The sequence below is a fragment of the Devosia sp. UYZn731 genome (assembly GCF_040546795.1).
Lineage (GTDB): Bacteria > Pseudomonadota > Alphaproteobacteria > Rhizobiales > Devosiaceae > Devosia.
The window spans coordinates 1-57,671 of sequence record NZ_JBEPOL010000011.1 but is presented as its reverse complement, the minus strand read 5'-3'; the positions used below and the strand labels follow the sequence as shown (position 1 = coordinate 57,671).

The following is a 57,671-nucleotide window of genomic DNA, read 5'->3' as shown; positions in this document are numbered from 1 at the left end:
GTCGACATGCTGACCAAGGTCGGCATCGCCAATGCGGCTGAACGGTTCGACAGCTTTCCCCACCAATATTCGGGCGGCATGCGCCAGCGCGTGATGATCGCCATGGCGCTGGTGCTCAATCCGCCGCTGATCATCGCCGACGAACCCACCACGGCGCTCGACGTCACCGTGCAGGCGCAGATCGTCGCCCTGCTCGACCAGATGCGCAAGGAACTGGGCGCCACCGTCGTGATGATCACCCATGACCTGGGCCTGCTCTCGAACGTGGCCGATCAGGTGATGGTCATGTATGCGGGCAACCGCATGGAATTCGGCTCCAGCGCCGCCGTGTTCAGGGCGCCCAGCCATCCCTATACGGCGGGCCTGCTCGCCTCCTCGCCGTCCAATTATGCGGCCGGCGAAGAGTTGGTGGCCATTCCTGGCCGGCCGCCCAGTCTGTTGCACAAACCGGCGGGCTGCGCTTTCGCAGTGCGCTGCGCCTATGCCATGCCGAAATGCGCAACGCAGCGCCCACCGCTCCGGCGGTTCAGCGACGGCGTGGAATCCCTGTGCTGGCTCGAAGCGCCGGTCGAGCCGATTCACGCGGAACGCGCCGCGGTCGGTGGGCGCAATGCCGACGCCACGGCTCCGGTCGTGCTCAAGGTGGACAATGTCGAACTGAGCTTTGCCACGGGCGGGTTCTTCGGTAAGGCGGGCCGGTTCGAGGTGCTCAAGGGCATCGATATCGAGTTGCGGCGCGGTGAAACCCTTGGTCTGGTGGGCGAAAGCGGTTGCGGCAAGTCCACGCTGGCGCGCGTCATCGCCGGGCTGATCCCGGCCACCAGCGGGTCTGTGCTGCTCGATGGCAAGGATATGGCCACCCTCGATCATGCCGGCTGGAAGGAGATGCGCAAGCGGGTGCAACTGGTGTTCCAGGACCCGTTCGGCTCGCTCAACCCGCGCCGGCGCGTCGGCGCCATCATCGGTGATCCGTTCCGCCTGCATCAGGTGGCCAGCGGGGCGGACCGCAAGCGGCGGGTGCAGGACCTCATGGAGACCGTGGGGCTCAATCCCGAGCACTATAACCGGTTTCCCTCCGAATTCTCCGGTGGGCAGCGGCAGCGCATCGGCATTGCCCGCGCTTTGGCGCTCAATCCCGCGCTGATCATCTTCGACGAGCCGGTTTCGGCACTCGACGTCTCGATCCAGGCGCAGGTGCTCAACCTGATGCGCTCGCTACAGCAGGAGTTGGGCCTGACCTACCTGTTCATTTCCCATGACCTAGCGGTGGTGCGGCAGGTCTGCGACCGCATCGCCGTGATGAACAAGGGCAAGATCGTCGAACTGGCGGAGGCCGAGGCGATCTATACCAATCCGCAAAACGACTATACCCGCACCCTGCTGGCCGCCTCGGTGGTGCCCCCACCGCAAAAGGGCCGCAGCACACGGCAATTGGTCGAAACCATCTGGGGAGCTCCGGCATGAGCACGTCGGCCACCACCCCGCCCACCGTCGTCCAGCGCAGCTCGCTCGACCTGACCCTGCGCCGCCTGATCCGCGACCGGGCCAGTCTTGTCGCCTTCATCTTCATCGTGCTGCTGGTAGCCTTTGCCGCCGCGGCTCCACTGGTCGAGGCCTGGATCGGCCACTCCCCGATCGAGCAATTCCGCCAGACGGGCCTTTCGCCCACCGGCCTGCCGGTCGCCCCCAATGCCGAATTCAGGCTCGGCACCGACCAGTTGGGCCGCGACGTTCTGGTGCGGCTGGCTTACGGGGCGCGCGTCTCGCTGCTGGTGGGCGTCGTCGCCTCGCTCCTCGCCGCATTCATCGGCGTCACCGTGGGCCTGCTCGCCGGTTTCCTCGGCGGTTGGGTCGATACCGTCCTCAGCCGCGCCATGGACCTGATCATGAGCGTGCCCTTTCTGCTGTGTGCGCTGGCGCTGGTCTCGGTGTTCGGCCCCAGCCTGTCGCTCAGCATCGGGGTTATCGTGTTCTTCAGTTGGACCACGATGGGCCGCGTCATTCGTGGCCAGGTCAAATCGCTGCGGGAACGCGAATTCGTACAGGCCAGCCGCTCGCTGGGGGCAGGCTCGCTCTCCATCATGGTGGTCGATATCCTGCCCAATCTGAGCGTGCCCATCATTGTCTACACCACTATGATGATCCCCGGCTCCATCGTCTTTGAGGCCACCCTGTCCTTCCTCGGCCTCGGCATCGTGCCGCCGGCGCCGAGCTGGGGCGGCATGCTGGCCGATGCCGGCGCCAACTCGATCTATCTGGTCGCCTGGTGGCTGGTCCTGTTCCCCGGGCTGGCGCTGCTGTTCACGACGCTGTCGTTCAACATCCTGGGCGATGGCCTGCGCGACGCGCTCGACCCCAAGGCGCGGCCGATCCGCGTCAAGCCAACGGGGGCCAAGCCATGATCCGCTTTCTCGCCGGCCGCTTGGGCTTTGCGGCGCTGATCCTTCTGGTGCTCAGCACCTTCGTGTTCTTCCTGTTCTTTGTTGCCCCGGGCGATCCGGCGCGCATGGTCGCCGGCGATAAGGCCACCGAGGCGCAACTAATCCAGATCCGTACCAATCTGGGGCTCGATCGACCCATCTACGAGCAATATCTGAGCTTTATCGGCAAGGCCGCGCATGGCGACCTGGGCTTTTCCTATCGCAACCAGCAACCCGTAGCGGCGCTGATCGCCAATAGGCTCCCCGCCACGCTGTCGCTGGTGGCTGGAGGCGTCATCCTGTGGCTGGCGGTCGGCATTCCCATCGGCATCATGTCGGCGCGCCATCCTGGCGGCTTTCGCGACCGGCTGGGGCAGGGCTTTATCCTGATCGGGTTGAGTTTCCCCACCTTCGTGCTGGGAATGATGTCGCTCTACGTCTTCTATTTCCTGCCGCGCCAAGCCGGGTTCACGCTGTTTCCCGCAGGCGGCTTCAAGCCCTTCTGGCCCAATCCGGCGGTCTGGGCCTGGCATATGGCCCTGCCCTGGGCGACGCTGGCGCTAACTACGGCCGCCGTCTATGCGCGCCTGACCCGCGGGCAGATGCTCGAAGTGATGGGCGAGGATTACATCCGAACCGCGCGTGCCAAGGGCCTGTCCGAGACGAAGGTCGTGTTCAAGCATGGCCTGCGCGCAACCCTGACCCCGCTGGTGACCCAGCTCGGCGCCGATATTGCCCTGCTGCTGGGCGGCGCCATCGTCATCGAGCAGGTCTATGGCCTGCAGGGCGTCGGCGCGCTGGCGGTTCAGGCGGTCAATAACCAGGACCGGCCGATCATCATCGGCGTGGTGTTGCTGGGCGGCTTCTTTATCGTCCTGTCCAATATCATCGTCGACATTCTGTACGTGCTGCTCGATCCGCGCGTGCGCTAGGAGAAGCTATGCTCATCTCGCAATACACCATGCCCGGCCGTCACATTCGCGACCATCTTGTCGATGTTCCGCTGGACTGGTTTGGCGACCGCGACGGCCCGACAATCAAGCTGTTCGCCCGCGAGGTGGTCGATCCGACCAAGAAGGATGAAAAGCTGCCACTGCTGGTGTTCCTGCAAGGCGGCCCCGGCGGCAAATCGCCCCGGCCGACCACCACGAGCCCCGCCTGGTTGGGCGAAGCGCTCAAGACCCACCGCGTCATCCTGCCCGATCAGCGCGGCACCGGCCGCAGCACGCCGGTGGATGCCGACACCATGGCGGGCTTTGCCGACCCGCAGGCGGCGGGCGACTATCTCGCCCATTTCCGCGCCGATTCCATCGTCGCCGACTTCGAGCACTTGCGCAAAACCGTGTTCGACGGCGTCCGCTGGCAATCGCTGGGCCAGAGCTATGGCGGCTTCCTGACCATGACCTATCTCAGCCAGGCACCCGAGGGCCTCGGGGCCTGTTACGTCGCCGGAGGCCTTGCCAGCATCACGCCATCGGCCGATGCGGTCTATCGCCTGACTTATCCGCGCGTCGAAGCCAAGAACGGGCGCTATTACAAGCGCTACCCGGACGACGCCGCCACCGTCGCGGCCCTTGCCGATTTTATCGACAACAACGAAGTTCGGCTTCCTGATGGCGACCTGCTCACCGTCAGGCGCCTGCAGACCGTGGGCATCGATTTCGGCATGGCGCCTGGGTTCGAGAACATCCACTGGCTGGTCGACGAGGCCTTTGCCACGCCGAGCCGCGATCGCCTGTCCGACCACTTCCTCGCCGAGGTCATGCACGCTACGAGTTACGACGGCAATCCGCTGTTCATGGTGCTGCAGGAGAGCATTTATGGTGCCGGGTCCGGAGCCACTGCCTGGGCGGCACAGCGGGTGCGCGACACGCTGCCCCAATTCGCCACCACGGCCCGCCCCCTGCTGTTTACGGGCGAAATGATGTTCCCCTGGATGCTCGACGACATCCGGTCGCTGAGGCCATTCAGGGCCGGGGCCGAAGCCTTGGCCCAGCGTGCGGAATTCAGCCCGCTCTACGACCTGCCCCGGCTCGCCGCCAACGATATTCCGGTTGCGGCGATCATTTACCACGACGACATGTATGTGGATGCGGGCCTGTCGCTGGAGACGGCCGGCAAGGTGGGCAATCTCAGCCATTGGATCACCAATGAGTTCGAGCATGACGGCATTCGCCAGAGCGCCAATGTGTTCAAGCGACTGATCAGTATGGTCGCCGAAAACGGCGGTCCCCGCGCCTCGAGCTGAGCGGGCCGACTAGCCTCGGGAGCGGATCGCCTGGAGTTCGTCAAACAGGCGCGTGGGTACCAAAACGCCCTCGCGCGCCGATTGTGCACGAGCAGCCAGCCGGCGATCGCCTGGCAGGCGCACGCCGTCCTGCTGGGAAATGCTGGAAAACAGCGTTTCGGCTCGCGCCATGTGGTCGGCGGCATCCTCGCCCAGAAACCGCACCGGATCGAAGGCGATGATGAGTTCACCGCCCAGGGGCGGGCTGCCCCGTCCTTCGTCTTCGGCAAACGATTCCTGGCTGGTGAGATCGCCGATCATCGGCCCGGCCAGCAGCTCGACCATCAGTGCCAGCGCCGTGCCCTTGTGGCCGCCAAACGGCAACATGGCGCCCGCAAGTCCCAACGCGGGATCGGTCGTCGGCCGACCCTCCGCGTCGACGGCCCAACCCAATGGAATGGATTTTCCGGCGCGCTGATGCAGTTCGATTTCGCCCCGCGCCACGGCGCTGGTGGCAAAGTCGAAGACGAAGGGGGCGCGGTCTGGCCGTGGCCAGCCAAAGGCGAACGGGTTGGTGCCGAACACCGGCTTGCTGCCCCCATGCGGCGCCACGCTGCGCTGTCCCGCCGTCAGGCCGATCGACACCAGGCCGGCATCCGCCAGCGGCTCGAGATCGACCCACATGGCCGAATTGTGATAGCAATTGTTGATGGCCAGCACGGCGATGCCAAGCGATTGCGCCGCCGCGACCAAGGCGGGCCGCGCCATCTCGTTGGCCAGCGGTGCGAAGCCGCGGCCCGCATCCACCTTGACGATGGCGGGCGATGTCTGGGTCACGACCGGCACCGCCTTGCCGTCAGCCTTGCCGCTGGCGACGGCCCTCACATAGCCGAGCAAACGGTAGACCCCATGCGAGCGGCATGCGTCAGCCTCCGCCGCCGTCACATTGCGCGCGATCGTGTCGGCATGGGCCAATGAAACCCCACTCGCGAGCAGTACATCACGAGCCAGGGTCTCGATATCGGCCAGCGAAAGACGCTGCTCTCGTTCGGGTTGGGTCATGGCTGTACTCCATTGTGCAAGATTGTCGACACACTGTGCACAATCACCGTCATTCAGTCAAACTCTGTACCCACCGCGCAATTGTCATCGCCTTGATCGATGATGGGAGACTGGCTAAAGCTGAAGCATGCAGTTTCAGGTGACCTGGGCGCGATATTCACAGCGGTGGCAGCGGCTCGAATTCGCCGCTTCGGGCGAGCGTAACGGCGCGCGATTCACCGTCGTCACCCATGTGAAATGCCGCGAGCCGAAGACGGCCGAGAACACCCATCTGGTGGCGATGATGAGAATTATCGAGGTCTTCAAGCTACCCAGCGCCTCGGGCCGGTGAGGATTTAGCGCGTGCCGGGCAGCGGCATGCGTTCAACCTCGGCCAGCACCTCCAGCATTCCCACCGCATTGGCTTCGGCGATGATGCGGCCTTTTTCGGCACTGGCGAGGGTCGCATCGCCCGCCGCGCCGCCAGGATTGATGTCCGAGGCGATCCACGCATAGACGTGGCCAAAGGCGCCGGTGGGGCGGAGGTATTTGAACTCCGTTTCGTCGCTTGCGGCGATGGAGACGAAATTCTGGGCCTTGGACATGTCCACCAGGTCGGGGCGGAAGTGCAGGATCAATGAGGTCTCCGCGTCGCCGCCATGAATGCCGTGGCGGCGTTCGACGTCGCTCAACACGCCAGGCGGGGTGAACCGCCAGCCGCTCTTGACCGCCAGTATGCCGGCCTGCACGCGCAGTTCGCGCGCCACGATGCACATGATTTCCTCATTGCCCCCATGGGAGTTGATGAAGACGATCTTCTTGATGCCGGCGCGGGCAACTTCCAGCCCGATCTGCGTCCAGGCATCGATCAGGTTGGTGGCCTTGTGGCTGATGGTGCCCTTGGCCCAGATATGCTCATTGGACTTGCCCACCGCCTGCACCGGCAGGATGCGCACATCCAGAGTGTCGGGGATTTTGGTGACCAGCAGGTCCAGCATGGACTGGTTGATGATGGTATCGGTGCCCACCGGCAGGTGCGGGCCGTGCTGCTCCACCGCCGCGATCGGCATGATGGCGATGGTCTTGTCCGGGTCGAGGCCTTCGAACTCGGAAGCGGAAAAATCGGTCCACCAGATCTTGCGCGGCATGCTTATTCCTTCATTGGACCAGCGGCGACCGCTTCGATCTCGACGACAAATTCTGCGCGGGCAAAGCCGCTGACGATCATCAGCGTCGAGGCCGGATACGGCTCGGCAAACAGGCCATTGCGCACGCCCATATAGGCCGGCAGATGCTCGCGGCCGGTGACATAGGCGTTGATGCGCACGACATGCTCCAGCCCCAGCCCTGCCTCGCGCAGCACCGCCGCGATATTGTCGAAACAGATGCGCGCCTGCCCGGCACAATCGGCGGGCACCACGCCTTGGGCATCGATCCCCAATTGGCCGGAGACGAACACAAGCTGCTGGCCGGCGGGTACGCTCATGCCGTGGCTATAGGGGGCAAAAGGCGGATGAATATCGGCGGGCGCGAGAGACGTGGCCATGCGGGTGGGTTCCTTGAGGCGGGAATGTTAGCTGCACTAAAACTGATTGCAAGCCCATCGCGCACGATTTGCACCCCATGCAGGCAATATTTCTATCTGCCGCATTTTTAGCTTTCCATCATGGAGATATGACGCAAAGAATGGGCATGCCTCAAAGGCGCACAAGAATTCACCACGACCGGACGGGTGCACATCCGGAGCTTTGGAGATCGAGATGAAGTTCATGACACTGGCCGCCACGACCACGCTGGTCCTGGGTAGCCTGACCGGCCTCGCCGCCGCGCAGGACAAAGTGACGTTCGGCACCAACTGGCTGGCCCAGGCCGAGCATGGCGGCTATTACCAGGCCGTCGCCGACGGCACTTATGCCAAATACGGGCTCGACGTGACCATCCGCCAGGGCGGACCGCAGGCGCCGAATGGTCAATTGCTGATCGCCGGGCAGATCGATTTCTACATGGGCGGCATGTCCACCATCGATGACGTCAAGCAAGGCATTCCAGGCATCACCGTCGCCGCCATCTTCCAGAAGGACCCGCAGGTGCTGCTGGCGCATCCCGAAGCCGGCTTCACCGATGTGGCGAGCTTGGTCGGCGCCAGCAAGCTGATCATGGGCAAGGACAGCTTCTTTGCCGGCTACTGGCCGTGGATGAAGGCAAAATTCCCCGGCTTCAAGGACGAGATGTACGAGCCCTACACCTTCAATCCGGCACCGTTCATCGCCGATCCCAAGGCCGTGCAGCAGGGCTACCTGACCTCCGAGCCCTATGAAATCGGCAAGCAGACCGGTACCGAGCCGCAGGTTATACTGCTCGCCGACGCCGGCTACGCGCCCTATTCCACCACGATCGAAACCCGTCAAGACATCGTGGAAAAGACCCCCGACCTGGTGCAGCGCTTCGTCGATGCCACCGAGATCGGCTGGTACAACTACCTCTATGGCGACAACAAAGCCGCCAATGACCTGATCAAGACCGACAATCCCGAAATGACCGACGGCCAGATCGAGTACTCCATCGCCAAGCTGAAGGAATACGGCATCGTCGTGTCCGGTGATGCCGAAACCAAGGGCATTGGCTGCATGACCGACGCGCGCTGGAAGGAATTCTACGACAGCATGGTGGAAGCAGGCGTCTACGAGGCCGGTATCGACATCTCCAAGGCCTATACGACCCAGTTCGTCTGCAAGGGCGTCGGCATGGACCTCGCCGTCGCCAAGTAGGCGACCAACCATCGGCGCGGGTAATCCTGTCCGCGCCGTTTCAGCCCTAACACGGGTTTGCTTGTGACCGATTTAGCTCTCGCTGGAGTCCACACTTCAGCCCCCACGGCCCCGCGCCGCCTCGTCGTCGCCATGAACAATGTGAGCAAGGTGTTTTCCAACGGCACGCTGGCGCTCAAGGGCATGTCGCTGGACGTACGCGGTGGCGAATTCATCTCCCTGCTCGGCCCCTCGGGCTGCGGCAAATCCACCGCCCTGCGCATCATTGCCAGGCTGGGCGCTGCCAGTTCGGGCAGCATCGACTGGCCCAGTTCCAAGATCAATTCACACGGCCTGCCCGAGGGCGATGTCGGCTTCGTGTTCCAGGAGCCGACGCTGATGCCGTGGGAAACGGTGTTCGGCAATGTGCACTTGCCGCTCAAACTGCGCGGCGTGCGCAAGGCCGAGGCGCGCGACAAGGTGATGGAGAACCTCCGCAGTGTCGGGCTGGCGGACTTCGCCGACGCCTATCCACGCGAACTCTCGGGCGGCATGAAGATGCGGGTCTCCATCGCCCGCGCCCTGGTCACCCGCCCCAAGCTGCTGCTGATGGACGAGCCCTTCGCGGCGCTCGACGAAATCACCCGCCAGAAGCTCAACGACGACGTGCTGGCCCTCTGGCAACAAACCGGCATCACGGTGATCTTCGTCACCCACTCGGTCTATGAATCGGCCTACCTCTCAAGCCGCATCGTCGTCATGCGAGCCCGGCCGGGCCAGGTGTTTACCGATCTGAAAATCGCCCAGCCCGAAGTGCGCGATGGCGCCTATCGGGTCTCCGAATTCTACCGCGCCAATTGCCAAAAGGTGTCGGACGCGCTGCAAGGCGCCATTCAATCGGCGGAGAGCTGAGCCATGAGCGATATCAAGGCCGTGGCCGAAAAAGGCACCGACAGCGCCGTCACCGTGCTGCTGCCGCGCATGTCCAACAACGAAAAGGTCCTCCAGGTCGTGGTGCCGCTGGTGGCGCTGGCACTGGGCATTGCCGCCTGGCAGTGGATCGTGACCGCCAATGGGATTCCCAAATATATCCTGCCCGGCCCGGGCGACGCGGCGGTGGCGCTGTTCACCGATTCCGCCACGCTGTGGCCGGCGCTCTGGGTCACGCTGCGCATCACCGTCATGGCGCTAGCGATCGCTTTGGTCGGTGGCGTGACGCTGGCCATCATCATCGTGCAGTCCAAATGGCTGGAACTGGCGCTGTCGCCATTCACCGTCATCCTGCAGGTGACCCCGATCATCGCCATCGCGCCGCTGATACTGATCTACGCGCCCGATACCCAAAGCGCCCTGATGATCTGCGCCTTCCTCGTGGCGTTTTTTCCCATCCTCTCCAACATGGTGCAGGGCCTCAAGAGCGTCGATCATAACCTCCTGAACCTGTTCGAACTCTATGGCGCCAATGGCTGGCAGACGCTGCTGTTTCTCAAGATCCCGGCCTCGATGCCCTATTTCATGGCCGGCCTGCGCATCGCCGGCGGCCTGTCGCTGATCGCCGCCGTGGTGGCCGAGTTTGCCGCCGGCTCGGCCGGTCAAGGTTCGGGGCTGGCGTTCCGGCTGCTGGAAAGCCAGTATCGGCTTAACCTGCCGCGCATGTTCGCGGCCCTCATCATGCTGTGCGGCACCGGCATCGCCATTTACGGGCTGACCTCCTTTGTCTCCTGGCTGGTGCTGCATCGCTGGCACGAAAGCGCCATTCGGCGGGAGAACTGAGCGTGGTCGACAAGTCGTCTTTCTCCGCCACCGGCACGTTCGTGCTCAAGAATGCGACCATTCCGGTCGCTGCCATGGGTCAGCGCGGCGGCCGCGTTGAAAAGCGCGATATCTCGGTGGTCAATGGCGTGATCGCAGCCATCGAGCCGAGCATCGAAGCCGCTGGCGGCGGCACGGAATACGATTGCGACAATGGCCTCGTGCTGCCGGCCTTCGTCGATATCCATACCCATCTCGACAAGGGCCATATCTGGCCGCGCAAGGAAAACCCGGACGGCACCTGGCTGGGAGCCCTGCTCGCCGTGCAGTCCGACCGCGAAAACCTGTGGGCCGCTTCGGACGTCGAGCGCCGCATGGATTTTTCCCTCCGCTGCGCCTATGCCCACGGCACTGCCGCCATCCGCACGCACCTGGATTCAGCGCCGCCCCAGCATGAAATCAGTTGGGCGCTGTTCGAGAAAATGCGCGAGCGCTGGGCCGACCGCATCGAGTTGCAGGCCTGCGCGATCATCGGCCCCGATACCATGCTCGACCCGGTTGCCCTCGATACCATCGCCCGGCAGGTCAAGTCCTCCGGCGGCCTGCTTGGCGGTTCGGTGGCGGTTTACGGCCGCTCCAAACAAGCCATGCTCGCCGTGGTAGAAAAGGCCGGCAATCTCGGCCTCGATCTCGACCTGCACACCGACGAAACCGGCGATCCCGCCGCCCATGCCCTGTTGCATCTGGCCGAAGCGGTGCTGGAAACCGGCTTTACCGGCAAGGTCATGGCCGGCCATTGCTGCGTGCTGACCGTTCAGGACGAGCGCACCGTCAAAACCACCATCGACAAGGTGGTCGAAGCCGGCATTGCCGTCGTCTCGCTGCCAATGTGCAACATCTACTTGCAGGATCGCGACAACGGCAATGGCGCGGTGCGCACGCCGATCCGGCGCGGCGTCACCCTGCTCAATGAATTCAAGGCGGCCGGCGCCACTGTCGCCATCGCCTCCGACAACACGCGCGACCCCTTCTACGCCTATGGCGACCTCGATGGCGCCGAAGTGTTCCGCGAAGGCGCGCGCATCCTGCATTTCGACCACCCGCAGGATCAGGCATGGGACTGGGTCCGCGCCGTCGGCGCCTCCCCGGCCGATCATGGCGACTTCGCCTACAAGGCCACCATCGCCGTCGGCCAACCGGCCGATTTCATCATCTCCCGCGCCCGCGCCTGGAGCGAATTGATGAGCCGTCCGCAAACCGACCGCATCGTCATCCGCAACGGCATGCCGATCGACACCACCCTGCCCGATTATCGCGAACTCGACGACTTGATGGGACGACTACAATGAGCATTGCCGCCTTCCGCGCCGACCTTGGCACCATTCCGGTCGAAGACCATCCCCGCATCGTGCAGCAGCGCAGCCGCGACCATTACTGGTATTCGCCAGTCCTCAAGGCCAAGCTCGATCACGTCACCGCCGAGATCGTGGTGTCGCCGCGCACCAACGACGAGGTCAAGACCATCCTCGCCGCGGCCTACAAGCATAATGTCGCCATCACCCCGCGCGGCGCCGGCACCGGCAATTACGGCCAGGCCATGCCGCTTGCGGGCGGCGCCATGCTCAACCTGATGAACATGGACAAGGTGCTCGAGATCAAGCCGGATCGTGTGCGCGCCCAAGCCGGTGCCGTGCTGGAACAGATCGACCACCAGACCAAGGCTGCTGTCGGCGGCGAATTGCGCTTCCACCCCTCGACCTATCGCATGGCCTCGATCGGCGGCTTCATCGCCGGCGGGTCGGGCGGCGTCGGCTCGGTGCGCTGGGGTGGTCTGCGCGCGCTGGGCAGTATTCTGGGCCTCAAGGTCATCACCTGCGAGGCGGTGCCGCGCGAGCTCGACCTCAAGGGCGAGGATATCCTCAAGGTCGCCCACGCCTATGGCACCAATGGCATTATCGTCGAAGCCGAAATGCCGCTGACCACGAGCTATGAGTGGATCGACATGATGGTGGGGTTCGATGATTTCATCGACGCTTGCCGCTTCGCCGAGGCTGCCGCCAAGCAGGATGGCCTGCTGCTCAAGGAAGTGTCCCCCTGCGCCGCGCCGATCCCTGAGGCCTATTTCAACCGCCACAAGCCCTATATCAAGGACGGCCAATCGGTCGTGCTGCTGATGGTCGCGCCGGTCGCGGCCGAGGCGATGACGCTGTTCGTCAGCCACCACAACGGCGAGATGCTGTATCGCGCCGATGAGGCAACGCCCGAAGAACTCAAGCGCCTGCCGCCGGTATACGAGCTGGCCTGGAACCACACGACGCTCCGCGCGCTCAAGTCCGATCCGACCATCACGTATCTCCAAACCCGCTACCCAACGCTGGCCCATGTGGAGAAAATCGTCGCCCTGCTTGGCGACGAATTGCCGATGCATATCGAGATGACGCGGCAGGATGGCGAGGTGACCTTCGCCGGCCTGCCCATGGTGCGCTACACCACCGAGGCGCGGCTGGACGAGATCGTCAAGATCCACGAGGACCACGGCTGCGCCGTGTTCAATCCGCATCGCTATACGCTGGAGGAAGGCGGGATGAAAAAGACCGACCGCAAGCAACTCGCCTTCAAGCAGGAGGCAGATCCCAAGGGCATGCTCAATCCCGGCAAGATGATCGCCTGGGAAAACCCCGATTTCGATTTCAACGCTGGCAAGGCCTGGCTGTTCGACGGCCTCAATCCGGTCAGTGCCGCCTGATGCGGGTCCATGTCATCCATGCCCACCCGGTCGAGACCAGCTATAACCGTACGCTGTTCAACACCGTCGTCGAGACGCTGACCGCCAATGGCCACGCGGTCGATGCTCTCAATCTCTATGACGAGGGTTTCAGCGCCACCCTCAGTCGCGAGGAACGTCTCAATTATCACGAAGTGCCGGGCAATCTGACCCCGGCGATCAAGCCGTATGTCGATCGCCTGATGGCTGCGGAGGCGTTAGTCTTCGTCCACCCGGTGTGGAATTACGGCTACCCCGCCATCCTCAAGGGCTATTTCGACCGCGTGTTTTTGCCCGGCGTGTCGTTCATCCTTGAAGGCGGCGGCGACCGCGGGAAGCTGCTGCCCAATCTCACCCACATCAAGAAGGTCGCGTTCGTGACCACCTATGGGGGCAATCGTTGGCGCACCATGGTGATGGGCGATCCCCCGCGCCGCCTGGCGAGGCGTTGGGCCTGGGTGACGTTCCGCACGCCGAAACCGCCGAAATACCTGGCGCTTTATGACATGAACAACAATACGGCGGCGCAGTTGAACGAGTTTATCGAGAAGGTGCGGACGGAGATCGGGCGGTTCTAGGCCACATTAGTCTCAAGTTTTCACGGCAATTCGAGAGCTACCGACCTGTCCCTTCCCCCTTGAGGGAGGGCTAGGGTGGGGGTGTCGGCGGTTCAGCAATCTAAGAGTCCGCCCGACCTCCGACACCCCCACCCTCAATCCCTCCTCTCAAGGGGGAGGGAGGGGAGAGCGCAGCGTCTCTCCGCCCCTCACCACACGATGGGATGCACTTCCCCCGTCGCCACATTCACAAACCCTTCCGGCGCCAGCGGCGACGGTGCCACCAGCACCCAGCGCCAGGGCGCGCAGGTCAGTGTCGCGAACGCTAGCCGCTCGGGAAAACCCGGCCACCAACGCGGCGAGAAGGTCGGCTCATACATCCAGTCCACTTTCGCGCCCTCGGCATAAAGCGCCTGCATTTCGGCATCCAACGCTTCCGCCGGCCGACAACTCATGAGCCCGCCCACCTCGTAGCGCACCGTGGCCACCAGCTTGCCCTCGCGCACCAGTGCCCAGCCCCCCTGGATATCGCGCAGCGCATTGACTGCCGTCGCCATCGCCGCATCCGACGATCCGACCGCCCAGATATTGTGTTTGTCATGCCCCAGCGACGCCGCCAGCGCCGTATCCGCCGTGCGCGGCCCGGTGCCGAGCCAGAACATTTTCGACGTCCTGCCCTCCCCTGAAAACCTGTCGACTATCGTGAACTTGGTGACGTTGCGAGCCTCGTCGCGCTGCACCTGCCCGTCGCGCACCGGCAATTCCATGGTGATGAAATCATCCGCCCAATGGAACGGCCGCAACACCGCCGACTGCATGCTCGCACGCCCCGGCTCGGCCGCAATCGCAAAGTCCGCCGCCGTCATCTCTCGGTCGATTTTCACCGTCTTCGTCGCCCAATCCGGCCAGTCGATCCTGGGCACTGCCCCAGAAAAACTCTTGCCCTCAGACACCGCTTCGCCATCGGCCCACACCTTGGCGATCGAAAGGCTCGCCACATCGTCCAGCAGCACCATATCGGCGAACCGCCCCGGTGCGATCGAGCCGACCCACGGCGTCAGCCGCATATGCCGCGCCGGATTGATGGTCACCAACTGAATCGCGATTTCCGGCGCCAGCCCCGCCTCGATCGCCAGTCGCACATTGTGATCGGTGGCGCCGAGCTTGAGCGTATCGGTGCACGAGCGATCGTCCGTGCACAGCGCGAACTGACTCCAGTCGTCCTGCCCGTCGGCCAGCAGGCCCTTGACGATGTCGGGCAGCGAGTGCGGCCGGATTTCCATGAACAGCCCGCGCCGCAGCTTGTCGCGCACCTCGTCCAGCGTCCACGCCTCATGGTCCGATGCCATGCCCGCAGCGGCGAAGGCATTGATATCGTCGATGCCGCGCATGCCCGCCGCATGGCCCTCGACCACGCCGCGCTGCTCGAACGTCGCGCGGATCATGCCCCACAGCCGCTCATGCGAGGGGTTCTCGGGGTTCCACACCGCCGGCCAGTCCATGACCTCGTCGAGCCCGCTCACCATCAGGCTTTGCTTGAGAAAATCGCGCTGCTCCTCATAGCCAAAGTGCCCGCCGCCCCACTCATAGGCCGTGGGCGGCACGGCTGAGCCCGGCAACGGGAAAATCTTCATCGGCGAGCCGGCCAGTCGCGCCTTGAGCCAGAATTCGAGATTGTTCGGCCCGTTGACGTTAGAAAATTCGTGGCTCGCTTCGCAGACCCAGGTGCAACCGCGCGGCATGACCAGTGCCGCCTCCCATTCGGGTGTCAGGTGGCTCGATTCGATATGTTTGTGCACCTCGCCGAAGCCCGGCACGGCCGCCAAATTCGGCTCTTCGAATCGCTCCCCGATCTCGCCGGGATACGTCCCCGCCGGCCCCACCCAGGCGATTCGTCGGCCGGAAATGACGATCTCCTGATCCTCGTGCCAACGCCGCCCGTGCACATCCAGCAGCCGCCCGACGCGCAACGACCGGTCGGCCTTCTCCTTGCCGAGCGCAACCAGCGCCAGATGCTGGCGAATCCGCACTTCGTCGTCGGCGGTGATGAGCAGGTCGGGCGGCAAGGCATCGGTCATGGCGAGATCCAGGTGGGGGTATGAGCTTTAGTAGCACTGTAAAGCACAACTATTGGGCTTGAATGGGGGACGCCACAAAAATAGGCTGGGGGTCGGGAAGCCGTCGTCATCCGCATCGCCTGGCCTGCCCGCCGGGCTGCAAAGGAAATCGCAATGAAAAAGATTCTGGTCAATGCAATCGCGCTGACGCTGTCCGCCACTGCGCTGATGGCCGCGCCCGCTTTCGCGCAAACCAAGACCCTGACCATCTCCTGGTGGGGCTTCAATGGTGAAAAGCTCGACGCGCTGCTGATCGCGCCATTCAAGGCCCAGTGCGGCTGCGAAGTGGTGTTTGAAACCGGCAATGCCGGCGAGCGGCTGAACAAGCTGCAGATTCGCAATGGCGAAGGCGTCGACGTCATCTACCTGTCCGACAGCTTTAGCCAGACCGGCATCGAAGCCGGCCTGTTCCAGAAGATCGATCCGAGCAAAATCCCGAACCTCGCCGGTCTCTACGATCTCGCCAAGGACCCGCAGGGCGGCTATGGCCCGGCCTATACGCTGGGCCGCGTCGGCATCGTCTATGACAGCGCCAAGGTGACAACCCCGATCACCTCGTGGAACGACCTGTGGCGCGCGGACCTGGCGTCCTCGATCTCGCTGCCCGGCATCACCACCACGGCCGGCCCGATGACGGTGATCAAGGCGGGCGACCATGCGGGTGTCGATGCCTATGCGGATGCCGACGGGGCCTTCAAGGCGCTGGAAGAGCTCAAGCCGAATGTCGTGAAAAACTACAATACCGGCTCCGAGATGATCAACCTGTTCTCGACTGGGGAAATCACCACTGCCATCGCGCAGGATTTCACCCTGGCCCAGATCCAGGCCGCCGTGCCGACCGCCAAGTGGGCCGATCTCAGCGAAGGCGCCATCGCCACCGTCAACACGGTCAATATCCCGGTCGGCGCGCCCGAGCCCGAGCTGGCCTATCAGTTCATCAATTTCCTTTTGACCCCGGCTATCCAGCAGAAGCTGGCCGAGGAAGGCGTCGATGCCCCCGCCGTCAAATCGGTGACGCTGACGCCCGAACAGGCCGCGATCTGGACCTATGGGGCCGACATGATCGAAGGCCTGCAGCGCGTTGACTACGTCAAGATGAACGCCGCCAAGGCCGGCTGGATCGAAAAGTGGAACGAGCTGTTCGGCGGCTAATTTTGGCCGATTGATCGCTCCGCAAACGCGAAACGGTCCCCTCCCCCTTGAGGGGAGGGCTAGGGTGGGGGGAACTTCCCGCAAAGTTGGAGACAGCGATCGCCACTCCAACCCGCGCCCCTCCACCCCAACCCCTCCCCTCAAGGGGGAGGGGGTTTGCTCCACTCGACGCTGTCGCATCGATGACTTAAGGCCCCGTTATGAAACGCTTCGCCGGCTGGACTTTGAGCACTCCCGCGACCCTCTTGGTCCTGGTTTTCCTCATCCTGCCCGTTCTCGCCACCATCGTGACGACCTTCGCCACTACTGCCGGCCCCTTCGCGCCATACCTGAGCTTTTTCGGCAGCGGCTTCCGCCGCACGGTGTTGTGGCGCACCATCCAGATATCGCTGGCCACAACCGCCATCTCGGTCGTCATCGGGTTCCTCACGGCCTATGTGGTGTCGCGCTCGCCCGGCTGGCTCAAATCCATCCTGATCATCGCCGCGGTGTTCCCGCTGCTGACCGGGGTCGTGGTCCGCTCCTTCGCCTGGCTGATCATCCTGGGCAAAAACGGCATCCTCAATTCAGCGCTGCTTTCGACCGGGCTCATCAATGAGCCGCTGAGCATGCTCTACACCCAGGGCGCGGTGATCACCGCAATGGTCTACCTGTTCGTTCCGCTGATGGTGCTGACGCTCGTGGGCGTGCTCGAAGCCATCCCCGATGACCTGCTGCAGGCATCGGCCTCGCTGGGCGCCAAACCCACCGCGACCTTCATGCAGGTCATCCTGCCGTTGGCAGTGCCCGGCCTCATCGTCGGCGCGGTCCTCGTCTTCACCGGCAGCTTCACCGCCTACGCGACGCCCCAATTGCTCGGCGGCGAAGCGCAAATGGTGATGGGCACGCTGATGTATCAGCAGGCCATGGTCACCTTCGACTGGGTCTCGGCCTCCACCATCGCGGCCATCATGGTGGTGATCACCATCGCCATCGTGCTGTTGATGACCCGCGTCGCCCGCCGCCTCAATCCGATGGCCGTCTGATGACCCGTAACATCCACCCCGTCCTCATCGCCCTCACAGTACTGGTGTTTATTTTCCTTGTCGGCCCGCTGATCATCGTGCTCGGCGCCGCCCTCAGCGACACCAGCTATTTGACCTTTCCACCGCAGGGCTTGTCGCTGCGCTGGTTCGGGAACATCTTCGAGATCGAAGCCTTCCGCCGCACCATCGTCACGAGCTTGGAAATCGCCTTCCTCTCCACAGGCATTGCGCTGCTGGTTGGCGTCCCCGCCGCCTACGCGCTCAACCGCTACCGCATCCAGCTCCCCGGCTGGCTGTCGACCCTGTTCATCCTGCCGGTGCTGGTGCCCGAACTGGTGCTGGGATTTTCCCTGCTCAAGAATGTTGCCACGCAATTCCATGCGCCGATTTTCATCTCGCTGGTGCTCGGCCATTCGCTGCTGGTGCTGCCCTATGTCGTCCGCGTCATCAGCGCCTCGCTGGCCGCGTTCGACTTTTCCATCGAGGAAGCTGCGATCAGCCTGGGCTCGCCGCGCCTCAAAACCTTCTTCACCATCCTGTTGCCCAATGTGCGCTCCGGCGTCATCGCCGCCTTCATCCTGGCCTTCATCACCTCGATCAATGACGTGTCGATTTCGATCTTCCTGACCGGGCCTGGCATTTCCACCCTGCCCATCCAGATCCTGGCCCATATGGAGCAGTTCTTCGATCCGACCGTGGCGTCGGTTTCGGTGCTGCTGATGGGGCTCACCGTCGCCGTGATGGCTGCCGTCGAGCGCACGCTCGGCCTGACCTTCTTTGCAAAGTAGAATAGCGCCGTGACCCAAGCACTCTCGATACAAAACATCACCGCGCATTACGGCACCACCAAAGTGCTGGAAAACCTGTCGCTCGAAGTCGGCGAGGGCGAACTGGTCTCCCTGCTCGGCGCCAGCGGCTGTGGCAAGACCACGACGCTGCGGCTGGTCGCTGGTTTCCTCGAACCCACCTCGGGCAAGATCGAGCTGGGCGGCAAGGATCTGACCCGCCTGCCCGCGCACCAGCGCAATATCGGTCTGGTGTTCCAGAACTACGCGCTGTTCCCGCATCTGTCGGTCACCGACAATGTCGGCTTCGGGCTCAAGCAGCGCGGAGTAACCGGCCCCGCCAAGACCAAACGCGTCAATGCCATGTTGGAACGGGTTGGTCTCGCCCCGTTCGGCGATCGCCTGCCGGGCGCGCTATCCGGCGGCCAGAAGCAGCGTGTGGCGCTGGCCCGCGCCCTGGTCATCGAGCCACCCCTGCTGATGTTCGATGAGCCGCTCAGCAATCTCGATGCCAAGCTGCGCGTCGACATGCGGGTGGAAATCCGGCAGTTGCAGCGCGCCAATGGCACGACCTCGGTCTATGTGACGCATGACCAGGAAGAGGCGTTTTCGATCTCCGACCGCGTCGCCATCATGCATGCCGGCCGCATCATGCAGCTCGATATGCCCGAAACCCTCTATCAACGCCCCGCCAATGCCTTTGTCGCTCGCTTCGTTGGCTTCGAGAACCTGATCCCGATGATGGTCGTCGCTCGCGATGGCGATGGCGTGACCGCCGAAGCCGCCGGCGGCGTTCGCCTGACGCTGTCGCAAGACCAGTTCGGCGCCATCCCCGATGCCTTCACCCTCGCCTGCCGCGCCGATGGGCTTGCCGTCACGACCGGCGCAGATGGCATTCCCGCCACCCTTGGCCTGCGCACCTATCTGGGCCGCGCCTATCAGTATCAGTGCGACACCCCCGCCGGTCATCTCACCGCGAACGGCCCGCTGACGCGCCCGCTGGAGATCGGGGCTGCGGCGCGGCTCGTGCCGGTCCCCGAGCAATGCACGATCCTGGCGCCGGAGGCGGTGGCTTGATGGTTGGGCACCAAACCTCTGGCCAGATGCTTCAGTCAACACCTCCCCCTTCCAGGGGGAGGATCAAGGTGGGGGTCTTTTCTGCCAGATTTGGGCTCTCGGACCCCCACCCAGCCTCCCCCTGGAAGGGGGAGGAGTCTTTCTGCGAGCGGGACTGGATCGAGCCCAACGCGTGGGGAGAAACCTCCCCCTTGATGGGGGCGGAGGGAGGGGGTGCCTCCATCGCACCTAGTGGTGCTCGGCAATGACCACCCTCCTCACCAATGCCTGGCTGCTCACGATCGACCCAGCCATGACCGCCCACCCGTCCGGCTGGTTGCAAATCGATGCCACCACCATCACCGCGCTCGGCTCCGGCACCCCGCCGAGCATCCCCGGTGCCCAGATCATCGATTGCGGCGGCGATATCGTCATGCCCGGCATGGTCAACACCCATTGCCACATGGCGATGTCGGTGTTCCGCGGGCTGGCCGAAGATATCGACGACCGGCTCTATCGCTATATCCTGCCGCTCGAACGCAAATATGTGACGCCCGACATGGTGCGCGCCGGCTCGGCGCTGTCGGCGCTGGAAATGATCCAGGGCGGGGTCACCACCGTGGCCGACATGTATTACTTCGAAACCGAGGTCGGCCGCGTCGCTTCAGAATCCGGCCTGCGTGCCGTGGTCGGCCAGACCCTGGCCGATTTCAACGCGCCTGACCACGCCACCTTCGATGAGGGTTTTGAGCGGGTCGAACAGTTGGTCGATGAATTCGCCGGCCATCCCCTCGTCACCCCTTCGATCGCGCCGCACGCGCCCTATTCGGTCGGCATCAAGATGATGGGGCAGGTCGCCCGCTGGTCGGATGCGCATCCCGATGTCGTGGTGCAGATGCACCTGGCCGAAAGCGACATGGAGGTGAAGTGGGCGCGCGAGACCTACGGTGCCTCTTCGACCGAGCTGGTCAAGCAGTCGGGTCTGTTGAAGCCTGGCCTAGTCGGCGCCCATTGCCTGCATTTGGGCGACAGCGATATCGAACTGATTGCCGAGGCGGACGTGCGCATCGCCACCAATCCGCGCTCCAACGGCAAGGCCGGCCGCGGCATTCCTCGCATCGAGTCGCTGCGCAAGGCCGGCGTTCCCGTCGGCATCGGCACCGATGGGCCGATGAGCGGCAATACGCTGGACCTGTTTTCCCAACTCGCGCCTATGTCGATGTTCGCCAAGCTGCGCGGCAAATCGCGCCTGCCTTTGCCGGCCGCCACGGTGGTCCGCATGGCCACCATCGAGGGTGCCAAGGTGCTCGGCCTCGATGGCAAAACCGGCTCGCTGGAGCCAGGTAAACAGGCCGACCTGATCCGCATCAGCCTCGCGGCACCGCGCCTGCACCCGATCTACGACCCCTATGCCATGCTGGTTTTTGCCGCCCTGCCGACCGACGTTACGGACACGATGGTGGCCGGCCGCTGGCTGCTGCGGAACGGCGAGGCGCAAACTCTCGATCCGAAAAAAACCCTGCGCGATGCGTTGCAGATCGCCCATCAGTTCAAGGCCGAAATGACCCGTATCGACGCGTCGCCCCAATGAGTGCGCCATCCACGCGCCGCGTCATCATCGATACCGATCCGGGGCTGGATGACGCCGTCGCCATCCTGTTCGCGCTCAATAGCGGCCGCTTCGACGTCCTCGGGCTGACATCGGTGGCGGGCAATATCGGCATCGACATCACCACGAAAAACGCCGGCCGCCTGCTGGCATTGCTGGATCGCGAGAACATTCCGGTCATCACCGGGGCCGCCGCGCCACTGGCCCGCAAGGGGATCGAAGAGGCCGGCATTCACGGCAATGACGGGCTTGGGGGCGTCGTGCTGCCCGAGCCCTTCGCCCGGCCGCATGGCTATGCGCCGTACTGGATGGCCGAACAGCTTCACGCCAGCCACGCCCACAGCGTCGATATCCTGGCGCTGGGCCCGCTCACCAATATTGCCCTGCTGCTGCGCGACCACGCCGACGCTGCCCGCCGCATCGGCCGCCTGATCGTCATGGGTGGCGTGGTGCACGGCAGGGGCAATGTCGGCCCGCACTCCGAATTCAACTTCGCCTGCGACCCCGAGGCCGTCGATGTTGTGCTCCGAAGCGGCCTCGACGTGACGCTGGTTCCTCTCGACGTCACCCGAAAAGTCCGTGCCAATGTCGCGTTCGTGCAATCCTTGCGCACCGGCACTGCCGGCAACGCCGCCGCCGATTTGATCTCGGCCTATTTCCAGGACGGCCTCGAAAGCCGCCCCCTGCACGACCCTTGTGTGATGCTGCTGGCTTTGGCGCCTGAGCTGTTTAGGGTCGAGACGCGCAACGTGTCGGTGGATTTGAGCGATGGGCCGGATGCTGGGGCGCTACTGGCTGGCACGATCCCGGTGAAGATCGCAATGGAAGTGGATGTAGCGGGCGCCTTGAACCTCCTGGCAGAAGGGCTAGCAGCCTAGTCCCAAGGCGCTCAACACAGCTTTGGGCGCTAGCTCTCCTCCCCACTGACCTTCCCGCGGGCTTGACCCGCGGGCCATTGCCCCCTTGTGCCGTGCTGATGGAGGCCCGCGGATCAAGTCCGCGGGAAGAGCGGTGTTGGGGTATGGATCGCGCTAAGCGGTAGCGGCGGCGGTAGCGGCAGCGCCAAGCACTAAACGCCTATCGCAATTCCTGCTCCACCAGCGCCGTCCAGAACCTCGCCCCGGTCAAAATCGCCTCATCATTGAAGTCATACCGCGAGTTATGGTGCAGCGCGCCATCAACCGCCGGCCCGTTCCCCAACCACACATAACAGCCCGGCACCGCCGCGCCGAAAAACGCAAAATCGTCGCCCGCCGTCGAGGGCGGGAAATCGGTGACCACCGGCCGGCCCGTCGCCACCTGCGCCGCCGCCAGCGCCCGCCGCGTCGTGTCCACATCGTTCACCACCGGTGGAATCCGTCGCAGGAAACTATACTCCGCTGTTATCCCGAACGTCGCGGCGACGCCCTGCGCCAATTGCCCGATCTCACTCTCAAGCTGGTCGCGCACCGCTGGCGTATAGGCCCGCGCCGTGCCGCCGATCCGCACATCATCGGGGATGACGTTCAGCGCCCGGAAATCTCCACCCGCAATGGCGCAGGCACTGACGACCGCGGGCTGTAGCGGATCGACCCGCCGCGCCACCACGGTGTGGATCATCGAGAGAAAATGCGCGGCCGCCGTCATCGCATCGCGCCCCAGATGCGGCTTGGCGCCGTGCGTGCCGACGCCGTGAAAGGTCACTTCCCAGCTATCGGACGACGCCAGTTGCGGGCCGGCCACCACCGCCATTTCGTCCACCGCCAGCCCCGGCATATTGTGCAGCCCATAGGCGGCGTCGACCGGAAACCGCTCGAACAGCCCGTCCGCAATCATCGCCCTGGCGCCGCCGCGCCCTTCCTCGGCGGGCTGGAACACGAAATGCACCGTGCCGGAAAATTTTCGCGTCCGCGCCAGATGTCGCGCCGCCGCCAGCAGCATGACCGTATGCCCGTCATGCCCGCAGGCGTGCATGGTATTGGCGACCACGGATTTGTACGGCAGCTCGGACAGCTCCGGCATCGCCAGCGCGTCCATATCTGCCCGCAGCGCAATCGCCCTGCCGCCATCGCCCACTCGCAGCGTGCCCACCACGCCGGTCTTGCCCAGCCCGCGATGCACCTCGATCCCGGCCTGTGCCAATTGCGCCGCGACGATATCGCTGGTGCGCACCTCCTCGAAGCCGAGTTCGGGATGCGCATGCAGATCGCGGCGCAGCGCGATCATGGTGTCGATCTCGAATGGGTCGTTGTCTCGGGCCGTCATCGGTTGCTAAGCTCTTGAAAAATCAGTCACCCCGATACCTACCACAGGACGCAGCCCATTTCGCCGCTTGAACCGCATCACTTCTGGCAGACCATCGATCCGGCCGGCACCCATGACGCCGCCCCCGATGGCTTCACCGACAGCTATCCGACGAGTTTCCCCGATGGCCGCCAACTCCTGCTGCCGCTGCGCGTCCTGCCCGGCGATGGCACGCAGGCCGTCGCCTCGCTCATCATCAACCAGGCCAGCTTCGCCGTCGAGGATGCGCTGTCGCAGGCTATGACCGGCCTGATCGCGCCGCTCGATCCCGAGGTGATCGTCGGCGTTCCCACCCTCGGCCTGCCGCTGGCCAACAATGTTGCCCGCCGCCTCGGCCATCCCCGCATGGTGGCTTTGGGGACCTCGCGCAAATTCTGGTATGTCGACGCGCTTTCCGCCCCGATGTCCTCGATCACCAGCCCAACGCACCAGAAAACCATTTTCCTCGATCCCCGCAGCCTGCCTTTGCTGGCCGACAAGCGCGTCGCGGTAGTCGATGACGTGATCAGTTCCGGCACTTCGATGGTGGCCGTGCTGACCCTCTTGGCCCAGGCCGGCATCACCCCCGCCGCGGTGGTGGTTGCCATGCTGCAAGGCACCCGGTGGCACGCCCCGCTCGCCGCCCATCGCAACAAGATACTGGCACCCATCGCCTCCCCGCGCTTCACCCGCACGCCGACCGGCCGCTGGCTGCCCGATTAAAGCCCGATCCTTGGATCAGCCAGCGACTGGCTGACCTCCACCACGATATTGATCAAAATATAGAACGTGCCGAACACCAGCGACACGCCGAGCACCGCCGGCAGGTCGGAGGTGGCAAAGGCCTGCACGGTGTAGAGCCCAAGCCCCGGCCAGGAAAACACCCGCTCGACGATCAGCAGATTGCCGAACAGCAGCCCCACCTGCAGGCCAATCATGGCCAGTGGCGCGGAAGCCGCATTGCGCAGACCGTGGCGCAGCACGATGGTGGTTTCGCTCAGCCCCTTGCCGCGCCCGGTGCGGATATAGGTCTGCTTCATCACATCATGCAGCGCGCCATTGAGGCTGCGCCCCACCGCCACCGCGATCGGCAACGCCAGCGCCAGCGCCGGCAGGATCAGATGCAGCAGCGCATCCAAGCTGACCTCCGGCCGCCCCACCAGAAACCCGTCGAGCAGGTTGAACCCGGTCGGCCCTGAAAACCGCCTGATGCTCAATCGACCCGCGCCCGGCAGCCAACCCAGCCGGAACCACAGGAAATAGACCAGCAGCAGCGTGCTCAAGAAAATCGGCGTCGACCCGGCCGCGACGATGGCCAGCTTGACCCAGCCGGATTTCTGCATGGTGTTCTGCACCAGCGCCAACAGCCCCGCCAGAGCGATGCCGAACACCAGCGCCACCAGCGCCAGTTCGGCTGATGCCGGCAGATATTTGCGCACGTCCTCGGCGATCGGCTGGCGCGTGCGCACCGAGGTGCCGAGATCACCATGCACCAGATTGCTCAGGAACCGGCCATATTGGACAAGCATGGGATCATCCAACCCCAATTGCTGGCGCACCGTCTCCACGGTCGCCGCCGGCGCTGTCGGTCCGGCGATGGCGCGTGCCGGATCGGCCGGGATGATGCTTTGCAGGCAAAAGACGATGAAACTCATCGCCAGCAGCACGACGACGAGGCTCACCGAGCGCTTGGCAAGATATGGCAACATGCTCAAGCTCCCCGCAGCGCGGCGCGAATGCCGTCGCCCGCCAGATTGGCCAGGAGGCACATGAAAAAGATCACCACCGCCGGCAGGATGGGCAACCACCAATAGACCGTCAGGCTATCGAGCGCCCGCGAGGTCATGGCGCCAAGTTCAGGCGCCGGGGCCGGCTGGCCTAGCCCCAAAAACGACATCAGCGACATGGTCATGATGATATTGGCGACATCAAGCGTCGCGGCGACGAGCAAGGATGGGATGGCGCCGGGTAGCAGATAGCGCAGCAGCAGGCGCGGTCCGCGCACCCCCGCCACGCGCGCGGCCTCAACATGGGGCCGCTTCTGGAGCCGGCGGATTTCGTCGCGGGAAATTCGCGCGTACCAAGGCCACCAGAAAATGGCGATGGCGATCATGGTGTTGAACAGGCCCGGCCCCAAAGCCGCCACCACCGCCAGCGCAATCAGCGTCGAGGGCAGCACGAGGAAGAGCTCGATCACGCGCTGGATCAGCATATCGATGCGGCCCCCGGCCGAGCCGGCGATCAGCCCGATGATCGAGCCGAAGATCAGGCTGAACAGGATCACCCCCAGCCCCGGCAACCAAGTATATTGCACGCCCAAAATGACCCGCGAGAACAGGTCGCGCCCGATCTCGTCAGTGCCGAACCAATGCGCCAAGGTGGGTGGCAGATAGGCAGCATCGACGCGCAATTGAGGATCGAACGGCGTCAACCAGGGCGCGAACAACGCCACCAAAGTGATCAGCAAGACCCCGACAATGCCGACAGTTTCCAGCCAGCCGACGCGGCGGAAAAAGTTGGCCCAGTTGAAGCGCGGCCGGGCCGGCGCGATAGCAATCTCAGTCATTGGGCCAGCTCCGTATGCAGGCTGGGCATGGCGGCGATCAGCGCCCGCGTGTAGGCGGCCTTGGGCGCCGCGATCAGCGCATCGGGATCGCCATCCTCGACCAGCTCGCCATGCTGCAACACGGCGATGCGGTCGGCGATGATGCGCGCCGCCGCCAGATCATGGGTGACGAACAGCATGGCCATGCCCAACCGCCGACGCAGATCGCCCAGCAGATTGAGCGTGGTTGCCGCCAGCGACACATCCATGGCGCTGATCGGCTCGTCGCAGAGCAGCAATTTCGGCGGCACCACCACGGCACGCGCCACCACCGCGCGCTGGCATTGCCCGCCCGACAGTTCCGACGGGAGCGCCTGCATCAGCCCCACATCGAGGCCCACCAACTCCATCGCCTCGGCGACCCGGCGACGGCGTTCGTCGCCGCTCAGTCCCAGCGGCCGCAACCGCTCGCCAATCTGCTCACCTACGCTCAACCACGGCGTCAGCGCCGCGACGGCATCCTGAAACACCACCTGCGGCGCGATCTTGTCCACCCGCGAGACATCGCCGCTGTCGGGCTTCAGCAGCCCCGCTGCAATGCGCAGGATGGTGGATTTGCCCGAGCCGCTTTCGCCCACCAGAGCGACGCATTCGCCCTGCCGAATGGTGAGATCGACCGATTTCAGTACGGGCCGCGGTGCCCGCACGCCCCAAAAATTCTTGGCTCCGGTGGCAAAGCTCTTGCTGATCTGGAACAGCTCCAGCGCAACGGCACTGCGCTGCACCACCGATGTCGGCCAGAGTGGCCGCGTCATGCTGGTGTCGGTCGCCGCTGGCGTTTGCTCGGCATGAAGGCAAGCCGCAGCGCCCGAATGATTGCCCACCGTCCGCAGTGCGGGACGGGTCGTCGTGCAATCCGCCTGCACGATGGGGCAGCGATGCGCATAGGCACACGCATTGGTGGCGTCGCGCGGGCGCGAGCGTTCGACAGGCAATGTCGGCAGGGGGCGCAGCCGGTCGGAGGTAAAATCGAAACGCGCCGATAGGAGCCCGGCCGAATAGGGATGGGCCGGATTGCGAATCACGTCGCGCACGCCGCCGATTTCGGCAACCCGCCCGGCATAGAGCACCAGAACCCGGTCGGCCAAAGAGGCGGCGACGCTGAGGTCATGGGTGACGAACAGGATGGCGGTCTGCTGCTCACGCGCCAGCGTCCGCAGCAGATCTAGAATCTGCGCTTGAATGGTCACGTCCAGCGCCGTCGTCGGCTCGTCGGCGATCAGCAGTTTGGGTCCGGTCATCATCGACATGGCGATCAAAACGCGTTGGCGCTGGCCGCCCGACAGGCGATGGGGAAACGAGTCGGCGATGCGCTCTGGATCGGGCAGGCCGGTACGGCCCAGCCAGTCGACGATATCGCCCTGCCCCGATTCCCGCATTTGCCGGCGGATGGTCGTGGTGGGGTTGAGCGAGCCCATCGGGTCCTGCGACACCGCCCGTACCAATTGCCGCCGCGCCGCGCGCAACACGCCGGGCCTGGCACCAACGATCTCGACGCCATCGAGCAGCACCGAACCCGATATCCTGGGTTCGCTCTCCTTGGGCAGCAGCCCTTGCAGCGTCAGCCCAATGGTCGACTTGCCCGAGCCGCTCTCGCCCACCAGCGCGATGATCTCGCCCGGCGCGACATCGAAGCTGATGCCGTCGAGCACCCGATTGGCGCGCCCGTCGCGGCTGAGCACCACTGACAGGTCTTTGATGGTGAGAACAGGCTTAGTCATAATAGTCGGGCGCCAGCTTGATCTGCTGGATCAGTTCGGGGTCGTGCGTCAAAAACAGCATGGCCTGCTTTTCGGCCACGACCGCATTGATGCGGCGGATCGAAGCCAGCGCTTCGGCCTGATCGGTCATGCCGCCGGGCAGGATTTCATCGGTGAAATTGATCATCAGGTCGCCCACATCGGCGGCCAGCACGACCGGCCCGGTATTGGGCAGCTCAAGCACCAGCGACTGGTGTCCCGGAGAATGGCCGGGCGTGGCGATGATGGTCAGCCCATCCATCAGTTGGGTATCGCCGTTGACGAATTCCCAGTTCAGTCCCGGCAGGTCGTAGTCCGAGCCGAAGAAATAATAAGGCGCCTCGCCTGATTTGACGAAGTCCCATTCGCGCTGCGCCACGATGAATTTGGCCTGCGGCATGTGCTTGATATGGCCGGTGTGGTCGGCATGCAGATGCGACAGGATGACGGTGGAAATATCGGCAAAACCGATGCCGATCTCGTTGAGCTGGCGCTCCAACTCGTGATGCGGCTTGACCACCGGTTGTGGGTCCCAGCCCGTCGACAGATAGAGCGCGTCGAGCTTGCCGCGATCGCGCAGATTGGCTTCGTCCAGTCCGGTATCGAACAGCACCCAGCCTTCGTCCGTATCGAGCAGATAGGCCGATATCGGCACCGAGATGATGAACCGCGCGCCGATCTGATAGGTCGACACGGTTTTGGGAATAATTTCAAAGCCGCAAAGCAGCACGAAAAGTCGCTTAACGCTGGTCATGACACGCCTGTTGTTGAGAGTGGTGCCGCGCTGGAAACCACCAGCGCGGCAGGCTGGCTCAATCGGCCCAGTGGACCGTGGCGAAGTCGATATTGCCGGGTGGGAAGACCGGGCGCAGGCCCAGATCGGTCAGGCCCTCGGCGCTGACCACGACATCCTGCACATCGGCCAGCGGGATGAAGAAGCCCGCGTCGAAATACATCTGCCCGGCCTGCTCATAGAGCGCATTGCGTTCGGGAATATCGGTCTTGGTGCCGGCCTCTTTGACCAGCGCATCGGCGGCGGGCAGTTCCACGCCATAAAAGTTCAGCGGCGCGCCGGCCGTATAGAACACTGTGGCCTGGTTTTCCGGATGCGCCGCATCGGGGCTGGAACGCGAGATATAGAGATCGGGCGCGCTGGCATCGCCCTTCATGGCATAGGCGGCGCCCGAGGGCAGCACGTTGACGGTGGCCTCGATGCCGATCAGCGCCAGTTGGGCGATCATCAGGTCGGCGACGCGGCCAACATTCTTGGCCTCTTCGCTGGAATAGCCCAGCACCAGCTTGATCGGCCCGGCCGCCGTGATCGCCGCCTTGGCGGCATCCATGTCGGTGGGGAACACCACCGGCGTCTTGGGATCGAGCATCGTCACCTGATAGAGCGACTTTGCCGGCGTGGCATATTCGCCAAAGGCGTCCTTGACCCAGAGCGCCGGATTGATCGCGGTCAGCACCGCCTTGCGCACGTCGGCATTATCCAACGGCGAACCGGGCTTCACGAACGCCTCGACCAGCGCCATGCTGGGCATCGCGGTGATTTCGACGCCGGCCGGCAATCCAGCCAATTGCGCCCAGGGATAGTTGTTGGGTACGGCATCGATCTCGTCGGCCTGCAATTGCAGGATCTGCTGGCCGACGTCGGCGATCACCGGGATCTGGATTTCGCTGAAGAACGGCTCGGCACCCCAATAGTCGTCATTGCGCGTGAGGGTATATTCCTCGCCACGCTTGAATTCGGTCAGCTTGAACGGGCCGGTGCCCACCGCGTTTTCGTTCAGCCAGGTCTTGCCGACATCATCGCCCGCATGCTCGGCCAGCGCCGTGGGGCTGATGACCTTGGGTCCCCATGGACTGGAAAAGGCATCGAGTAAGGAGGGCTGCGGCTGGCTTAGCGTCAGCACCAGCGTGGCGTCATCTGGCGCCTGCATGTCTTTGACATTGGCGAGGAAATAGCTCAGCACCAGCTCGTTATCGCGGCGGCGGGTGAACGAGTTGATCACCGCCTCGGCGTTGAACGGGGTGCCATCGTGGAACTTGGCGCCGGTCACCAGATGGAACGTATAGGTCAGCCCGTCGGGCGACACCTCCCAGGTTTTGGCCAGCAGCCCGACGATCTCGGTGGTGCCGGGCTTGTATTCGACCAGCCCCTCATAGACGTTGTTGATGGCGCTGAGCGCTCCAACCTCGAAGGCATTATCGGGGTCGAACGAGCCGATATCGGTGAAATAGGGAACGCGCAGGGTTTCCTGCGCCAGGGCGGGCGCTGCCGACAGCAGCAGCATGGCAGCCAGGCCCAGCAGGCGCTTGCCGCCGCGCATCGAAGCTTTCGGATCAAAGATAGTGGTTTGCACGTCACATCCCTTTCGCATTTCAAAAGGGATTGGTGACGGACCATGCGCAGCCAATCCCTTGGCTAACGAGGTCTCCCGGGCTTTTCTCCCGCCGTGTGTCCGGCCGGATGTCTCCCGAACCGGTGGTAGCTCTCGGACCAGACGTGGCGCACCACCGGAACCCTAGCCCCCAAACTCACAAGCTTAATTGCAAGCGTCGTGCCAGAAAATTATCGTTATGAATCAAGGTCGATCTGTTTGACAGCTGCCGCAACTCTATGCAGTGATGCACACCATGAGCAAATTATAGGCACAAATTGCAGCCGAACAAACTTTGGGCTGGGAAGGACAAAGCGTGACTTTGGAACTCGGATCGACCATGCAAATCCTGCGCCCTTACCCCAATATTCTGGGATTTTACGACGGCCGCATTCCAGGTGTCCGCGCCCACTCTGCCGCCCCCAACTGGCTCGACGATGGCGCCTTCACCCTGGGCACCTGTTCCTATGCGATCGTCGAGGGCGACGAGGCGCTGGTCTATGACACCCATATGTCGATCCCCCACGCGCAGTTCATCCGGCGCACGCTGGAGGCGCAGGGCGTCACCCATATGCGCGTGGTGCTCAGCCACTGGCACACCGACCACGTCGCCGGCAATGCCGTGTTCGCAGATTGCGAGATCATCGCCAATACCCTCACGGCCCGGGCCCTGCGCGACAACAAGGACTGGCTGGAAAACAACGACCCGCCGATCAAGCCGCTGATCATGCCCAATTCGGTCTTCGAGGCGGAGACCGAACTGCGCGTCGGCAGCACCATCGTGCAATTGCGGCTCCTCGACATCCACAGCCACGACGCAACGGTCCTGCTGCTACCCCAACTCGGCGTGCTGCTGGCCGGCGATACGCTGGAGGATACAGTCACCTACGTGACCCAGGCCGATCGCCTGTCGATCCACCTGCAAGACCTGACGCGTATGGAGAGCTGGGGCTTTTCCCGCATCCTGCCCAATCACGGTTCGGTCGAAATGATCGCCTCGGGCGGCTATGACCGCACCTTCATCACCGCCACTCGCCTCTACATCCAAAAGCTGCAGCGATTGAAGGCCGAGCCTGAACTGGCAAACCTCGGCCTCTCCGACTTCGCCGCCGAATCCCTCGCCACCGGCGGCGTATTCTACTTCGACGCCTACGAACCGGTGCATCGCCATAATGTCGAAGCGGTTCTCGCCCTGCCCGGCTGAGCCGCTGCCTATATTGTCATCATCGACCCTGCACTGCGCCCATATTTTATCCACCCCCAACCCACCCCGGTTTCCAACCCCTTGATTCCGCTCGGTTTTCGTTCTGGCACGGCTCTTGCTGAGTACTAGCCGAGTAAGGAGCTAGGGTTCCGGCGTTCGCTGAACGTGTCTGGTCCGAGAGCTACCACCACGCGGGAGACATCCGCGCGGATGCACGGCGGGACAAAAGCCCGGGAGACCTCGATAGCCAAGGGATTGGCGCGATGGTTTCTGCCGATCCCTTTTTGTGAGACACGCAAAGGGGAATTGAGATGCACCTTCTTTCCAAAATCGCCGCCACACTGGCGCTTTCGGCTTCCCTTGCGGGCGGCATGACGACACTGGCTCAGGCTCAGGCCAAGACCGATTTCAAGGTCGCGTGGTCGATCTATGTCGGCTGGATGCCTTGGGGCTATGCCAGCGATACCGGCATCGTCAAGAAATGGGCCGACAAATACGGCATCACCATCGAGGTCACCCAGTTCAACGACTACGTGGAGTCGATGAACCAATACACCGCCGGCGCCTATGACGCCGTCACGCTGACCAATATGGATGGCCTCTCCATCCCCGCCGCTGGCGGCGTCGATACCACCGCCGTCATCATCGGCGATTTCTCCAACGGCAATGACGCGGTCATCCTCAAGGACAAGACCAGCCTCGCCGATATCAAGGGCCAGCCAGTCAATCTCGTCGAATTCTCGGTGTCGCATTACCTCCTCGCCCGCGCGCTTGAAAGCGCCGGCATGAGCGAGCGCGACGTCAACGTCGTCAACACCTCAGACCCCGACATGGTCGGCGCCTTCCAGACGCCAGACGTGACCGCCATGGTCACCTGGAACCCGATGGTCTCGGAAATCCTGGCCCTGCCCGGCGCCACGAACGTGTTCGACAGCACCAAGATTCCCGGCGAAATCATCGACATGATGGTGGCCAATACCGATGTGCTCAAGGACAATCCCAACTTCGGCAAGGCGCTGGCCGGCATCTGGTATGACACCATGGCGGTGATGACCGCCGACACGCCCGAAGGCGCCGCCGCCCGCACCGCAATGGGGGTTGCCTCGGGCACCGATCAGGCCGGTTTCGAAGCCCAACTCGCCGCGACAAAGCTGTTCGACAAGCCAGCGGACGCGGTGGCGTTTACGTCGTCACCAGACCTCGCCACTACCATGAACAAGGTGCGGACGTTCCTGTTCGACAAGGGGCTGTTGGGTTCCGGTGCGCCATCTGCGGATGTCATCGGCATCGAACTGCCCGACGGCACCGTGCTGGGCGACGCGGCCAACGTGAAGCTGCGGTTCAGCGAAGAGTACATGAAGATGGCGGCTGACGGGGCGCTGTAGCCCTTCTTCACCTCTCCCTTCGGGGGAGAGGTCGGCGCACCGCACCGGGTGAGGGGGCCTTCCCCAGACACCAGCCCGGCAAAGGCCCCCTCACCCCGACCCTCTCCCCCAAAGGGAGAGGGGGCCCCGCATCCAGCCAAGACCAAAGAACCGCTACGAAGGCATCCACCCATGCGCTGGATCAACACCAAACCCACCCGGATCACCCAGATCGCGCTGATGCTCGCGCCGTTTGTGCTGCTGATCGTTGCCTATGGCTTCGGCTCCGCCGCACGGCTCGCTGATAACCCCGCCGACAAACTTCTCCCCGCGCTGCAAACCCTGATCGACGCCATCAACCGCATGGCCCTCCAACCCGATCCCCGCACCGGCGAATACCTGCTCTGGTCCGATACCGGCGCCAGCCTCGTCCGCCTCTTCTCTGCCCTCGGCATATCCACCCTGATCGCCCTGGTCTTCGGCATGGTCATCGGCATGCTGCCCTATGTCCGCGCCCTCCTCGCCCCTTTCGTCGCCACGATTTCCATGGTGCCGCCGCTGGCCCTGCTGCCGATCCTCTTCATCGTTCTCGGCCTCGGCGAAACCTCGAAAATCACCCTGATCGTCATTGGCGTCGCCCCCGCCATGATCCGCGACCTTGCCCTCAAGGTGCTCGAACTGCCGCGCGAACAGATCATCAAGGCTGAAACCCTGGGCGGCTCCTCATGGCAGATCGGCCTCCGGGTCGTGCTGCCGCAAATCCTGCCGCGGCTGATCACCTGCCTGCGCCTCCAACTCGGCCCGGCCTGGCTGTTCCTCATCGCCGCCGAAGCCATTTCCGCCGATTCCGGGCTCGGCTACCGCATCTTCCTCGTCCGCCGATACCTCTCGATGGACGTGATCTTCCCCTATGTCCTCTGGATCACCCTCCTCGCCGTGATCACCAATTTCGCGCTCGATCGCCTGCGCATCGCCGTCTTCCCCTGGTCCAACCTGGAGGCGCGCTGATGAGCGAGATCGTGCTCGACAAGGTCTGGAAGGAATATGGCGACCAGATCGTGCTGGAGAAAATCTCCCTCACCATCGCGTCTCGCGCCTTCGTCGCCCTGGTCGGCCCCTCCGGCTGTGGCAAGACCACGTTCCTCAAGATGCTGCTGGGCGAGGAAGCCCCGAGCCAGGGCGTGATCACGCTCGATGGCGTGCCCCTGATCGCCGAACCCGGCCCCCATCGCGGCGTGGTGTTCCAGCGCTATTCGGTGTTTCCGCACCTGACGGTCCTGGGCAATGTGCTGCTCGGCAAGGTATTCCGGCGCTCGCCGATTGCCGCCCGCCTGTTCGGCGCCGAACGCCGCACCGCGATCGACGAAGCCATGGGGCTGATCGCCGAAGTCGGCCTCAACGGCTCGGAGACCAAATATCCCGCCCAGCTTTCCGGCGGCATGCAGCAGCGCCTCGCCCTTGCGCAGGCCCTGATCATGAAGCCCAAGGTTCTCCTGCTCGACGAGCCCTTCGGCGCGCTCGATCCGGGAATTCGCGCCGAAATCCACGTGCTGATGAAGCGCCTCTGGCACGAGACCGAACTGACCGTGGTCATGGTCACCCATGACATGCGCGAGGCCTTCACCCTGGGCACCCGCGTCATCGCATTCGAGCGCCCGCGTGATCGCCCGGAGGAGCGCGAGCGCTATGGCGCCGTGCTCAGCCGCGACATCGATATCTGGCCGCCGCGCATTGCCGGCGAACCGAACATTTACGCCCCCGACCGGGACGACCCGGTCATGCCCTTGGGACTTGGCCAGGACGACCTGGCACCACAAGGAGACAAGCTGCCATGAGCCGCACAACAGACCAGATCGCCGCCGATCGCGCGCGCTATGAGGAACATCAACGCAAGGGATTGCAAAACGCCCCCAAGGCGCTGCCCGGCCCCAGCGCCGTGCCCGCAGCACAAATCGCCAACCCGATCCACGCCGAAACCATTCCGGGCGGCTGGTATTGGTCCACGACGCTCAAGGCCGGCGACACCATCCGCATCGCGCAGGATCATGGCCCTTCAGCCGTGTCGATGATCGCGTGGAGCGCAGCTGACACCAGCGAGCGCCTCAACCTGCCCGATACCGTCAAGGTGCAATGGACCACCGCCATCGCCAAGGGCCGCGTGCTGTTCTCCGACATGGGCCGCGTCATGTTCTCGGTGACCGAGGCGGCCTCGTCGGCTCATGATGGGCTGGTCGGTGGCTCCACCGTCGCCTCGAATGCCGCCAAATATGCTGGCGACACCCGCAACACGCGCGACAACTTCATCCTCGTGGCCGCCAAGCTCGGTCTCGACCGCCGCGACATTCCCTCGGCGCTGACTTTCTTCGCTCCGGTCCGCGTGCTCGACGATGGCACATTCGTCTGGCGCGAGGACCTGCGCCAGACCGGCGACTATGTTGACCTGCGCGCCGAGATGGACCTAGTCATCGGCCTCTCCAACTGCCCGCATCCGCTCGATCCGAACTCGATTTACGCGGCCAATCCCGTCGAAGTAATTCGCTACCGCGCCGCTGCGCCTGCAGCCGACGACCTCTGCCGCACCGCCACCGCCGAAGCCGTCCGCGGCTTTGAAAACAACGCCATGCAGCTGGCTTGAGGAGACACGACATGGATCATCTCGTCCCAGCCGAAAAGCCGTGGTCCGGCATCGTCCGCAAGGGCCAAACCATCCGTATTATCGACAGCGAAGGCCAGCAGGCCGTCGATACGCTGTTCTACAAGGCCGATGATTTTTCCGAGCGCTATAGCGGCCAGGACACGCTTCGTATCCAAGGCAATGCCTATGTGGGCATCGGCACCCGCATCATGTCCAACGAGGGCAATGTGATGCTGACGGTGACTGCCGACAGCTGCGGCCGTCACGACACCTCCGCCGGCGCCTGCTCGTGCGAAAGCAACACCGTGCGCTTCGGCCACGACACCAAATACCTGCACGCCTGCCGCGACAACTTCGTGCTCGAAGTCACCAAGCACGGCATGTCCAAGCGCGATATCGTCCCCAACATCAACTTCTTCATGAACGTGCCGATCCAGCCGTCCGGCCAGATGACCATCGTCGACGGCCTCTCCCGCCCCGGCGACCATGTCGAACTCATCGCCGAAATGGACGTCCTCTGCGTCATCTCCAACTGCCCCCAGGTCAACAATCCCTGCAACGGGTTTAATCCGACCCCGATCCGCGTCGTGATCTCGGGTGGGCCGAATGAATAATTTAGCACGGGCACTGCAAGGCCCCCTCACCCGGATCGCTTCGCGATCCGACCTCTCCCCCCAGGGAGAGGTGAAGAGCGCCACCCCCGTCGCGCGGCGACACCTCTCCCTTTGGGGGAGAGGTCGGCCCGCAGGGCCGGGTGAGGGGGCCTTTCTAGCGGGCTCGGAGAACAACCATGTTCTCTAAAGTCCTCATCGCTAACCGCGGCGAGATCGCGGTCCGCATCATCAAGACCCTCCGCCGCATGGGCATTGCCAGCGTCGCCGTCTATTCCGACGCCGACCGCTTCACCAAGGCCGTGTCCCTCGCCGATGAAGCCGTCCGCCTCGGCCCTGCCCCGGCCACCGAGAGCTACCTGAACATCGGCGCCGTCATCGCCGCCTGCCGCGCCACCGGCGCCGAAGCGGTCCATCCCGGCTACGGCTTCCTCAGCGAAAACATCGGTTTTGCGGAGCGTCTCGCCGCCGAGGGCATTGCCTTCATCGGGCCGACCCCAGCCAATATCAAAGCCTTCGGCCTCAAGCACACTGCGCGCGAACTGGCCAAATCCAGCGGCGTGCCTCTCCTGCCCGGCACCGACCTGCTCGCCAGCGCCGAGGAAGCCCTCCTCGCCGCCGAAACCGTCGGCTATCCGGTCATGCTCAAATCCACCGCCGGCGGCGGCGGCATTGGCATGCAGCTTTGCGCCGATGCCGCAGCCCTCGCCGCCGCCTTTGCCAGCGTGCAGCGCACCGCCACGGCCAGCTTTGGCGACGCCCGCGTCTATATCGAGCGCTTCGTCTCCGACGCCCGCCATGTCGAAGTGCAAATCTTCGGCGACGGCAAGGGCAAGGTCATCGCGCTGGGCGAACGCGACTGCTCGCTCCAGCGCCGCAACCAGAAAGTGGTCGAGGAAACTCCGGCCCCCGGCCTCTCCGACGCGGTGCGCACGCGCCTCCACAAGGCCGCCACCGATCTCGGCTCGGCGGTGCAGTACGCCTCAGCCGGAACCGTCGAATTTATCTACGATCCCATCCGCGAGGATTTCTATTTCCTCGAGGTGAACACTCGCCTCCAGGTCGAGCATCCCGTTACCGAGGCCGTCTTCAACATCGACCTCGTCGAATGGATGATCCGTCAGGCGGCCGGCGAAGACGTCATCGGCAGCGCCGGCTCCTTGATCCCGCATGGCGCCGCCATCGAAGTCCGCGTCTACGCCGAAATCCCGCACGCCAATTTCCAGCCCAGCGCCGGCCTTCTGACCGAAGTCAAATTCCCCGATCACGCCCGCGTCGATACCTGGATCGAGACCGGCACCGAGGTTACGCCGTTCTACGACCCGATGCTGGCCAAGGTCATCGTTGCCGGGATCGATCGCCCGACCGCTATCGCCAACCTGCGCGCCGTGCTCAAGCAGACCTCAATCACCGGCATCGAGACCAACCTGGCCTATTTGCGCGCCATTGCCGCCTCCGACTTGCTCGCCAGCGGCCAGGTCGCCACCACGGCGCTCAAGGATTTCGCCTTTATCCCCGCTGTCGTCGAAATCCTCACCCCCGGCGCGCAATCGAGCCTGCAAGAACTCCCCGGCCGCCTCGGCCTGTGGCATGTCGGCGTCCCCCCCAGCGGCCCGATGGACGAACGCAGCTTCCGCCACGCCAACCGCCTCGTCGGCAACAATGACCTCACCGCCGCCCTTGAACTCACCATGGCCGGCCCAACCCTCAAGTTCCACGCCGACGTTGTCATCGCCCTCGCCGGCGCGACCATGCCGATGAAGCTCGATGGCATCGCCATAGCCCATGACGCGGCCATTGCCATCACGGCTGGCCAAATCCTCTCCATCGGCACCATCGACGGACCTGGCCAGCGCAGTTACCTCGCCGTCGCTGGTGGCTTCGCCGCGCCGGTCGTGCTTGGTTCACGCGCCACGTTCGGGCTCGGTCAATTCGGTGGCCACGCCACCGGCGTCGTGAAAGCCGGCCAAGTGCTGCATCTCGCCCGGCAAGCCCAACAAGAAATCCAGCATGCTGGTTCGCCGCCCTCCCTCACGCGCCATTGGGAGGTGGGTGTTCTCTATGGCCCGCATGGTGCTCCCGACTTCTTCCAGCAGGGCGATATCGAGACGCTGTTCACCACCGATTACGAGGTGCACTTCAACAGCGCCCGCACCGGCGTTCGCCTCATTGGACCCGCGCCGAAGTGGGCGCGCACCGATGGCGGCGAAGCCGGATTGCATCCGTCCAACCTGCACGACAATGCCTATGCCGTTGGCGCCATTGACTTTACCGGGGACATGCCGATCATCCTTGGGCCTGACGGCCCCAGCCTCGGCGGCTTCGTTTGCCCTGCCGTGATCGCCCGTGACGAGCAGTGGAAGATGGGTCAGTTCAAGCCCGGTGACACCATCCGCTTCCACCCCCTCGCCCGCGCAGGCGACCCCATCGCCGGTCCCGCCATCCGCCGCCCGTCCGATCTGGGCTCCCCCATCGTCGGCCAGTCCGATTCCGGCCCCGTCCCAGTCGTCTATCGCCGCCAGGGCGACGACAATCTGCTGGTCGAATATGGTTCGATGTCGCTCGATATCGCCCTGCGCCTGCGGGTTCACCTGTTGCTGGAAGCGGTGAAAAGCTCGCGTTTACAAGGCATTATCGACCTCACGCCAGGCATTCGCTCGCTGCAAATCCACTACGATGGCACCACCCTGACGCGCACCCGATTGCTGGGCCTGCTCGCCGAAATCGAGGCCACCCTGCCGCCTGCCGAAGCGGTGACGGTCCCCAGCCGCATCGTCCACCTCCCGCTGTCGTGGAACGATCCCGACGCCAAAGTGGCGATGCTGAAATACCAGGAGCTGGTCCGCCCCAACGCGCCCTGGGCGCCGGACAACATCGAATTCATTCGGCGCATCAATGGCATAGAGAGCATCGAGGCGGTCAAGCGCATCGTCTTCGACGCCAGCTATCTGGTGCTGGGCCTCGGCGATGTCTACCTCGGCGCCCCGGTCGCCACCCCGATGGACCCGCGCCACCGCCTCGTCACCACCAAGTACAACCCGGCCCGCACCTGGACCCCGGAAAACGCCGTCGGCATCGGCGGCGCCTATATGTGCATCTACGGCATGGAGGGTCCGGGTGGCTATCAATTGGTCGGCCGCACCATCCAGGTCTGGAACACCTGGCGCTCGACGCCGGAGTTCACGCCGGGCAAGCCGTGGCTGTTGAACTTCTTCGACCAGATCCGATTTTTTCCTATTGATCATCAGGAGCTTACCGAGGCCCGCGCGGCGTTTCCTCATGGCACCTATCCGATCAAGATCGAGGAAACGCAGTTCTCCTACGGCGATTACGCAAGCGAACTGGCGGCCAATGCCAAGTCGATCACGGCGTTCAAAACCGGCCAGCAGGCCGCCTTCGATGCCGAGCGGCAGCGCTGGAAGGAGCAAGGCCTCGACAGCTTCATCGCCGACGATATCGGCAATGACGTGCAGGCCGGCGAAGTCCCCGCCGGCTGCTTTGGCGTTGCCAGCAGCGTGCCGGGCAATATCTGGAAAATCCTCGTCGAAGACGGCGCACCGGTCGCCGCCGGGGACGCCATCGCCATCATCGAATCCATGAAAATGGAAATCACCGTTACCGCCCATGCCGCCGGAAAAGTGCGCGATATCCGCGCCTTACCCGGCCGCAATGTCAAAACCGGCGATGTCATCGTCGTGCTGGAGGAGCTCTAACATGCTGCCAATCATTCTCGATCTCGCCAGCCTCAGGGCGCTCTATGCTGCCGGCACGGTCACGCCGCTCGACGTCATCGAGGCGGTCATCGAGCGCCGCGCGGGCTGGCCCGACAAAGCAGTGTTCATCACGCCGACCAGCGATGAGGATTTGCGCATTGCGGCTCGCGCACTGATGGAGAAATCGCCGGAGCCGAACAGCCTGCCGCTCTGGGGCATCCCTTTCGCGGTCAAGGATAATATCGATGTCGCCGGCCTGGCGACGACCGCCGCCTGCCCGGCTTTCGAGTATCGGCCTGCGGCCGATGCGACCGTCATCGCGCGGCTACGGGCGGCTGGCGCGATCGTCATCGGCAAGACCAATCTCGATCAGTTCGCTACCGGCCTCAACGGTACGCGCTCGCCCTATGGCGCACCCCGCTCGGTGTTCGATGCGGCCTATGTTTCGGGCGGTTCCAGTTCCGGATCGAGCGTCACAGTGGCTGCGGGCTTCGCCACCTTCGCGCTGGGCACTGACACCGCCGGGTCTGGCCGCGTCCCGGCGGCATTCCAAAATCTAGTGGGCATCAAGCCGACGCCGGGCCTGTTGTCCAATACCGGCACGGTATCGGCCTGCAAAAGCGTCGATTGCATCACCATTTTCGCCGCGACAGTTGGCGACGGTGTTGCCGTGCGCAACATCGCCGAAGGCTTCGATGCCTCCGATCCGTTCTCTCGCCGTCCTAACTGGGCTGAACTGCCTAGAGCACTCCGCGTCGGCGTGCTCGAAGGGGCCGAGCGCGAGTTCTTTGGCAATGCCGAGGTCGAAAAACTCTATGACGCAGCAATCGAGAACGCCCGTTCGCTCGGGGCCACCATCGTGCCGTTCGACTACGCACCGTTCCGCGAAGCCGCGGCGCTACTCTATGACGGCCCATGGGTAGCGGAGCGGTTGGCGGCGGTGGGAGATTTTATCGCCACCAATGCGGCAGATTTCGACCCGACGGTGCGGGGCATCATCGAGGGCGCCAAGGGCAGGACGGCAGTCGAAGCTTTCAACGGCAAGTACAAGCTGGAACAGCTGCGCCGCAAGACCGAGGCGACCTGGGCCAAGGCCGATGTGCTGCTGCTGCCGACCTCGCCAACCACTTACACGGTCGAGGAGATGCTGGCCGACCCGGTGCGCAAGAACAGCCACTTCGGGCGCTATACCAATTTCGTCAACCTGCTCGATTGCGCCGCCATCGCCATCCCTGCCGGATTTGACAGCAATGACCACCTGCCAGCCGGCGTGACGCTGATCGCGCCCGCCTTCACCGATGACGCGCTGGCCCCGTTCGCCGACGCACTGCACCGCCTCGCGGCCCGTGGCATGGGCCGCGATAAGGCGGCGGTGCTGCCGGAAGGGAGCAAAGTGCCCGCCGCGCCAAGCACCTTGATCCCTGTCGTCGTGGTCGGTGCGCACCTGACCGGCATGCCGCTGAACAAGGAACTCACCGGCCCCGGCGGCCGATTGATCAAGAGCTGCCGCACCACGGGTGACTATCGGCTCTATGCCCTGCCCGGCACGGTGCCGCCCAAGCCGGGCATGATCCGCGAGCCCGGCTTTGCGAGCCATGGGCTGGCAGTCGAAGTGTGGGAATTGCCGCCTGCGGCCTTTGGCCAATTCGTTGCCCGCATTCCTGCGCCACTGGGCGTCGGCAAGATCGCGCTGGACGATGGCAGCAGCATCTCCGGCTTCTTGTGTGAGCCCTATGCCTTGGTGGGCGCCGAAGAAGTCACCCATCATGGCGGTTGGCGCGCCTATATCGCCTCACGTGCCTGAGTAAAGGAGATGAAAATGCTTATCTGGTTCAAAAAATACCGGACCTTGATCGTGCAGGGTTTGATCGCGCGCGCCAAGGCGATCGGGCCGCGCTGATCGTGTCCCCTCCGATGGAGGACGAGATATGCGGAGCGCCTGATTGAGCGCTCGGGGCTTGTGGTTTGCCATCGGGTTTCATACCTGAATGGGGTATGGCGAGCGGCCCCCTCTGGCCCCGCCTCCCCCTTTTGGCAGGACAAGATCATGATTATCGATCCCAAGCTGCAGTCCATCGTGGCCGTGCGCGCAACCATTCCCGATGATGCCTTCACGGCGGGAGGCCTTGGCACCTTGCGGGAGGGCAGTGGCGTCGTCATCAGCGACACGGGACTTGTGCTGACCATCGGCTACCTCATTGCCGAGGCCGAGGAAGTCTGGCTGACCACCCATGACGAGCGCGTCGTTCCGGCCCACGTGATGGCCTATGACCAGGAAACTGGTTTCGGCCTGTTGCAGGCACTGGGCCAGCTCAACCTGCCGGCGCTTGAGCTGGGCAGTTCGGCTGATGCGGCGCTGGGCGACGCTGTTGCCTTCACCGATGGCACCGGCAATTCGGTTCAGTCCAAAATCGTGGCCAAGCAGGAGTTTGCCGGCTACTGGGAATATCTGCTGGACGAGGCCATCTTCATCGCACCGGCGCATCCCTCCTGGGGTGGGGCGGCACTGGTGGGCGCCGATGGCAAGCTATTGGGCATCGGGTCGCTGCGGGTGCAGATGGTTCACAACGGCGCGGTCACCGACATCAACATGATCGTGCCGATCGATCTGTTGCCGCCCATCCTGGGCGACATGCTGGCCAAGGGCCAGGTCAGCACGCCGCCGCGCCCGTGGCTCGGGGTGTTCTCGGCCGAAAGCAATGGCGACGTGGTGGTGATGAGCGTTGCCGAGAATGGGCCGGCGGAAAAAGCCGGCCTGCGGCGGGGCGATGTGATCTCCGACATTCGCGACGGCGAGATCGACAGCCTGGCGGATTTCTATCGTAAGGTCTGGAGCAGCGGTCCGGCCGGCGCTGAAGTGCCGATGCGGATCGTGCGCGATGGCCGCGATTCCTGGCTGCGCATCAAGTCGGCCGATCGCAACAGCTTCCTGCGCAAGCCGCAATTGCAGTAGTGCGGGCATAGCTGCGCCGCGTTGCCGGCGCTTGCGCCGGGGCGCTGCGAGTGCTTTACGGACACCATGTTCATGGCCGCCTCCCGATCAGGGGGCGGCCATCTCTCTCGTCAGGTTTGAAATCATGATCCGCCTCGAAAGCATCGGCAAGCAGAACGGCAAGCAGATCGTCTTCATCGACGCTTCGGCTGCCTTGCAGAAGGGCGAGAAGATCGGTCTCGTCGGCCCCAATGGCGCCGGCAAGACCACGTTGTTCCGGATGATTACGGGCGAAGAGCAGCCCGACGAGGGCCAGGTCTCGGTCGATCGCGGCGTCACCATCGGCTATTTCAGCCAGGACGTGGGCGAAATGGCTGGCCGCAGCGTCGTCGCCGAAGTGATGGACGGCGCCGGGCCGGTCAGTGCGCTGATCGTCGAGATGCGCGCGCTCGAGACCGACATGGGCGATCCCGACAAGGCCGACGACATGGACGCCATAATCGAGCGCTATGGCGAGGTGCAGCATCAGTTTGAGGAGCTGGACGGCTATTCGCTGGATGGTCGCGCCCGCGAAGTGCTGGACGGGCTGGGCTTTTCGCAGGAGATGATGGACGGCGATGTCGGCGCGCTGTCAGGCGGCTGGAAGATGCGCGTGGCCCTGGCCCGCATCCTCCTGATGCGGCCCGATGCGCTGCTGCTTGATGAGCCGAGCAACCATCTGGATCTGGAAAGCCTGATCTGGCTGGAGGATTTCCTGCAGAATTACGGCGGCGCGCTGTTCATGACCTCGCATGACCGCGAATTCATGAACCGCATCTGCACCAAGATCATCGAGATCGATGCCGGTTCGCTGACCACCTATTCGGGCAATTACGAATTTTACCAGCAGCAGCGCGCCATTTCGGAAAAGAACCAGCAGGCGCAGTTCGAGCGGCAGCAGGCCATGCTGGCAAAGGAGCTGGATTTCATCGCCCGCTTCAAGGCCCGCGCCAGCCATGCCGCGCAGGTGCAGAGCCGGGTCAAGAAGCTCGACAAGATCGACAAGGTCGAGCCCCCCAAGCGGCGGCAGGTCGTGGAGTTCGAGTTCCGCACGCCGCCGCGTTCGGGCGAAGACGTGGCGCTGCTCAAGGGCGTCAGCAAGAGCTATGGCAGCCGCACCATTTATGACGACCTCAATTTCCACGTTCGCCGTCGCGAGCGCTGGTGCATTATGGGTGTCAATGGCGCCGGCAAGTCGACGCTGCTCAAGCTGGTGACCGGCACGGCCGATCCCGATACGGGCTCGGTGACGCGCGGGCCCAGCGTCAAGATGGGCTATTTTGCGCAGCACGCCATGGACGTTCTGGATGGTGACCGCACCGTGTTCGAGCAGTTGCAGGACAGCTTTCCGGCCTCGGGCCAAGCGCCGCTGCGGGCGCTGGCGGGATGTTTCGGCTTTACGGGCGACGATATCGACAAGAAATGCCGGGTGCTGTCAGGCGGCGAAAAGGCTCGGCTGGTGATGGCGATCATGTTGTTCGATCCGCCGAACTTCCTGGTGCTGGACGAGCCCACCAACCATCTGGATATCGCCACCAAGGAAATGCTGATCGAGGCGCTGTCGCAGTTCGAGGGCACCATGCTGTTCGTCAGCCATGACCGTCATTTCCTCGCGGCGCTGTCCAATCGCGTGCTGGAACTGACGCCAGAGGGCATCCACACCTATGGCGGCGGCTATACCGAATATGTGCAGAGCACAGGCCAGGAAGCCCCGGGCTTGCGGAGCTAGTCTCAGGTGATCGAATAGCCTCCATCGACGACCAGGGTGGAGCCAGTGACGAAGGCGGCGACGGGGGAGCAGAGGTATAGCACAGCGTTGGCGATATCTTCCGGGCTGCCCCAGCGCCGGAGCGGCGTGCGCGCCAGGATCGGGTCCGAGCGGGCGGGATCGTCGCGCAGGGCCTGGGTCAGCGGGGTGGCGATCCAGCCGGGCGCCACGGCGTTGACCCGAATGGCATCGGGCGCATAGGCGATGGCCAGCGATTTGGTGAGCTGCGAAATGCCGCCCTTGCTGGCGGAATAGGCGGGGACCAGGCCGCCGCCGAAGATCGATAGCATCGAGGCCAGGTTGACGATGGCGCCACTGCCCGATTGGGCCAGCAGCGGCCGGGCCGCCGCGCAGCAGCGCATGGTGCCGTTGAGGTTGATGTCCACCACCTGTTCGAACACGGCCGGGTCCAGTTCGTCGCCGCGCCGGATGATGCCCGCGCAGTTGATGAGGATATCGAGCGCTGGCAGTCCGGCAATCAAGCCGTTCACCGCGGCGCCATCACGCACATCGAGCAGCTTGAGGCTGGCTTTGGCGAAATCGGCGTCACCTGCCAGGGCATCGGCTTCGCTCTGCGCGACGCCGGCCGACGTGACCTTGGCTCCCGCCCGCAGGAAAGCGCGCGACACGGCCGCGCCGATGCCGGAGGTTCCGCCGGTGACCAGCACGCTCTTGCCGCCGTACCAACCGGACGCCCATTGATAATCCAGGCTATCGGCCATGGTCAGCGCACGAACTGGTCGACATAGCCGCCGCCCAGCCCCACTTTTTCATAGTGGGCGCGGCACATATCGATCTTGGTGAATACATCCTCGTAGCCGACATGCTTGTTGTTCTCGTCGAGATAAACCATCGAGCCGGTGATGTTGAAGAAGGTAATCATCTCCGCGCAATCTTCGGGCACCATCAGCGTGTGCACCTCGCCGGGCGGCTCGAACACGTAGGAGCCGGTTTCGGCGACCCAGGTGTGTTCCTTGTAGAACCAACGGCCCTTGATGACATAGCCATGCACCGGATTGGGATGCAGGTGGCGCGACAGCACACCGGCGCGGCGCACCCGAAGCAGATTGCACCATTGCCCCGCCAGCGTATTGAGCATGAGCGGGCGAAACCACACGCCCTCCGCCTGCGGCACCCAGACGCGCTCGTCCTCGGGCATGGCCGGCACGGCGATTTCGCTGGGCGCCAGGGGGTGGGCCGATCCGGCCATATTCTGGTACATGCAGCGTCTCCTGTTTCCGGCTAACGCATTGGGGCGTCGCGCCGAGTAGTATTTGCGCAGATCGCCGCCGTGCGAAAGGCGGTAGCGGACGAATTCGTCCGGTTCAGTGTGCTTGCGTACCAAAAGGCACTGCGACGGGCGGTCCCCGGCCCTCGCTAAAAATAATGATTGTGTGAACGGATTCTGAACTCCGGGTTCAGTCCTGGTTCCTTTGGGCGGGCCTAGTCTCAGGTCATCGAAACAGCGGCGCCACACGGGCCGCACCCCAACAGGAGAGACAAAATGAGCCGCACCTTCCTTATTTCCGCCGCCGTCGCCGCTGTCCTCGCCTTCGCCGTAGCACCGACCATGGCCAATGACGTCTTCATCGATCAGGCCGGCTGGGGCAACACCGCAGGCGGCGGTCAGATCGGCACCGGCAACATCATCGGTGTCCACCAGAACGGCATCTGGAACCAGGCCATCGGCCAGCAGCATGGCAACGGCAACGTTGGCGCCATCGGCCAGGACGGCTTCAACAACTACGGCGAAACCAATCAGGTCGGCGACAACAACGCTGCCGGCGTTGGCCAGTTCGGCTCCAACCACACCGCCATCCTGACCCAGGACGGCAATGGCAACGTCGCCGCCGGTGTCCAGGTCGGTAACAACTGCGCCGCCAACGTCGCCCAGCACGGTTCGGGCAATGTCGCAGCCTTCGTTCAGGCCTGCCCCTGATCCGGCCTCCACTTGAAATTTTTGGGGCCGGGAGGACACAGCGCCTCCCGGCCTCAGTCACATCAACCCGAACACAGGAGACTCAGATGAGCATTTTCGATTCCCGCCTTCGCATTATCGCCGTCCCGATCCTGCTTGGTCTCGGGCTTGTCGGCGTCGCTGCCAGCAGCGGCCAGGCCAAAAGCCAGGACCCCACGGTCTGCGGCATCAATGCCACCAGCAATGGCGGCATGATCGCGTTGCAGGCCGCCTTCACCTCCGACGTCGCCGTCAACGGCAGCTATCAGTTCCAAGTGGTCAGCTCCGGCCCCGGCGGTAATTCCAATATCAGCCAGGGCGGCGCCTTCGCCGCGCCCGCCAACGAGACGGTCACACTGGGCCAGGTTTCGATCAATGACGGCGCGACCTACAAGGTGATGTTCAAGGTCACCGCCGATGGCATGGATATGGACTGCTCCCAGACGATGCCCAGCCGCACCTGAATAGTGATCTCAACGCCACGATGGGCTCCGGGCAACCGGGGCCCTTTTTGCTTGCCGTGGGCCGGGCCAAATCCGTGAACGAAATCTGAATGCCTTGCTCCAGATCGGTTCAGTCCAGGGGTGCCAATGTGTGGTCATCGGCTGGAACACCAGCATCAACGCTAACGCCAAGCACCCAGGAGAGACATTATGACCAAGACCTTCAAAACTGCCATCGTCGCCGTCCTCGCCCTCACCATGGGCGCTTTCAGCCTTGCCGCCCCGGCCATGGCCAACGGGCAGGTTTCCGTCAGCTACACCCCCACCGATCCGGACGAAGCCCAGGCGCTCGGCACGGGCCTGCAACTGTTCTCGATCTTTAACGGCATGAATGCCCATGGCGCCAATGTCAGCCAGAACGGCAATGGCAATTCGGCGGGCGGCCAGCAGAACGGCTCGGGCAATGGCGGCGTCATCTATCAGGAAGGCAATGGCCACACCGGCACCATTCACCAGAACGGCAACAACAACAATTGCGGCCTGTTCCAGTTCGGCGAAAATACCGATGCCGAATGCGTCCAGAATGGCGACAACGGCTCCAGCGTCACCGGCGTGTTCGGCTTCTGATCCAGCCACCACCGCGAAATTTCCAAACGGCGTCCTCCGGGGCGCCGTTTTGCTTTACCCCGATCATGCATTTGGAGAAGGGCATTGCGCTCCGCAGCTCGGACAACAGTCGCGGTCCTCCTGCGATCCGGCTTCTGCTCATTCCTTGACCTTCTCGAACTTAGGCACATTCATTGTGCAGAGATCGCCGTGAGGCGCTTGCTAAGCCCATCCATATTTGTCAGACATATGTCATCTGACACACTTCGGTGCCTGTTGGGGAACGCAGCCGGCGGCAAACTATCGCCGCCGGACGGTGCGAGGGGACGCAAATGGATTGGCTCTGCAACAAGGAGGGAGCTGAATGAACGCACTGCTCAAAATAGCGGGGGCGCTGGCGCTGGCGGTCGGCTTGGCCGTACCGGCGCTGGCCCAAACGACGCTGGTCGCGCCGGGCCAGAACACGTCCGGCACCTATATGGACTACATGAAGACGGTCTATGCGCGGGCAACCTATGCCGAAGTGCTGCAGATCCCGCTGACCAGCTTCGACAAGGATTTCACGTTGACCGCCCTCGGGGCCGAAAGCTGGGACCAGTCCGAGGACGGGCTGACCTGGACGTTTCACCTGCGTCCGGGTCTGGTGTGGAGCGATGGCGAAAAGCTGACGGCGGAAGACTACGTCTTCGCGCTGCGACGCGCCGCCACCACTGGCTATGATTTCAACTGGTATTGGGATTTTGCCGGCGGCATCAAGAACTGGAAAGACGTCACCGAAGGCAAGGCCGACGTCTCGACCCTTGGCCTCAAGGTCGTCGACGACCTGACTATCGAAGTCACCACCGCCGCGCCAAAACCCTATCTGCCGAGCGTGGTGAGCCTGTGGTACCCGGTGCCCAAGCACCAGTTCGACAAGTATGGCGATGACTGGGCGACCAATATCGACACCGTGATCTCGTCAGGCCCCTATCTGCTCGACAGCTGGGAAAAGTCGAACAACTCGGTCGTGCTGGTCAAGAACCCAACGTATACGGGCCCGTGGCAGTCGCAGCTCGATCGCATCGAAATCGATCCGACGCTGGGCGCTCCTGAAGTCGGCCTGCCGGCCTTCCTCGCCGGCGACGCCGATTATTCGTTCCTCAATACCGGCCAGGTGCCGGTGGCGACTCAGCGCTATCCGGACGGCATCCGCAAGAATGCGGTGTTTGCGGTCTCTTACATCTCGTTCGACCTGAACTCGGCGCCGTTCAATGACGTGAACGTCCGCAAGGCGTTCTATTACGCCGTCAACCGTGACGAGCTGACCTCGACCGTCCTCAAGGACATCGCTATCCCGGCCGGCTCGATCCTCGCGCCCGGCTATCCTGGCTACAACGCCGAGATCGCTGCCGAAGCCAAGTTCGATCCTGCCAAGGCCAAGCAGTTCATGGCCGATGCCGGCTTCCCGGACGGCAAGGGTTTCCCCGAAATCGAGATTTGGTATCGCGACGAGGGTGGCTATAACGGCGCAATCGTGCCGCCAATGGCCCAGTATCTGCAGGCGCAGTTCAAGGACATCCTGGGCATCACCATGAACATCAAGGTGCTGCCGACCAAGGACTGGATGGACGGTCTGCTGAACAAGAAGAACAATATCTTCATCGCGCCTTACGAATACGACTATCTCGATCCGTCCAACTTCTTCGGCATTTTCTATAATGGCGGCCGTCATGACCACCATGTGCCGGCCTATGACAAGCTGGTCGCCGAGGCCGACAGCAACCCCGTTTGGGAAGAGCGCCTCAAGCTCTATGCCCAGGCCGAACAGGTGCTGATCGACAATGCCTCGATCGTGCCGCTGGTGCATCCGATCACCATCGCGGTGCTGTCCGACCAGCTCGGCGGCGATGCCTCCACGCCCAACAAGCAGGGCTTCACCCCGCTCGACCGCCTGGCCCACTACTTCTTTACCCACCTGACCAAGAAGTAGTCGACCCACAAAAGCGCTTCCCGGATCCTCCCCGGGAAGCGCGCCTTGTTCCATTCGGATTTGATTTATGAAGCTTGTCGAAATCAACGGACTGACCGTCAGTTTCAGCCAGTATGGCGGGGACGTCGCTGCGGTCCGAGGCGTCAGCTTCCACCTGAACGAGGGCGAAAGCCTGGGCATTGTGGGCGAATCCGGATCCGGCAAATCGGTGACCTGCATGGCGCTACTGCGCCTGCTCGGCGCCAATGCCAAAATCGGCGCCAAATCGATGGTACTCGACGGCGTCAACGTGCTCGATGCCGATGCGGAAGGACTGGCGCAGTTGCGTGGCCGCTCCGCCGCGATGATTTTCCAGGACCCGATGACGGCGTTCGATCCGGTCTTCACCATCGGCCACCAGATTGTCGAGACTATCCGCGCCCATCGCAAAACTGCCAAGCGCGCGGCATGGGCCGAGGCCGAGCAACTCCTGCTCCGCGTTGAAATCAAGAACGCCAAGGATGTGCTGAACTATTATCCGCACCAGCTTTCCGGCGGCATGCTGCAGCGCGCGATGATCGCCATGGCGCTGTCGTGCCAGCCAAAGGTGCTGATCGCCGACGAGCCGACCACCGCGCTCGACGTGACCATCCAGGCGCAGATTCTGCAGTTAATCAAGAAGGTGCAGGCCGAGTTCGGCATGGCGCTGATCATGATTACCCATGACCTTGGCGTGATCGCCGAAACGGTCGATCGCGTGCTGGTCATGTATGGCGGCGAGGTGATGGAAGAAGGCCTGGTGCAGGACATTTTCGATGCGCCCCAGCACGCTTACACCAAGACGCTGCTGGCGAGTCTTAAGGCTGGCGCCACCAAGCCGGATGACGCTACCAAAGCCGACGAAACGGCCGTGCCGGCGCTGGAACTGCGCGGGCTCTCCAAGACCTACCGCGTCCACCAGGGTCAGGGCTTCTCGCGCAAATATGCCGATTTCCGCGCCGTGCGCACCGTCGATCTGGTGCTGCCGCGCAACAAGATCGTCGGGCTGGTCGGCGAGTCCGGGTCCGGCAAAACCACCACCGGCATGATGGCGCTGCGGCTGACCGAGCCCAGCGGCGGTCAAATCCTGGTCGATGGCAGCGATATCTCGACGCTGGAGCCGATAGCACTGAAAAGCTTCCGCCGCCGCATGCAGGTCATATTCCAGGACAGTTATTCGGCGCTCGATCCGATGATGACGCTGGCCCAGATCGTCGCCGAGCCGCTGCATATCCATGGCATCACCCCCGGCAAACAGCAGACAGAAACCGCGTTGGACTGGCTGGAGAAGGTCGGGCTCGACCGCAATTTCGGCCAGCGCTATCCCCATGAACTCTCGGGCGGCCAGCGGCAGCGCGTCGCCATCGCCCGAGCGCTCATTCTTGGCCCCTCCGTGCTCATCGCCGATGAGCCGACCTCGGCGCTAGACGTCACCGTAAAGTCTCAAATCATCGGCCTGCTCAAGCAATTGCAACGCGAGATGGGCCTGTCGATGCTGTTCATCAGCCATGACCTCGGCACGGTGCGCACGCTGACCGACACCGTCGTGGTGATGTATCGTGGCCGCGTCGTGGAACAGGCGCCGACCGCACAGATTTTCGAGAATCCGCAGCACCCCTATACGCGGGCCCTGCTCGATGCGATCCCGGCCAGCAATCCGCGCGACAAGCGGCTGCGCACGTTCCTGTCGGCAGCGGAAATCGAAGCGGCGACGCCGCGCTACACGGTGATCCAGACCGGGATGGCGCCCAATGCCGAGCCGCAACTGGTGAGCATCGCACCCAATCATCTCGTCGAAGCGGTGGTGACCACATGACCCTGTTCATCCTGCGCCGGCTGGTGTCGATCGCCGTGACCTTCATCGTGGTCTCGATCATCATCTTCATGATGATGCACGCCATTCCCGGCGGCCCCTTCGATGGCAACGACATGCCACTGTCCGACGCCGTGCGCGCCAAGCTGATGGCCCGGCTGGGCCTCGATCAGCCGCTGCATGTGCAATACCTGAATTACATGTGGGGCGTGCTGCACTTCGATTTCGGCGTGCCCTACCAAAGCCCCGGCGATACCATTATCGGCCTGTTGTCGCGCGCCTGGGTGCCGAGCCTGGTGCTGGGCGGCGCCGGCGTTTTGATCGGGGCGCCGCTGGGCGTCTTGCTGGGCATGGCGGCGGCACTGAACCGCAATACCTGGATCGACTATCTCGCTTCGACCTTTGCGACGCTGGGCCTGACCATCCCGGTCTTCGTCATCTCGCTGATGCTGATCCTCGTTTTCGCGGTCTGGCTCAACTGGTTGCCCGCGAGCGGCTGGGGCAAGCCCGAGCGCTGGATTCTGCCCATCATCGCCTATGCGGCGATCCCCTTGGCGACCTATGCGCGCTACACCCGCTCGGCCATGCTCGATACGCTCAACCGGCCTTTTGTCACCGTATTGCGGGCCAAGGGGCTCAGCGAGCGCCGGATCATCTTCCAGCACGTGCTGCGCAATTCGGCGATCCCGCTGGTGACCGTGTTCCTGCCCATGTTCATCGGCACCGCCACCGGCTCGATTTTTGTCGAGGCGATGTTCCGCGTGCCGGGGCTCGGCGCCTACTTCGTGTCCAGCATCGAAAAGCGCGATTATCCGCTGGAAATGGCGCTGATGCTGATGATCACGATGATGTACTGCCTGGCCTATCTGTTCTCCGACATCGTCTATGCGCTGCTTAATCCTCGCATCCGCGCAGGAGGCAAGCCATGAGCGCCGAGACACTGATCCCCGCGGCGGTGATTGCGCCACAGTACCGGCAGCGCAGCCCGCTGTATTTTGCTTGGCGGCGCTTTACCGGCAACAAGGCCGCGCTGGTGGCGGGCGCGGTGGTGCTGCTGCTGATCCTGATGGCGATCTTCGCGCCACTGATCACCCCGATTGGCCCGGAAGCGCAGGCTTACCTGCCACAAGCTTTGGCGTTCCCGTCGGCAGAGCACTGGTTCGGCGTCGACGATCTGGGCCGCGATTTTTACACCCGCATCGTCTATGGCGCGCGGGTGTCGCTGACCATCGGCTTTTCCGCCGCCGCGTTCAGCGTGGTGATCGGCATTCCGCTGGGGGCGCTGGCCGGCTATTACGGCGGCAGGGTCGACTGGTTCATCATGCGCATCATCGAATTGTTCTCGGTAGTGCCACCGCTACTGGCCGCCATGCTGCTGGCGACGCTGACGCATGGCGGGTTCTTCACCATCGTGCTGATCGCCGCGCTGTTCGGCTGGGTCAATGTATGCCTGCTGGTTCGGGCGCAGGTTAAGGCGTTCCGGGAAAAAGAGTTTGTGCGCGCGGCGCAGGCGCTGGGGGCATCGCCCTGGTATATCATTCGGCGGCATCTGATCCCCAATTCGATCTCGCCGATCATTGTGGGTTTCGTGCTGGCGATCCCGCTTGCGATGATGCTGGAAGCCAGCCTGAGCTTCCTCGGGATTGGCGTGCCACCGCCAACGCCGAGCTGGGGGCAAATGATCAGCATCGGCCTCAATTTCATGTTCTTTTACTGGCACATGGCGGTCTTCCCGACCGCCGCGCTGGCCATCACCGTACTCGCGACCACGCTGTTCGGCGATGGGCTGCGCGATGCCCTCGATCCCACCCTGAAAGGGCGCTGAATTGTCCGAAAATCTTGCCCGGCAGTTCCTCATTCGCGAGGACGTCGTCTTTCTCAATCATGGCTCGTTCGGGGCCTGCCCGCGCCCCGTCTTCGCCGCCTATCAGAACTGGCAGCTCGAACTGGAGGGCCAGCCCGTCGAATTTTTGGGCCGCAAGCTGACCGAGAACATGCGCGGACCGCGCGTCGCCTTGGCGGAAGAACTGGGCACCAGCTCGGACAATATCGTCGGGCTGACCAATGCCACGCTGGGGCTGAACATCGTCGCTCAATCGCTGGACCTGAAGCCCGGCGACCAGATTCTGACCACCGACCATGAATATTCGGCGCTGGAGAAGACCTGGGCCTATGTGTGCCGCAAGACCGGCGCCGAGGTCGTAGTGGTGAAAATTCCGCTGCCGCTAACCGACCCGGCACAGTTCACCGATACCATCATCGCCGGCATGACCGAGCGCACCAAGGTGCTGTTCCTCAGCCACATCACCTCGCCGACGGCTTTGCTGTTTCCCATCGAAGCCGCCATCGTGGAGGCCCGCAGGCGCGGCATCTGGAGCGTAATAGACGGTGCCCATACCCCCGGCCATATCAAGCTGAACCTCGACGCCATCGGCGCCGATTTCTATGCCGGCAATTGCCACAAGTGGATGATGGCGCCCAAGGGCTCGGCCTTCCTCCATGCCCGACCCGAACTGCAAGGCCTGCTCAATCCGCTGGTGATTTCCCACGGCTGGACTGCAGACTCAAAGCAGCCAGGCGCAAAAGGCGCGTTCGGCAATTCGCCATTCATCGACGAAATCGAAATGCAGGGCACGCGCGACCCGGCCGCCTGGCTGGCTGTCAGCGCGGCGCTGGACTATCGGCGCGAAAACGACTGGTGGGGCGTGGCGGCCCATTGCCAGGCGCTGGCTCAGGACACGGCGCGACGCCTGGCCGAGATCACGCGCTTGCCGGCTCTGAGCAGCCCAGAATTTTCCGCCCCGCAAATGGTCGCCATGCCGATCCCGGAATGCGATGTGGAGTGGCTCAAGATCGCCTTGCTGGAGCAGTACAGCATCGAAATCCCGGTGTTCCGCTGGCAGGATCGCTGCATCGCGCGCGTATCGGTGCAGGGCTATAATTCCAAGGGACAGATGGACCTGCTGATCGAGGCGCTCACCGATCTGCTGGACCTCAACAAGAGCGCCGCCCGCACGGCCTAGTGCCTTGCTGACAGGACGCCGAAACTGTGATGAATGTGCCGCCATCGGCTTCCGCCGATCAGAGGAGATTCGAGCCGGTGACCCAGGGTGGAGCGCTCAGCTATCTCGTGCCGCTGGAAACCCGTACGCGTGGCGTCGCGGTGCTGGATGCGCTCGCTGCAATGATCGAAAGCGCGGGCCTGACCATCGGCGACCGCCTGCCGCCCGAAGTATCGCTCGCCGCGACGCTCGGCGTCGGCCGCTCGACTATGCGCGAGGCGCTCAATCGCTGGGAAGGCCTCGGCATCATCAAGCGCCGTCAAGGCGACGGCACTTATCTCACCGCCCGGGTGCAAACCTCGCGCGGGCTGGTGCCCACTATGGTGCGGCTGGAGGGCGAGGCTCTGCTGCGCCTGATGGAAGTGCGCCGCACGCTGGAAAACGACGTGGTGCGCAAGGCCGCGATTGCGGCGAACCCGAGCCAACGGGCCGAAATCGGCCGGCTGTGCACAGTGCTTTTGACCGAGGTCGATGCTGGCCGTCCCTGGCGCAAGGCCGACCACGCCTTCCACGGCGCGATTTACGATGCGTCGGGCAATCCGATGTATGGTCAGATTTTGGCCAATCTCGACCATGCCCTGGAACGTGGCGGCGACTCCCCGTTCGGGGCCGATGCGTTCGGACTGGAGTCGTTCCCGATCCACCGCACGCTCGCCGATGCCATCGTGGCGGAGGATGTGGAGGCGTCCGTCGCCGCGATCAATGCGATCCTCGATACGGTCGAGAATGAAATCCAGGCGATTGTCGCGGGCGGGCTTGCGGCGATTTAGACACGAAGCCCCTTCCTTCACCTCTCCCTTCGGGGGAGAGGTGAAGATCACCCTCCGTGATTGATCATCACATGCCGCACCACGGTATAATCCTCCAGCGCGTAACCCGACAAATCCTTGCCATAGCCGGACTGTTTCAGCCCGCCATGAGGCATTTCGTTGACCAGCATGAAGTGAGTATTGATCCAGGTGCAGCCGTAGCGCAGCCGCGCGGCGGTCGCCATCGCCTTGTTGACGTCGCGGGTCCACACTGACGAAGCCAGGCCATAATCGCTGTCATTGGCCCAGGTCACGGCGTCCTCCGGCTCCTTGAAACGCGTGATGGAAATCACCGGGCCGAACACCTCACGACGCACGATTTCGTCCGATTGCAGCGCGCCCGCAACGACTGTGGGCTGGAAGAAGAAGCCCTTGTCCCCGATGGCTTTGCCGCCGGTGGTGATTTCGATATTGGGCAATTCGGCGGCGCGATTGACGAAGCTGGCGACCCGATCACGCTGACGGCCGGAGATCAGCGGGCCGATTTCGTTCTTGGTGTCGTCGGGATCGTTCAGCGTGATGGTGGAGACCGCCGAGGTCAGATCGGCGACGAGCTTGTCGTAAATCTTGTCGCCGGCATAGACGCGGCAGGCGGCGGTGCAGTCCTGCCCGGCATTGTAGAAGCCGAAGGCGCGCAGGCCCGAAACGACGCTTTCGAGGTCCACATCGTCATAAACGATGACCGGGGCCTTGCCGCCGAGTTCGAGATGGGTGCGCTTGACCGATTTGGCCGCCGCCTCGATGACCTTCTTGCCGGTGCCGATATCGCCGGTAATCGAGATCATGTTGATCTTGGGGTGGTTGATCAGCGCATTGCCGACGGTGGCCCCGCGCCCCAGCACCACATTGACCACGCCTTCGGGCAAGATATCGGCCAGCAATTTTGCGAACTTCAGCGCACTGAGCGGGGTCTGTTCGGAGGGCTTGAACACCACGGTATTGCCGCCAGCCAGCGCGGGCGCCAGCTTCCAGGCCATCATCATCAGCGGATAATTCCACGGCGCGATGGAGCCGACAATGCCGACCGGATCGCGGCGGATCATCGAGGTGTGGCCAGGCAGGTATTCGCCCGCCACCGCGCCATGCATGTTGCGGACGGCGCCGGCAAAGAAGCGGTAGCAATCGACGATGGCGGGGATTTCGTCATTGATCACGGCATTGATCGGCTTGCCGCAATTGAGCGCTTCGAGGCTGGCGAAGCCGAGCGCATCGCGCTCGACAGCGTCAGCGATTTTGAGCAGGTAATTGGAGCGCTGACCCGGCGTGGTGCGCGACCAGGCGGTGAAGGCTCTTTCAGCAGCGTTGACGGCGGCATCGATCTGGCCGAGCGAGGCCTCGGGCAAGAGCAGGATATCCTCGCCGGTCTTGGGATTGAGGATGTGTTCCTCGGTCTCGGTGCCCGCCACGAAGGACGCGCCGATCAGCATATTGGTATCCAGGATAGCCTCCTCTTATTTGCCGCTGCCGGCGATCTGGTCGCCGTCGCGGGTCAGATAGAATGCCAGGAGCATGGGCAAAGTGGTGACCAGCACCACCACCATGGCGACGACGTTGGTCACGGGACGCTGGCGCGGGCGGATCAGCTCTTCGAGCATCCACAGCGGCAGCGTCTGTTGCTGGCCGGCGGTGAAGGTGGTGACGATGACCTCGTCGAAACTGAGCGCAAAGGCCAGCATGCCTCCCGCGAGCAAGGCCGTGCCGATATTGGGCAGGATGACGTGGCGAAAAGTCTGGAAGCCGTCGGCGCCGAGGTCCATCGAGGCTTCGATCAGCGAGCCCGAGGTTCGGCGGAAGCGGGCGACGGCGTTGTTGTAGACCACGACGACGCAGAACGTGGCGTGGCCGAGTACGATGGTCCAGAACGAAAACGGGATATCGGCGATGGAGAAAGCCGAGCGCAAGGCCATGCCGGTGATGATGCCGGGCAGCGCAATGGGCAGGATGACCAGCAGCGAGATCGTTTCGCGGCCGAAGAACTGGGTTTGCGAGACGGCGGCGGCGCAGAGCGTGCCGAGGATGAGCGCGATCAGGGTCGAGACGAGGCCGACCTGGATGGACAGGGTCATGGCGCTCCACAGGTCGGTGCGGCCCCAGGCGACGGCGAACCATTTCAGCGTCAGCCCCGGCGGCGGCCAGGCGAAGCTGCGCTCCTCGGTGGTGAAGGCATAGATGAAGATGATGAGGAGCGGCACCAGCAGGAACGCGAGACCCGCCGCAGACGCGATCTTGAGCCCCCATGGCGCGCGAATGTCAGCGGACATTACGGGCCTCCTTCACCTCTCCCTGGGGGGAGAGGTCGGCCGCCTTCGGCCGGGTGAGGGGGCCTTCGCTGGGCGCGGTGGTTGGGGAAGGGGGGGGGGGGGGGGGGGGGGGGGGGGGGCCCGCCCCCCCCCCCCCCCCGGCGGGGGGGGGGCGCGCGCAAACCAAGACCCGAAAACAGGCCCACCCCCCACCCCCAAACACAAACACAACCCCCACACCCAACA

General features: G+C 63.7%; 51 protein-coding genes and 2 riboswitches (1 of these 53 running past the window's edge). Of the genes, 37 read left to right on the top strand and 14 right to left on the bottom strand.

What is annotated here, in order from left to right:
* The 4 genes in view from ABIB57_RS23270 to ABIB57_RS23255 are tightly spaced (at most 8 nt apart) and all read left to right on the top strand, a layout consistent with a single transcriptional unit that may run on beyond the window.
* A protein-coding gene (locus ABIB57_RS23270; protein ID WP_354043633.1) for an ABC transporter ATP-binding protein crosses the window boundary here: on the top strand, window positions 1-1,464 show its 3' portion. It extends 381 nt beyond the left edge of the window; 1,464 of the gene's 1,845 nt are visible here — the last part of the coding sequence; its start codon lies beyond the left edge, outside the window; its stop codon occupies window positions 1,462-1,464.
* On the top strand, window positions 1,461-2,402 hold the full coding sequence (locus tag ABIB57_RS23265) for an ABC transporter permease (protein WP_354043632.1): 942 nt from the start codon (window positions 1,461-1,463) through the stop codon (window positions 2,400-2,402). The genes ABIB57_RS23270 and ABIB57_RS23265 overlap by 4 nt, the downstream gene beginning before the upstream one ends.
* On the top strand, window positions 2,399-3,352 hold the full coding sequence (locus ABIB57_RS23260; RefSeq protein ID WP_354043631.1) for an ABC transporter permease: 954 nt from the start codon (window positions 2,399-2,401) through the stop codon (window positions 3,350-3,352). The genes ABIB57_RS23265 and ABIB57_RS23260 overlap by 4 nt, the downstream gene beginning before the upstream one ends.
* An 8-nt stretch (window positions 3,353-3,360) precedes the next feature.
* Window positions 3,361-4,668, top strand: coding sequence for an alpha/beta fold hydrolase (locus ABIB57_RS23255; RefSeq protein WP_354043630.1), 1,308 nt, complete (start codon window positions 3,361-3,363; stop codon window positions 4,666-4,668).
* Between the two features lie 9 nt (window positions 4,669-4,677).
* On the opposite strand, the gene ABIB57_RS23250 is transcribed toward ABIB57_RS23255, so the two are convergent.
* Entirely contained in the window at window positions 4,678-5,709 is a 1,032-nt protein-coding gene (locus ABIB57_RS23250; protein WP_354043629.1) for an Ldh family oxidoreductase, read from the bottom strand.
* 127 nt (window positions 5,710-5,836) lie between these two features.
* On the opposite strand from ABIB57_RS23250, the gene ABIB57_RS23245 reads away from it, so the two are divergent.
* Entirely contained in the window at window positions 5,837-6,040 is a 204-nt protein-coding gene (locus ABIB57_RS23245; RefSeq protein ID WP_299724409.1) for a hypothetical protein, read from the top strand.
* Between the two features lie 4 nt (window positions 6,041-6,044).
* Here the strand turns inward: ABIB57_RS23245 and ABIB57_RS23240 are convergent, their stop codons facing one another.
* Window positions 6,045-6,836, bottom strand: a complete 792-nt coding sequence (locus ABIB57_RS23240; protein ID WP_354043628.1) for a creatininase family protein — start codon at window positions 6,834-6,836, stop codon at window positions 6,045-6,047.
* A gap of 2 nt (window positions 6,837-6,838) precedes the next feature.
* The gene (locus tag ABIB57_RS23235) at window positions 6,839-7,234 is read right to left on the bottom strand and encodes a RidA family protein (RefSeq protein WP_354043627.1); all 396 of its coding nucleotides are present in this window, start codon (window positions 7,232-7,234) and stop codon (window positions 6,839-6,841) included.
* 214 nt (window positions 7,235-7,448) lie between these two features.
* Between ABIB57_RS23235 and ABIB57_RS23230 the strand changes: the two genes are divergently transcribed.
* From ABIB57_RS23230 to ABIB57_RS23205, 6 genes are all read left to right on the top strand, one after another.
* Window positions 7,449-8,456, top strand: coding sequence for an ABC transporter substrate-binding protein (locus tag ABIB57_RS23230; RefSeq protein WP_502914462.1), 1,008 nt, complete (start codon window positions 7,449-7,451; stop codon window positions 8,454-8,456).
* Window positions 8,457-8,588: 132 nt separating this feature from the next.
* Entirely contained in the window at window positions 8,589-9,347 is a 759-nt protein-coding gene (locus tag ABIB57_RS23225) for an ABC transporter ATP-binding protein (RefSeq protein WP_354043682.1), read from the top strand.
* A 69-nt stretch (window positions 9,348-9,416) separates the two neighbouring features.
* Complete coding sequence (locus tag ABIB57_RS23220) at window positions 9,417-10,208, top strand: ABC transporter permease (RefSeq protein WP_354043681.1); 792 nt, start codon at window positions 9,417-9,419, stop codon at window positions 10,206-10,208.
* Window positions 10,209-10,210: 2 nt separating this feature from the next.
* Entirely contained in the window at window positions 10,211-11,536 is a 1,326-nt protein-coding gene (locus tag ABIB57_RS23215) for a cytosine deaminase (protein ID WP_502914461.1), read from the top strand.
* The gene (locus tag ABIB57_RS23210) at window positions 11,533-12,933 is read left to right on the top strand and encodes an FAD-binding oxidoreductase (RefSeq protein WP_354043626.1); all 1,401 of its coding nucleotides are present in this window, start codon (window positions 11,533-11,535) and stop codon (window positions 12,931-12,933) included. The genes ABIB57_RS23215 and ABIB57_RS23210 overlap by 4 nt, the downstream gene beginning before the upstream one ends.
* A complete protein-coding gene (locus ABIB57_RS23205) occupies window positions 12,933-13,529 on the top strand; it encodes an NAD(P)H-dependent oxidoreductase (protein WP_354043625.1) in 597 nt (198 codons plus the stop codon). Before ABIB57_RS23210 ends, ABIB57_RS23205 begins: the two co-directional genes overlap by 1 nt.
* Window positions 13,530-13,717: 188 nt before the next feature.
* Here ABIB57_RS23205 and ABIB57_RS23200 read toward each other — a convergent pair whose 3' ends face one another.
* Complete coding sequence (locus ABIB57_RS23200) at window positions 13,718-15,586, bottom strand: adenine deaminase (RefSeq protein ID WP_354043624.1); 1,869 nt, start codon at window positions 15,584-15,586, stop codon at window positions 13,718-13,720.
* A 153-nt stretch (window positions 15,587-15,739) separates the two neighbouring features.
* On the opposite strand from ABIB57_RS23200, the gene ABIB57_RS23195 reads away from it, so the two are divergent.
* The 6 genes from ABIB57_RS23195 to ABIB57_RS23170 all read left to right on the top strand — a co-directional run bounded on the left by ABIB57_RS23195 (window position 15,740) and on the right by ABIB57_RS23170 (window position 22,130).
* A complete protein-coding gene (locus tag ABIB57_RS23195; RefSeq protein WP_354043623.1) occupies window positions 15,740-16,777 on the top strand; it encodes an ABC transporter substrate-binding protein in 1,038 nt (345 codons plus the stop codon).
* A gap of 200 nt (window positions 16,778-16,977) precedes the next feature.
* Window positions 16,978-17,802: an ABC transporter permease gene (locus ABIB57_RS23190; RefSeq protein WP_354043622.1), complete on the top strand. Its 825-nt coding sequence runs from the start codon at window positions 16,978-16,980 to the stop codon at window positions 17,800-17,802.
* Window positions 17,799-18,590 (top strand): ABC transporter permease, encoded by a 792-nt coding sequence (locus ABIB57_RS23185; protein ID WP_354043679.1) that lies wholly within the window; start codon window positions 17,799-17,801, stop codon window positions 18,588-18,590. The genes ABIB57_RS23190 and ABIB57_RS23185 overlap by 4 nt, the downstream gene beginning before the upstream one ends.
* A 9-nt stretch (window positions 18,591-18,599) precedes the next feature.
* Window positions 18,600-19,664: an ABC transporter ATP-binding protein gene (locus ABIB57_RS23180; RefSeq protein ID WP_354043621.1), complete on the top strand. Its 1,065-nt coding sequence runs from the start codon at window positions 18,600-18,602 to the stop codon at window positions 19,662-19,664.
* 244 nt (window positions 19,665-19,908) lie between these two features.
* Window positions 19,909-21,234, top strand: a complete 1,326-nt coding sequence (locus ABIB57_RS23175; protein WP_354043620.1) for an amidohydrolase family protein — start codon at window positions 19,909-19,911, stop codon at window positions 21,232-21,234.
* A complete protein-coding gene (locus ABIB57_RS23170; protein WP_354043619.1) occupies window positions 21,231-22,130 on the top strand; it encodes a nucleoside hydrolase in 900 nt (299 codons plus the stop codon). Before ABIB57_RS23175 ends, ABIB57_RS23170 begins: the two co-directional genes overlap by 4 nt.
* 199 nt (window positions 22,131-22,329) lie before the next feature.
* On the opposite strand, the gene ABIB57_RS23165 is transcribed toward ABIB57_RS23170, so the two are convergent.
* A complete protein-coding gene (locus tag ABIB57_RS23165) occupies window positions 22,330-23,496 on the bottom strand; it encodes a M20 aminoacylase family protein (protein ID WP_354043618.1) in 1,167 nt (388 codons plus the stop codon).
* Between the two features lie 21 nt (window positions 23,497-23,517).
* Between ABIB57_RS23165 and ABIB57_RS23160 the strand changes: the two genes are divergently transcribed.
* A complete protein-coding gene (locus ABIB57_RS23160; protein WP_354043678.1) occupies window positions 23,518-24,237 on the top strand; it encodes a phosphoribosyltransferase in 720 nt (239 codons plus the stop codon).
* On the opposite strand, the gene ABIB57_RS23155 is transcribed toward ABIB57_RS23160, so the two are convergent.
* The 5 genes from ABIB57_RS23155 to ABIB57_RS23135 are packed head-to-tail and all read right to left on the bottom strand — an operon-like array spanning window position 24,234 to window position 30,224.
* Window positions 24,234-25,223, bottom strand: coding sequence for an ABC transporter permease (locus tag ABIB57_RS23155; RefSeq protein ID WP_354043617.1), 990 nt, complete (start codon window positions 25,221-25,223; stop codon window positions 24,234-24,236). The two genes, ABIB57_RS23160 and ABIB57_RS23155, sit on opposite strands and share 4 nt — an antisense overlap.
* Window positions 25,224-25,225: 2 nt before the next feature.
* Complete coding sequence (locus tag ABIB57_RS23150) at window positions 25,226-26,080, bottom strand: ABC transporter permease (RefSeq protein ID WP_354043616.1); 855 nt, start codon at window positions 26,078-26,080, stop codon at window positions 25,226-25,228.
* Window positions 26,077-27,840 carry an oligopeptide/dipeptide ABC transporter ATP-binding protein gene (locus ABIB57_RS23145; RefSeq protein WP_354043615.1) on the bottom strand — a complete coding sequence of 588 codons (1,764 nt, stop codon included), beginning with the start codon at window positions 27,838-27,840 and terminating at the stop codon, window positions 26,077-26,079. The genes ABIB57_RS23150 and ABIB57_RS23145 overlap by 4 nt, the downstream gene beginning before the upstream one ends.
* Window positions 27,833-28,612: an N-acyl homoserine lactonase family protein gene (locus ABIB57_RS23140; protein ID WP_354043614.1), complete on the bottom strand. Its 780-nt coding sequence runs from the start codon at window positions 28,610-28,612 to the stop codon at window positions 27,833-27,835. The genes ABIB57_RS23145 and ABIB57_RS23140 overlap by 8 nt, the downstream gene beginning before the upstream one ends.
* 58 nt (window positions 28,613-28,670) lie before the next feature.
* Window positions 28,671-30,224 (bottom strand): ABC transporter substrate-binding protein, encoded by a 1,554-nt coding sequence (locus ABIB57_RS23135; protein ID WP_354043613.1) that lies wholly within the window; start codon window positions 30,222-30,224, stop codon window positions 28,671-28,673.
* 70 nt (window positions 30,225-30,294) lie between these two features.
* A riboswitch (guanidine-I (ykkC/yxkD leader) is annotated at window positions 30,295-30,401 on the bottom strand.
* Window positions 30,402-30,558: 157 nt separating this feature from the next.
* On the opposite strand from ABIB57_RS23135, the gene ABIB57_RS23130 reads away from it, so the two are divergent.
* From ABIB57_RS23130 to ABIB57_RS23085, 10 genes are all read left to right on the top strand, one after another.
* Entirely contained in the window at window positions 30,559-31,446 is an 888-nt protein-coding gene (locus tag ABIB57_RS23130; RefSeq protein WP_354043612.1) for an MBL fold metallo-hydrolase, read from the top strand.
* Window positions 31,447-31,576: 130 nt separating this feature from the next.
* Window positions 31,577-31,685, top strand: a riboswitch (guanidine-I (ykkC/yxkD leader).
* Between the two features lie 72 nt (window positions 31,686-31,757).
* On the top strand, window positions 31,758-32,831 hold the full coding sequence (locus tag ABIB57_RS23125; RefSeq protein ID WP_354043611.1) for a putative urea ABC transporter substrate-binding protein: 1,074 nt from the start codon (window positions 31,758-31,760) through the stop codon (window positions 32,829-32,831).
* Between the two features lie 171 nt (window positions 32,832-33,002).
* Window positions 33,003-33,818 carry an ABC transporter permease gene (locus ABIB57_RS23120; RefSeq protein WP_354043610.1) on the top strand — a complete coding sequence of 272 codons (816 nt, stop codon included), beginning with the start codon at window positions 33,003-33,005 and terminating at the stop codon, window positions 33,816-33,818.
* Window positions 33,818-34,645: an ABC transporter ATP-binding protein gene (locus ABIB57_RS23115; RefSeq protein WP_354043609.1), complete on the top strand. Its 828-nt coding sequence runs from the start codon at window positions 33,818-33,820 to the stop codon at window positions 34,643-34,645. The genes ABIB57_RS23120 and ABIB57_RS23115 overlap by 1 nt, the downstream gene beginning before the upstream one ends.
* Complete coding sequence (locus ABIB57_RS23110; protein ID WP_354043608.1) at window positions 34,642-35,445, top strand: urea amidolyase associated protein UAAP1; 804 nt, start codon at window positions 34,642-34,644, stop codon at window positions 35,443-35,445. The genes ABIB57_RS23115 and ABIB57_RS23110 overlap by 4 nt, the downstream gene beginning before the upstream one ends.
* A gap of 11 nt (window positions 35,446-35,456) precedes the next feature.
* The gene (locus tag ABIB57_RS23105) at window positions 35,457-36,059 is read left to right on the top strand and encodes an urea amidolyase associated protein UAAP2 (RefSeq protein ID WP_354043607.1); all 603 of its coding nucleotides are present in this window, start codon (window positions 35,457-35,459) and stop codon (window positions 36,057-36,059) included.
* Window positions 36,060-36,235: 176 nt separating this feature from the next.
* A complete protein-coding gene (gene uca, locus ABIB57_RS23100; RefSeq protein ID WP_354043606.1) occupies window positions 36,236-39,769 on the top strand; it encodes an urea carboxylase in 3,534 nt (1,177 codons plus the stop codon).
* A gap of 1 nt (window position 39,770) precedes the next feature.
* Window positions 39,771-41,573: an allophanate hydrolase gene (atzF, locus tag ABIB57_RS23095; RefSeq protein ID WP_354043605.1), complete on the top strand. Its 1,803-nt coding sequence runs from the start codon at window positions 39,771-39,773 to the stop codon at window positions 41,571-41,573.
* A 243-nt stretch (window positions 41,574-41,816) separates the two neighbouring features.
* Entirely contained in the window at window positions 41,817-42,722 is a 906-nt protein-coding gene (locus ABIB57_RS23090; RefSeq protein WP_354043604.1) for a S1C family serine protease, read from the top strand.
* A 124-nt stretch (window positions 42,723-42,846) separates the two neighbouring features.
* Window positions 42,847-44,469 (top strand): ABC-F family ATP-binding cassette domain-containing protein, encoded by a 1,623-nt coding sequence (locus tag ABIB57_RS23085; protein ID WP_354043603.1) that lies wholly within the window; start codon window positions 42,847-42,849, stop codon window positions 44,467-44,469.
* A gap of 2 nt (window positions 44,470-44,471) precedes the next feature.
* Here ABIB57_RS23085 and ABIB57_RS23080 read toward each other — a convergent pair whose 3' ends face one another.
* Both ABIB57_RS23080 and ABIB57_RS23075 read right to left on the bottom strand, forming a co-directional pair.
* Window positions 44,472-45,230, bottom strand: a complete 759-nt coding sequence (locus tag ABIB57_RS23080) for an SDR family NAD(P)-dependent oxidoreductase (protein ID WP_354043602.1) — start codon at window positions 45,228-45,230, stop codon at window positions 44,472-44,474.
* Window positions 45,231-45,232: 2 nt separating this feature from the next.
* Window positions 45,233-45,730: a 2,4'-dihydroxyacetophenone dioxygenase family protein gene (locus tag ABIB57_RS23075; RefSeq protein WP_354043601.1), complete on the bottom strand. Its 498-nt coding sequence runs from the start codon at window positions 45,728-45,730 to the stop codon at window positions 45,233-45,235.
* A 282-nt stretch (window positions 45,731-46,012) separates the two neighbouring features.
* Between ABIB57_RS23075 and ABIB57_RS23070 the strand changes: the two genes are divergently transcribed.
* From ABIB57_RS23070 to ABIB57_RS23030, 9 genes are all read left to right on the top strand, one after another.
* The gene (locus ABIB57_RS23070; RefSeq protein WP_354043600.1) at window positions 46,013-46,447 is read left to right on the top strand and encodes a curlin; all 435 of its coding nucleotides are present in this window, start codon (window positions 46,013-46,015) and stop codon (window positions 46,445-46,447) included.
* A gap of 86 nt (window positions 46,448-46,533) precedes the next feature.
* Complete coding sequence (csgH, locus tag ABIB57_RS23065; protein WP_354043599.1) at window positions 46,534-46,929, top strand: curli-like amyloid fiber formation chaperone CsgH; 396 nt, start codon at window positions 46,534-46,536, stop codon at window positions 46,927-46,929.
* A 189-nt stretch (window positions 46,930-47,118) separates the two neighbouring features.
* On the top strand, window positions 47,119-47,535 hold the full coding sequence (locus ABIB57_RS23060; protein ID WP_354043598.1) for a curlin: 417 nt from the start codon (window positions 47,119-47,121) through the stop codon (window positions 47,533-47,535).
* 343 nt (window positions 47,536-47,878) lie between these two features.
* On the top strand, window positions 47,879-49,483 hold the full coding sequence (locus ABIB57_RS23055) for a peptide ABC transporter substrate-binding protein (protein WP_354043597.1): 1,605 nt from the start codon (window positions 47,879-47,881) through the stop codon (window positions 49,481-49,483).
* Between the two features lie 67 nt (window positions 49,484-49,550).
* Window positions 49,551-51,317 (top strand): ABC transporter ATP-binding protein, encoded by a 1,767-nt coding sequence (locus ABIB57_RS23050; RefSeq protein ID WP_354043596.1) that lies wholly within the window; start codon window positions 49,551-49,553, stop codon window positions 51,315-51,317.
* Window positions 51,314-52,243, top strand: a complete 930-nt coding sequence (locus ABIB57_RS23045) for an ABC transporter permease (RefSeq protein ID WP_354043595.1) — start codon at window positions 51,314-51,316, stop codon at window positions 52,241-52,243. The genes ABIB57_RS23050 and ABIB57_RS23045 overlap by 4 nt, the downstream gene beginning before the upstream one ends.
* Window positions 52,240-53,139, top strand: a complete 900-nt coding sequence (locus ABIB57_RS23040; protein WP_354043594.1) for an ABC transporter permease — start codon at window positions 52,240-52,242, stop codon at window positions 53,137-53,139. Before ABIB57_RS23045 ends, ABIB57_RS23040 begins: the two co-directional genes overlap by 4 nt.
* A gap of 1 nt (window position 53,140) precedes the next feature.
* Window positions 53,141-54,337: an aminotransferase class V-fold PLP-dependent enzyme gene (locus ABIB57_RS23035; protein WP_354043593.1), complete on the top strand. Its 1,197-nt coding sequence runs from the start codon at window positions 53,141-53,143 to the stop codon at window positions 54,335-54,337.
* A gap of 77 nt (window positions 54,338-54,414) precedes the next feature.
* Window positions 54,415-55,146, top strand: coding sequence for a FadR/GntR family transcriptional regulator (locus ABIB57_RS23030; protein ID WP_354043592.1), 732 nt, complete (start codon window positions 54,415-54,417; stop codon window positions 55,144-55,146).
* Between the two features lie 47 nt (window positions 55,147-55,193).
* Here the strand turns inward: ABIB57_RS23030 and ABIB57_RS23025 are convergent, their stop codons facing one another.
* Both ABIB57_RS23025 and ABIB57_RS23020 read right to left on the bottom strand, forming a co-directional pair.
* Entirely contained in the window at window positions 55,194-56,624 is a 1,431-nt protein-coding gene (locus ABIB57_RS23025) for a gamma-aminobutyraldehyde dehydrogenase (RefSeq protein WP_354043677.1), read from the bottom strand.
* Window positions 56,625-56,636: 12 nt separating this feature from the next.
* On the bottom strand, window positions 56,637-57,446 hold the full coding sequence (locus tag ABIB57_RS23020) for an ABC transporter permease (RefSeq protein WP_354043591.1): 810 nt from the start codon (window positions 57,444-57,446) through the stop codon (window positions 56,637-56,639).
* Window positions 57,447-57,671 lie beyond the last annotated feature (225 nt).

Bases quoted from the DNA above. Each gene is read 5' to 3' on its own strand.
- ABIB57_RS23265 (WP_354043632.1), top strand. From the start codon at position 1,461: ATGAGCACGTCGGCCACCACCCCGCCCACCGTCGTCCAGCGCAGCTCG.
- ABIB57_RS23260 (WP_354043631.1), top strand. From the start codon at position 2,399: ATGATCCGCTTTCTCGCCGGCCGCTTGGGCTTTGCGGCGCTGATCCTT.
- ABIB57_RS23255 (WP_354043630.1), top strand. From the start codon at position 3,361: ATGCTCATCTCGCAATACACCATGCCCGGCCGTCACATTCGCGACCAT.
- ABIB57_RS23250 (WP_354043629.1), bottom strand. From the start codon at position 5,709: ATGACCCAACCCGAACGAGAGCAGCGTCTTTCGCTGGCCGATATCGAG.
- ABIB57_RS23245 (WP_299724409.1), top strand. From the start codon at position 5,837: ATGCAGTTTCAGGTGACCTGGGCGCGATATTCACAGCGGTGGCAGCGG.
- ABIB57_RS23240 (WP_354043628.1), bottom strand. From the start codon at position 6,836: ATGCCGCGCAAGATCTGGTGGACCGATTTTTCCGCTTCCGAGTTCGAA.
- ABIB57_RS23235 (WP_354043627.1), bottom strand. From the start codon at position 7,234: ATGGCCACGTCTCTCGCGCCCGCCGATATTCATCCGCCTTTTGCCCCC.
- ABIB57_RS23230 (WP_502914462.1), top strand. From the start codon at position 7,449: ATGAAGTTCATGACACTGGCCGCCACGACCACGCTGGTCCTGGGTAGC.
- ABIB57_RS23225 (WP_354043682.1), top strand. From the start codon at position 8,589: ATGAACAATGTGAGCAAGGTGTTTTCCAACGGCACGCTGGCGCTCAAG.
- ABIB57_RS23220 (WP_354043681.1), top strand. From the start codon at position 9,417: ATGTCCAACAACGAAAAGGTCCTCCAGGTCGTGGTGCCGCTGGTGGCG.
- ABIB57_RS23210 (WP_354043626.1), top strand. From the start codon at position 11,533: ATGAGCATTGCCGCCTTCCGCGCCGACCTTGGCACCATTCCGGTCGAA.
- ABIB57_RS23205 (WP_354043625.1), top strand. From the start codon at position 12,933: ATGCGGGTCCATGTCATCCATGCCCACCCGGTCGAGACCAGCTATAAC.
- ABIB57_RS23200 (WP_354043624.1), bottom strand. From the start codon at position 15,586: ATGACCGATGCCTTGCCGCCCGACCTGCTCATCACCGCCGACGACGAA.
- ABIB57_RS23195 (WP_354043623.1), top strand. From the start codon at position 15,740: ATGAAAAAGATTCTGGTCAATGCAATCGCGCTGACGCTGTCCGCCACT.
- ABIB57_RS23190 (WP_354043622.1), top strand. From the start codon at position 16,978: ATGAAACGCTTCGCCGGCTGGACTTTGAGCACTCCCGCGACCCTCTTG.
- ABIB57_RS23175 (WP_354043620.1), top strand. From the start codon at position 19,909: ATGACCACCCTCCTCACCAATGCCTGGCTGCTCACGATCGACCCAGCC.
- ABIB57_RS23170 (WP_354043619.1), top strand. From the start codon at position 21,231: ATGAGTGCGCCATCCACGCGCCGCGTCATCATCGATACCGATCCGGGG.
- ABIB57_RS23165 (WP_354043618.1), bottom strand. From the start codon at position 23,496: ATGACGGCCCGAGACAACGACCCATTCGAGATCGACACCATGATCGCG.
- ABIB57_RS23155 (WP_354043617.1), bottom strand. From the start codon at position 25,223: ATGTTGCCATATCTTGCCAAGCGCTCGGTGAGCCTCGTCGTCGTGCTG.
- ABIB57_RS23150 (WP_354043616.1), bottom strand. From the start codon at position 26,080: ATGACTGAGATTGCTATCGCGCCGGCCCGGCCGCGCTTCAACTGGGCC.
- ABIB57_RS23145 (WP_354043615.1), bottom strand. From the start codon at position 27,840: ATGACTAAGCCTGTTCTCACCATCAAAGACCTGTCAGTGGTGCTCAGC.
- ABIB57_RS23140 (WP_354043614.1), bottom strand. From the start codon at position 28,612: ATGACCAGCGTTAAGCGACTTTTCGTGCTGCTTTGCGGCTTTGAAATT.
- ABIB57_RS23125 (WP_354043611.1), top strand. From the start codon at position 31,758: ATGCACCTTCTTTCCAAAATCGCCGCCACACTGGCGCTTTCGGCTTCC.
- ABIB57_RS23120 (WP_354043610.1), top strand. From the start codon at position 33,003: ATGCGCTGGATCAACACCAAACCCACCCGGATCACCCAGATCGCGCTG.
- ABIB57_RS23115 (WP_354043609.1), top strand. From the start codon at position 33,818: ATGAGCGAGATCGTGCTCGACAAGGTCTGGAAGGAATATGGCGACCAG.
- ABIB57_RS23110 (WP_354043608.1), top strand. From the start codon at position 34,642: ATGAGCCGCACAACAGACCAGATCGCCGCCGATCGCGCGCGCTATGAG.
- ABIB57_RS23105 (WP_354043607.1), top strand. From the start codon at position 35,457: ATGGATCATCTCGTCCCAGCCGAAAAGCCGTGGTCCGGCATCGTCCGC.
- uca (WP_354043606.1), top strand. From the start codon at position 36,236: ATGTTCTCTAAAGTCCTCATCGCTAACCGCGGCGAGATCGCGGTCCGC.
- atzF (WP_354043605.1), top strand. From the start codon at position 39,771: ATGCTGCCAATCATTCTCGATCTCGCCAGCCTCAGGGCGCTCTATGCT.
- ABIB57_RS23090 (WP_354043604.1), top strand. From the start codon at position 41,817: ATGATTATCGATCCCAAGCTGCAGTCCATCGTGGCCGTGCGCGCAACC.
- ABIB57_RS23085 (WP_354043603.1), top strand. From the start codon at position 42,847: ATGATCCGCCTCGAAAGCATCGGCAAGCAGAACGGCAAGCAGATCGTC.
- ABIB57_RS23080 (WP_354043602.1), bottom strand. From the start codon at position 45,230: ATGGCCGATAGCCTGGATTATCAATGGGCGTCCGGTTGGTACGGCGGC.
- ABIB57_RS23075 (WP_354043601.1), bottom strand. From the start codon at position 45,730: ATGTACCAGAATATGGCCGGATCGGCCCACCCCCTGGCGCCCAGCGAA.
- ABIB57_RS23070 (WP_354043600.1), top strand. From the start codon at position 46,013: ATGAGCCGCACCTTCCTTATTTCCGCCGCCGTCGCCGCTGTCCTCGCC.
- csgH (WP_354043599.1), top strand. From the start codon at position 46,534: ATGAGCATTTTCGATTCCCGCCTTCGCATTATCGCCGTCCCGATCCTG.
- ABIB57_RS23060 (WP_354043598.1), top strand. From the start codon at position 47,119: ATGACCAAGACCTTCAAAACTGCCATCGTCGCCGTCCTCGCCCTCACC.
- ABIB57_RS23055 (WP_354043597.1), top strand. From the start codon at position 47,879: ATGAACGCACTGCTCAAAATAGCGGGGGCGCTGGCGCTGGCGGTCGGC.
- ABIB57_RS23050 (WP_354043596.1), top strand. From the start codon at position 49,551: ATGAAGCTTGTCGAAATCAACGGACTGACCGTCAGTTTCAGCCAGTAT.
- ABIB57_RS23045 (WP_354043595.1), top strand. From the start codon at position 51,314: ATGACCCTGTTCATCCTGCGCCGGCTGGTGTCGATCGCCGTGACCTTC.
- ABIB57_RS23040 (WP_354043594.1), top strand. From the start codon at position 52,240: ATGAGCGCCGAGACACTGATCCCCGCGGCGGTGATTGCGCCACAGTAC.
- ABIB57_RS23020 (WP_354043591.1), bottom strand. From the start codon at position 57,446: ATGTCCGCTGACATTCGCGCGCCATGGGGGCTCAAGATCGCGTCTGCG.